Below are 57,671 nucleotides of genomic sequence, written 5' to 3' on the forward strand. Positions count from 1 at the left end.
TCGGGAACCCCCTCATCGCTGAGCTTCTGCAGCATCAGCATGGGATCCAGCGCCGAGAACGCTACCCATTGAGCCCTTGACTGAATGGTCGGCAGCAAGGCTTTGCCGTTGCTGGACAATAGAATAGCAACCGCCGGAGAAGGCGGCTCTTCCAGGAATTTCAGCAGGCTGTTGGCTGCCTGCACGTTCATTTTATCGGCCTGATCAATAATGTAAGCTTTAGGATTGCCGTTCTCTGAACGGTAAGAGAAGATCCGCTGCAGCTCACGAATCTGGTCGATCTTAATATTGGCGCCATCCGGACTTATGATTTGCAGATCGGGGTGGTTGCCATGAAGCAGCTTGCGGCATTCGAGACAGGTCCCGCAGGCTTCCTCCGTCCCGTTAGTACAGAACAAGGCCTGTACGAAAGCAAGCGCCATTTCCATCTGTCCGCTTCCGGGAGGCCCGTTAAAGATATAAGCATGCGATATGCGGTTGTGCCTTAACCCGTTCTGCAGCAGTCTCTTCGGCCCTTCCTGTCCTGCAATCTCTTTGAACATCGGACTCACACTTTCTGTTTTATATAAAATGTTCCGGCAGCTGATGCTCCCGTGTTATGTTTCGAATCTCTTGGCAAGCCGCGTTGCAATTCCTTCATTAAAAAGTCAGATTGATCAGCAAGCCGCGGATCTCCCCAATCTTCTGCAGCAGCTCCAGTCTTCCCTGCTCCGTCTCCAATAGCTCTTCGCCCATGCCTAGCAAGCCTGCGTCTATTTCGTCAAGCAGCTTGTAACGTTTCCCGCGTCCCCGGCGGTCCCACCCTTTGGTCTCCTTCATGCCGACCCCGCGGCGAACCGTTTCCTCCAGGAAACGTTTGACCATCATCCGGTAGGCCTTCAGCTCACGCACCGTCATGGAACGCGCCAGCCGGTCACCCTGAAGCTCGATTTCCTGGAGCTTGCGGCTTAACTCCTCGTGGGTCGCCTGTTCCCCCTGATGCTGCATGGCATCCGAGAAGCTTTTAGAAGAGACCTGTCTGGCCGCACCTTCGGACAACCCTCTGCTGCTTGTCAATGGTCTATATCCCGGCTCGATTTTCATCTGACCTACCGCCCATCTCTATTTCGTTTATTTGACAACATGCAGAAACGGCTACTTGACCCCCGGGCCATCGTAACCGCTTGCTTGCCGGCAAACGGGAAACTCCCGCCCGCCGGCTTTGTCTTTAACATCCTGACATTCGTTATAAACGTTTATTAAAAATGCTCAAACCGGTCTACCGGAAGCACAAATACTGTAGCTCCACCAACTTGTACCTCAACAGGAAGCGGTAAATACGAATCCGTCGTTCCGCTCATTGGCGTTACAGGGGTTACAAGCTGCTCCCTGACCTTACAGCTGCTCCGAATGACACCCAGCACGGTCTCAACCTGACTGTCGTCAACCCCGATCATAAACGTCGTGTTTCCTGCACGAAGAAATCCGCCGGTACTTGCAAGTTTGGTGGCCCGAAAATTGGCTTTGACCAAAGCTCCGGATAAACGGTTGCTGTCTTTGTCTTGAATAATCGCAACAATCAGCTTCATATTGCAGTCCCTCCTCATTTGGTTTAGTTACGCCTAATAATGAAAAGAAAATAAGCAAATGGATTTCTATCAATCTTCCCTGCTATCTACCCCTCCCTACCTATCCAAGATGGGAGTAAGGATAAAGAAGATTATAATCTATTATACCGCATATTTTGTTACTTATTTAATAAATTTGCCCGAAAAACCTCTAAAATCGGCTTTAATTGCAATTTTACTGCTTCCGCCATCACTTCCGGCGTTTGGGATGCGTCTATAACCGTAATACGTTCAGGATACATAGCTGCTACCTTCCGGTATCCTTCCCTTACCTGATGATGGAAATGCAAGGCTTCAAGGTCAAGCCTGTTCACTTCCCGTCCCTTGCCAGCAGCAATCCGGGCCAGCCCAACCTCCGGCTCAATATCAAGATAAAACGTATAATCCGGAAATCTGCCTTCCGTAGCAAATGCGTTGATCGAAAGCACTTCCTCAATCCCGATGCCTCTGGCATACCCTTGATAAGCCAGGCTGCTATCAATGAACCGGTCGCATAACACGATTGTCCCCTGCTCCAGGGCGGGTTCCACCTTCTCCACCAAATGTTGGCGCCGTGCAGCCGCATAAAGCAAAGCTTCCGTCCGGACATCCATTTCCGTATGATCGGGGTGCAGCAGCAATTCGCGGATTCCTTCCGCTATCCGGATACCACCAGGCTCACGAGTCACGATGTACGCCAGTCCTTCATGCTCCAGCAGCTCGGCCAGCTTCTGCATCATCGTTGTTTTGCCTGATCCTTCTCCTCCCTCCAGCGTGATAAAAAGTCCCTTGCCTTTGATTTCTTTCATCATCGTTCCTCCGGTGTATAATCCTCATTAAGATAGACTTGAATATGCTGCAGGGATGAATCCTTGACCGCTTGAAAGCGGGAGCCCGCCTCCCTTAAAGCAATCAGGCGCGCCAAGGTTTCAGCCGTGATGGTTTCTCCCGGATACAAAAGCGGGATACCCGGCGGATAAGGAATAACCATCTCCGCGGCTTTCTTCCCCTCTCCTTGCTCCAGGGGTATATGTTCCGTTTCTTCCTCCACCGAAGGGCTTAGATCAAAAGCAACGGGCTGCGAGACGGACTCTGCACCCCTAATGTTCCACGTGGAAACGAAGGAGGCTGCCGGTTTGGCCTGGTCTTCAGGACAATAGCCCATCTCTGCTTCCAGTGTATGCAGCACCTCCAGCAAATGGTTAACATCGCCTGCGGTCGTCCCCGGCCCTAAAGCCAGAACCGTATACCGCTCATCGCTCATCTCCGGAACGCATTGATGACGCTCCAAGTGTTCTTGAAGCTTATATCCGCTCCATTGCCCCAGACGGTCATACAAAACCACTTTGTAAGGGTCCTGATAGGGATGAGGATAAGGCGAGCCATTTGGAGCACTTCCGCCTTCTAAATTGCTTCCATACTTCTTATTACCACCATCCGGCAGATTGCTAACTTCCTCTTCTAAACTTCCGATCCGGGTCAGCTCCCGCAGACCCTCTCGCAGACGGGCCGCCGCAGACAAGCTTTCCGCAAAGGCGGCCGGTCCCTCCTGCTCCAGCAGGCTTCTGCACAGATCGAGCGAAGCCATGATCGGGTAAGACGGGCTGGAGCTCTGCACCATCGCCAGCCGCTGGCGGAGCAGCGAACGGTTCAGCAGGCCTCCCTGCACATGCAGCATGGCGCCCATCGTCATGGCGCCCAGCATCTTGTGCGTGGACTGCACGACACCGTCGGCGCCCTGCGACAGTGCGCCGCGCGGCAGCTCTGCGGCCAGGCCGTAATGCGCTCCGTGGGCTTCGTCCACGAGCAGCGGCACCCCGGCCGCATGACACAGCGCCGCAAGCGGAGCTAGCGGCGCTCCCATGCCGTAGTAGTTCGGGTGGGTGACCAGCACGCCCTTGGCGCCCGGATAACGGCGCAGGGCTTCACCCACCGTCTCCGGCGACGGCATGGTGGCAAGCCCGCTGGCGCCGTCTACCTCCGGCGCCAGAAACACCGCCCGTGCGCGGGCCAGCATCAATCCGTGCAGCACGGATTTGTGCACATTGCGCTGCACGAGCAGCACATCGCCCGGCTGACTGCAAGCCGTCAGGATCAGCGCCAGATTGCCCGACGTACTTCCTCCTACCAGGAAGTACGTCTCTTCGGCCCCGAAGAACCGGGCCGCCCTCTTCTGCGCCTCCTCAATCACGCCCTCCGGATGATGCAGATCATCCAGGCCTGTGATTTCGGTGGCGTCTATCGTCAGCACGTCCTGCAGCGGGCCGCTGCTGGAGCGTGCGTACATTTTCCCGTTCTTATGCCCCGGCACATGGAACGACACATCTTTGTTTTCCCTGTACCTCTGGAGGGCTTCCCACAACGGAGCCTCTACGGCATGCAGTTTCCTCACCACTCAACACTTCCTATTCCAATCTCTTCTCTTGCTTCCTATTTTAAAAGATTAAAAAGCCGAAGTATATGTATTCCTCCTAAACGCTTCCTCGGTCCCTATCCCCTCGACTTATAATCCCCTGCAGGATAAAAAAGAGCCCGCATCTTCTGCAGGCCCCCTTAGTCTTGTTTACGCATTCAACTGCACCCAAATCTGCTTCATCTGATGAATAAAGAAATCATATTTCTCATCCTTCACATCCGTATGAACCATCTCTGCTTCGCACTCTTCACAAATAAATTCCGAGACGATCTTAATGCCCTGCGCTTTTGTCTTGCCGCATATAATACAGGTCTCCGGTCCTTCTTCTTTTAAGATCTCCACCGGTTTAACGATATCTTCCATCTGCGATCCCACCTTGTCGCTTTTACTATCAGTATGCCACAGAATCTATCTATTTATACAAGTCTGCTAGCCTTTTGACCCTATATCGTATGCCCAAAGCCGCAAATTGGTGTTTATCCCCTCGCTCCCGCTCAACAAAGCTTAAATTTATGCCGATATATTAAGCAAAAGACTTTGTACCTGCTATCTCCCAGGAGGGATGTAATCGTTTATGAATCTTGACCAAAATACAAAAGCAACCTTCTACCAGTACCGGCTCCTGAAAAAATCCTTGTTTCCCAAACCCTTAATGCTGAGCCTTCTGGTTGTCCCGTTGATCTGCCTGATCGCGGAAATTATAGGTTTTGGCCCGCTCAGCATTTTGACTTTTATCATAGCGGGTCCGATCGCCCTGTGGATTCAGTTTGTTATCTGCCGTTCCGTTATCATCATCGTCAGTCATTCTTACCGTCCAAAATGGCATTTCGCCTGGCGCCTGCCGTGGTTCGGCTATATTCCAAACCAATACATAAGTTATTCCACCTATAAAAAAACGCACCTGCATTACGTCTGGATTGGACTCGCCCTAATCGCCGTGCTGAGCCCCTGGTCGCCGGCAAGCCTGATTGTCTCCTTATTCTTCTGGCACCTATGGCTGCTCGCCCCCCGGTTTTATTCGTTCCTAGTCCTGCTTAAGCAGCGCAAAGACGGGATGATCAAATTAACCGATCAAGAGCTGTTTTATTACATTCAATGATCCTTATCTCAGAAAAAAGAAACCTGCCGCCCTATAAGAGGAAGCAGGTTTCTTTCAAATGCTACGGGTTATTAGCCTGGTTATTTAGGCCCTGTACAGCCACATCATTCGTTTTAGGAATGTAGAGAATAAAAGCATTCTTCTGCAGTGATAATTGAATGATTTGATTATTTTTCATGAAAACACGTGTAGATCCCGTCTGTTCTGCCTTGTTCTCCGTCCAGCCCCAAGCCTTGATTTCCTCCTCATAGGCTGTAGGAAGCTTACTATCCTCTCTTAGGCCGGGAACCGCATAACGGACGTACTCCATTTTCGAGCTCTTTAATGCAGCCTCCGCTTTACTAGCTTCCTTCGGAACCGGAAAACTTTTATCCACTGCTGAACCCTCGTATACCTTCCAAGCGGTATCTGCAGAATTACAGCCTGTAATCAACAATATCATCGTTATAACTGAAAGCAAGCAGAATAAATACCATTGGGTTTTCCTATGCATGATATTTCTCCTCCTTACCCCAATAAGTTCACTTCCTTTAAGGTACAAGGCCCCTACTTTCCACTTCATCGATCCGACTAAGTTCCTAGTTTATTATATATTCAGACGTTCCGTCAGGAGTAACAAAACGGTTACATTCAATTGTCGGTTACCTCATTCTATGATTATTTCTAGTTTCACATCTATAACCTTATAAAACGGCTATTAAAAAATAAAAACCACCACCGATAATCGGCAGTGGTTCTTCGCTTGGCGGCGTCCTACTCTCCCAGGACCCTGCGGTCCAAGTACCATCGGCGCTGGAGGGCTTAACGGTCGTGTTCGGGATGGGTACGTGTGGAACCCCTCCGCCATCGCCACCAAACATGATTTTTGCGCTGCTTCTCTTCCGCGTCTTTCGCTTCAGCAAAAGATCAAACCTTAGAAAGGACATGCAGCTTAAAATCGGTTCAGATGTTTGATCACCTGAAAACTGGACACGAAACAATCAATTGCGATTTAGTTGTTCTCGGGGCCCCCGCAAAGTAATCGGAATCAGCATCGAAGCTGTTCTTCACTTTGTGGGGTACTTTTTTGGATAAGCCCTCGACCGATTAGTACTGGTCAGCTCCATGCATTGCTGCACTTCCACCCCCAGCCTATCTACCTCGTCGTCTTCAAGGGGTCTTACTAATTGGGAAATCTCATCTTGAGGGAGGCTTCACGCTTAGATGCTTTCAGCGCTTATCCCTTCCGCACTTAGCTACCCAGCTGTGCTCCTGGCGGAACAACTGGTGCACCAGCGGTGCGTCCATCCCGGTCCTCTCGTACTAAGGACAGCTCCTCTCAAATTTCCTACGCCCACGACAGATAGGGACCGAACTGTCTCACGACGTTCTGAACCCAGCTCGCGTACCGCTTTAATGGGCGAACAGCCCAACCCTTGGGACCTACTTCAGCCCCAGGATGCGATGAGCCGACATCGAGGTGCCAAACCTCCCCGTCGATGTGGACTCTTGGGGGAGATAAGCCTGTTATCCCCAGGGTAGCTTTTATCCGTTGAGCGATGGCCCTTCCATGCGGTACCACCGGATCACTAAGCCCGACTTTCGTCCCTGCTCGACTTGTCAGTCTCGCAGTCAAGCTCCCTTTTGCCTTTGCACTCTTCGAATGATTTCCAACCATTCTGAGGGAACCTTGGGGCGCCTCCGTTACTCTTTAGGAGGCGACCGCCCCAGTCAAACTGCCCACCTGACACTGTCCCCATACCGGTTCACGGTACCAGGTTAGAACTCCGATACGATCAGGGTGGTATCCCAACGGCGCCTCCAAGGAAGCTTGCGCTCCCTCTTCCTAGGCTCCCACCTATCCTGTACAAATCGTATCAAAGTCCAATATCAAGCTGCAGTAAAGCTCCATGGGGTCTTTCCGTCTTGTCGCGGGTAACCTGCATCTTCACAGGTATTAAAATTTCACCGGATCTCTCGTTGAGACAGCGCCCAAGTCGTTACGCCATTCGTGCGGGTCAGAATTTACCTGACAAGGAATTTCGCTACCTTAGGACCGTTATAGTTACGGCCGCCGTTTACTGGGGCTTCAGTTCATAGCTTCGGGTTTAACCCCTAACCACTCCCCTTAACCTTCCAGCACCGGGCAGGCGTCAGCCCGTATACTTCGCCTTACGGCTTCGCACAGACCTGTGTTTTTGCTAAACAGTCGCTTGGGCCTTTTCACTGCGGCCCCCTCGGGCTATTCACCCTACCGAGGCACCCCTTCTCCCGAAGTTACGGGGTCATTTTGCCGAGTTCCTTAACGAGAGTTCTTCCGCGCGCCTTAGAATTCTCTTCTCGCCTACCTGTGTCGGTTTGCGGTACGGGCACCTTCACCTGGCTAGAGGCTTTTCTTGGCAGTGTGAGATCATGACCTTCGCTACTGCAATTTTCGCTCCCCATCACAGCCCAAGGTTATGTAGCACGGATTTGCCTATGCTACCCTCTCACTGCTTGGACGGACATCCATCAGTCCGCGTCACTACCCTGCTGCGTCACCCCATCGCTCATAACGGTTTACGGTGGTACAGGAATTTCCACCTGTTGTCCTTCGACTACGCCTGTCGGCCTCGCCTTAGGTCCCGACTTACCCTGAGCGGACGAACCTTCCTCAGGAACCCTTAGGCTTTCGGCGGATCAGATTCTCACTGATCTTTTCGTTACTCATACCGGCATTCTCACTTGTGTACTCTCCAGCGCTCCTTACGGTACACCTTCAACGCATACACAACGCTCCCCTACCCCTGATGCAAGCATCAAGCCATAGCTTCGGTGGTGTGTTTAGCCCCGTTACATTTTCGGCGCAGAGTCACTCGACCAGTGAGCTATTACGCACTCTTTAAATGGTGGCTGCTTCTAAGCCAACATCCTGGTTGTCTGTGCAACTCCACATCCTTTCCCACTTAACACACACTTGGGGACCTTAGCTGATGGTCTGGGCTGTTTCCCTTTTGACAATGGATCTTAGCACTCACTGTCTGACTCCCGGTTAATCAGTCTATGGCATTCGGAGTTTGACTGAGCTTGGTAACCCTTGCGGGCCCCGCACCCAATCAGTGCTCTACCTCCACGACTGTACCACCGAGGCTAGCCCTAAAGCTATTTCGGGGAGAACCAGCTATCTCCGAGTTCGATTGGAATTTCTCCGCTACCCCCACCTCATCCCCGAACTTTTCAACGTTCGTGGGTTCGGGCCTCCAGTGCGTGTTACCGCACCTTCACCCTGGACAGGGGTAGATCACACGGTTTCGGGTCTACGCCCACGTACTATAATCGCCCTATTCAGACTCGCTTTCGCTACGGCTACGGCTTCTCACCTTAACCTTGCACGGGAACGTAACTCGCCGGTTCATTCTACAAAAGGCACGCCATCACCCATTAATTAGGCTCTGACTTCTTGTAAGCACACGGTTTCAGGTTCTCTTTCACTCCCCTTCCGGGGTGCTTTTCACCTTTCCCTCACGGTACTGCTTCACTATCGGTCACTAGGGAGTATTTAGCCTTACCAGATGGTCCTGGCAGATTCATACGGGGTTTCACGTGCCCCGCACTACTCGGGATCCGTCTCGGAGGGAATAGACTTTCGGTTACAGGGCTTTTACCTCTTCTAGCGGGTCTTTCCAGACCTCTTCGCCTACCCTATTCCTTTGTAACTCCATGTGAGACGTCCCACAACCCCAAGAGGCAAGCCTCTTGGTTTAGGCTCTTCCGCGTTCGCTCGCCGCTACTGACGGAATCACTACTTGTTTTCTCTTCCTCAAGGTACTTAGATGTTTCAGTTCCCCTGGTCTGCCTCTTCATTACCTATGTATTCAGTAATGAGTGACTGGCTATTACACCAGCCGGGTTTCCCCATTCGGACATCCCCGGATCAAAGCTTGCTTACAGCTCCCCGAGGCCTTATCGTTGTTCGCCACGTCCTTCTTCGGCTCCTAGCGCCTAGGCATCCTCCGTGTGCTCTTAGTAGCTTAACCAAATCGCTCGGATTTTGGGTCAACACGCTCTGTTGTTCCTCGGTTTCTCATTTGAAATGAATCAAGGGTGAAACCGACTCACAAAGGATCGATTGCCTCCAAAATACCTCGCTCTACAGTTAGCACTTCACTTGTTCTCTACGATCACAAGTTCAGCTAAAAAAGAATGTTCTAATTCGCATTTGTTGTTTCGTTATCCAGTTTTCAAGGATCAAAGCAGTTTCGGAAAACTGCGGTTTTGAGAGTTTGAGCTCTCAAAACTGACCAACGAGTGAGAAGTGAAATCTTTGCGAAGCAAAGATACTTCGAGAGCATCCTTCTTCGCGGTATTTGTACCGCTTCGCTGCGGAAGCGAGGTACTCCATAGAAAGGAGGTGATCCAGCCGCACCTTCCGATACGGCTACCTTGTTACGACTTCACCCCAATCGTCTACCCCACCTTCGGCGGCTGGCTCCCCTAAGGGTTACCCCACCGACTTCGGGTGTTGTAAACTCTCGTGGTGTGACGGGCGGTGTGTACAAGACCCGGGAACGTATTCACCGCGGCATGCTGATCCGCGATTACTAGCAATTCCGACTTCATGCAGGCGAGTTGCAGCCTGCAATCCGAACTGAGACCGGCTTCTAAAGATTCGCTCCAGATCGCTCCTTCGCTTCCCGTTGTACCGGCCATTGTAGTACGTGTGTAGCCCAGGTCATAAGGGGCATGATGATTTGACGTCATCCCCACCTTCCTCCGGTTTGTCACCGGCAGTCACTCTAGAGTGCCCAGCTTTACCTGCTGGCAACTAAAGTCAAGGGTTGCGCTCGTTGCGGGACTTAACCCAACATCTCACGACACGAGCTGACGACAACCATGCACCACCTGTCTCCCCTGTCCCGAAGGAAAGGCCTATCTCTAGACCGGTCAGGGGGATGTCAAGACCTGGTAAGGTTCTTCGCGTTGCTTCGAATTAAACCACATACTCCACTGCTTGTGCGGGTCCCCGTCAATTCCTTTGAGTTTCAGTCTTGCGACCGTACTCCCCAGGCGGAATGCTTAATGTGTTAACTTCGGCACCAAGGGTATCGAAACCCCTAACACCTAGCATTCATCGTTTACGGCGTGGACTACCAGGGTATCTAATCCTGTTTGCTCCCCACGCTTTCGCGCCTCAGCGTCAGTTACAGCCCAGAAAGTCGCCTTCGCCACTGGTGTTCCTCCACATCTCTACGCATTTCACCGCTACACGTGGAATTCCACTTTCCTCTTCTGCACTCAAGTCACCCAGTTTCCAGTGCGACCCGGAGTTGAGCCCCGAGATTAAACACCAGACTTAAATGACCGCCTGCGCGCGCTTTACGCCCAATAATTCCGGACAACGCTTGCCCCCTACGTATTACCGCGGCTGCTGGCACGTAGTTAGCCGGGGCTTTCTTCTCAGGTACCGTCACTCGGATAGCAGTTACTCTACCCGACGTTCTTCCCTGGCAACAGAGCTTTACGATCCGAAAACCTTCATCACTCACGCGGCGTTGCTCCGTCAGACTTTCGTCCATTGCGGAAGATTCCCTACTGCTGCCTCCCGTAGGAGTCTGGGCCGTGTCTCAGTCCCAGTGTGGCCGTTCACCCTCTCAGGTCGGCTACGCATCGTCGCCTTGGTGAGCCGTTACCTCACCAACTAGCTAATGCGCCGCAGGCCCATCCGCAAGTGACAGATTGCTCCGTCTTTCCCAAGAAAGTCATGCGACTCTCTTGCGTATCCGGTATTAGCTACCGTTTCCGGTAGTTATCCCAGTCTTGCAGGCAGGTTGCCTACGTGTTACTCACCCGTCCGCCGCTAAGTGGATCAGGAGCAAGCTCCCGATCCACTCCGCTCGACTTGCATGTATTAGGCACGCCGCCAGCGTTCGTCCTGAGCCAGGATCAAACTCTCCAATAAAGATGGAAGGTCCTTGCCACCCGAAGGCGGTAGGTTTTCCATTAGAAGTTAAGTTTGTGACTCATTTTGAATCTGACGAGATTGGAGCGAATTTCAAATCCACATGGATTTCAAATCCGTCCCAAAATATCTCATTTATTTCTCACTCGTTGTTCAGTTTTCAAAGATCAAACTTTTTATTTCATTCCGTTAACAACTCATCACTGTCAACTTTTATATCATACCATGTGAACAGCTATATTGCAAGCTTTTTTTGAAAATTCCTTATTTTCAATGCTTGCTATAAAAATAAACGCTGCAAAACGGTACGTATTAATATACCCCATTCTGCAGCTTTAGTCAAGTTAATTAATAATCTCGACAATATAGAGATTATGGTTCTGAACCAGATTGATGATTTGCCCCTTGACGGAAACCATCGGACGTGTCGGGTGGGCTCGATCGGTAAAGACGATTTCCCCGGTTTCATCGTTGTTCAGACGAACCCGAGTCCCGTTATGCAGCTCTGTTACTTTTCCTATGAATGTCTGGACGATCGCCGGATCCAGCTTGCCGAAGGCCTCCGATTGAATTTCCTCCAGTACAAGATAGGGCGATTGGGCTTTTCTGTACCGCTTCTTCAGCGTCATAGCATGAAAAATATCGGCAACCGCCACAATCTTGGCGTAGACATGGATTTTATCGCCTGTCAGGCGAAGAGGGTAGCCGGAGCCGTCTATTTTTTCATGGTGCTGTAAAGCAGCCAGTCTTACGCCTTCGTTCAAAGCCGGAATGTTGCGGAGCATTTGATAGCCGTACGTAGTATGCATGCGGACTTCCTCCAGCTCATCGTTATTCAGATAAGAAGGATGATAGAGGATACCCGGGTCTACCTTGGCATTGCCGATGTCGTGCAGCAGTCCCGCCAGCGCTACCTGAACCCAGTCTTTCTGAGGCAATCCGCTCCACTGGGCCAGACAATAGGAGGTCAGGGCAGACAGAATTCCATTATGGTACATATAATCGTATTCGTTCATATTTCTAGGCACGAAGGTCAAAATTTTATAATGCTTCATCATCCCAAGCAGTAGCTCCAGCTGACTGCGAAGATCATATACGGGAATGCTTGCAGCCAGTGCTGATTGGAACGAGCTTTTGACCAGGTTGAGCATCCGATCGTATTCCGTTTGAAAAGGATCGGCCGGCATTTTTTTAACCGCCTCCGGCACCACCTTGGGAACAGTGGATTTAGGAGAGGCTGCACCTTTGGATTCCTTCACAGCTGTTGCCTCGGATCCCGCTCCACCTTCAACCTCAACCTCCTGGATCATAAACGCCCGCAGGACATCCAGATCTCTGGGGATCAACACTTTACCTTTAGGCATCAGCATGCCGCCAAGCATCGTATGTACAGGACTGGCAATCTTTTGTCCAGGCTTCAAGTCAGTTACTGCCACATTTCCCATTTCAGACCCCCCGCTATCCTTGGTTTATCGCAAAATGACATCGCCGTTTATCGTATCCTACGATCTCTCAACTTTCAGACTAATTATATACGCCTTTATACCTAGGAACAATCTCCCTTTTTAACTTAAAAAAGAAGACCCGCTGAAAGGGACAAAAAGAGCCTCCTGATCAGGAGACCCTTTTTGAATCTTATATAGCGGCAAGAAACTCGAAGGTTATTCCTCTTCCGAATCCTCTTCGCTTTCAATCATCTCTGGAGCTGCAACCTCATCGGTTCCTGCTGCGTCGATCAATTCTTCCTCGACGGTCAGCAGCTCTTCCTCATCCAGAGCTTCTTCGTTCGACTCTTCCGTTTTGTCGGTTCGGCAAACGGTAGCCACCGAGTCATCCTCACGGATGTTAATGAGCTTAACGCCCTGTGCATAACGGCCCATCGTGCTGATTCCCGCCATGCTGGTACGAATCAGCGTACCACTGCTGGTGATGATCATCAAGTCCTCTTCGTCTTTAACGACTTTAAGGCTGATTACCGTACCGTTCTTCTCGGTGACGTTAATCGTCTTGATGCCTTTACCGCCGCGGCTTTGAACCCGATATTCGTCAACCGGCGTACGTTTGCCGTAGCCTTTGGTCGTCACAATCAGAACATCCTGTCCCGGAACAATGACATCCATGCCGATGACTTCATCGTCTGAATCGAGGGTAATGCCTTTAACGCCTGTCGCAGAGCGTCCCATGGAACGGACATCTCCCTCCAAGAAACGAATCGACATCCCTTTGGCCGTGCCCAGGATGACCTCTTCGTTGCCGTCGGTCATTTTTACATCAATCAGACGGTCGTCTTCGCGCAGGTTAATGGCAATAAGCCCACCCTTACGAATATTAACGTAGTCTTCAAGAGGCGTCTTCTTGACAATCCCTTGCTGAGTAGCAAAGAACAGCAGCTTATCGGTCTCTGATGGAACCACCGGAATAACGGCGTTAACCGTCTCGCCCTGTTCGATCTGAATCAGGTTGATGATCGGCGTTCCTCTTGCCGTACGGCCAAGTTCCGGAATCTCATAAGCTTTAATCCGGTAAGCTTTACCTCTGTCCGTAAAGAACATCAGGTAGTTGTGGGAGTTGGTTACAAACAGATGCTCGACAAAGTCGTTGTCCTTTGTATCCATGCCTACAACGCCGCGTCCGCCGCGCTTCTGGCTGCGGTAAGTGGTAACAGGCAGACGTTTGATATAACCGGTGTGAGTAATCGTAATGACGACTTCCTCTTGCGGAATCAAATCCTCGTCCAGAATACTCTCTTCACCCACCGTAATTTCCGTGCGGCGTTCATCCGCATATTTCTCTTTAATCTCTTGAAGCTCTTGGCTGATAATATCCAGAACCAGCGCTTCGCTGGCCAAAATTTCGCGGTACTCGGCAATCTTCTGAACCAGCTCGTTATATTCGTTCTCAATCTTATCGCGTTCCAAACCGGTCAGACGGCGCAGACGCATATCCAGAATCGCCTGGGCCTGCTCGAAGCTGAGTCCGAAACGGCTCATCAGCCCTTCGCGTGCCTGCTCATCCGAGCTGGAAGCACGGATCAAAGCAATGACCTCGTCAATATGGTCCAGAGCGATCCGCAGACCTTCCAGGATATGAGCTCTGGCCTCGGCTTTGCGCAGATCAAATTCCGTGCGGCGGCGAATGACTTCGATTTGGTGAAGAATATAATACTTCAAGACTTCATGCAAAGTCAGAATCCGCGGCTCGTTATTTACGATCGCCAGCATGTTGATGCCAAATGTAGACTGCATAGCTGTATGTTTGTACAGGTTATTCAGCACGACATTCGGATTTACGTCCCGGCGAAGCTCAATCACAATCCGCATACCATTGCGGTCGGATTCATCCCGAAGATCTGTAATGCCTTCAATCCGTTTCTCACGGACGAGCTCGGCAATTTTCTCAACGAGTCTGGCTTTGATCACCTGGTAAGGAAGCTCATGCACGATAATGCGCGCTTTGTTATTGTGCTCCTCGATAGTAGCCTTGGCTCTCATGGTTACGGAACCACGGCCTGTCGAATAAGCCTGTCTGATGCCTTCCCGTCCCAAAATGTAACCGGCTGTCGGGAAGTCAGGGCCTTTGATATACTCCATCAATTCCAGGGACGTCAGCTCCGGATTCTCGATCAAAGCCTGTACACCGTCAATGACTTCCCCCAGATTATGAGGCGGTATATTGGTGGCCATCCCTACCGCAATACCGGAAACCCCGTTAACGAGCAGGTTCGGGTAACGCGCCGGGAGAACAACAGGCTCCTGTTCCTCACCATCATAGTTAGGCGCGAAATCAACGGTCTCTTTGTTCAGATCGCGCAGCATTTCCATCGCAATCTTGGAGAGTCTGGCTTCCGTATATCGCATCGCTGCCGCAAAGTCGCCGTCAATCGAACCGAAGTTGCCATGACCGTCGATCAGCATGTTGCGCATGGAGAAATCCTGCGCCATACGAACCATCGTTTCATAAACGGCGGAATCACCGTGCGGATGATATTTACCGATGACTTCGCCGACGATTCTGGCGGATTTCTTGTACGGTTTGTCCGGAGCCATACCGAGCTCGGACATGGCATACAAAATACGGCGATGCACAGGCTTAAGTCCATCCCGTACATCCGGCAAAGCCCGGCTGACAATGATGCTCATTGCGTAATCCATAAAGGATTCGCGCATCTCCTGACCGATGTCACGATCTATAATTCGCGAGAATTTTTCTTCAGCCATGCTGTGCCTCCTTCAAATTTACCAGTGTACATCTATGAGAAAAGCCGCAAAAGCAACCCGCGGAAGCGAAATCGAAACCGGCTTGCTGCCATCCTTCCGATTGTCGGCGGGTACTCAATAACATGTATAAAAAGGCCGTAATCCTCTATAAACGCTAATAATTATTATATTACTTTCACAAAACAAGCACAATTAAACATTGCCAAATGTCTTCTTGGTCTTCCGGGCCGGAATCACAAAAAAATAGGGAAATGTCCAATCCTGCGGCTTTCCATTCTCATACACTGTCCCTATAGGTTAATTTCCTATGACTTCCTCATTGTGGGAAGAAGTTAGAAAATCACCATATCTTATAATTATACCATTGTTTGTCCCGTCTGTCCTATGTTTTTGAGCGTCTAGACCATGGAAATGGCCAATCTAGCCTGTTTGGAAAGGAATGAAGCCGCTTTGTCGATCCAACGTGTTTCAAGCAAATGGGAGAAGACGAAAGTATTGAGCCGGAACAGCCGGCTGAACAGCTATATCCCTGACACACGCCCGTTCTCAGCAGAGCAGCTTCAGCTAATGCTGGAGCAGTATAACACCGTATTTATCAAACCCGACCGGGGTACTTACGGTATTGGCGTTATGAGCATAGAGCGTTATCAGGACAATCCATCCTCTACAGACACTGATTCCCCTTGGCTTTACAAGCTCCGTTACGGGATTGAATCCCGGGTATTCGGGTCCCTTGGGGAGATGCATGAAATTCTGGCTGAGCGGATGAACGGCAAATTCTATGTCATCCAGCGCGGCATTGCTTTGCTCACTTATGAATCCCGTAAATTTGATCTTCGTGTACTGGTTCAGAAGAATTTAAAAGGCGCATGGGAAACCACCGGGTTTATCGGCAGGGTGGCAGGACCGCAGAAAATCATCACCAATCATCACAGCGGCGGTCAAATCCGGCCTATTGAAGAGCTATTTAAAGCCTATCTGGATGCAAAAGGCCTGGCTGCCCTGATTCATGAGCTTAGAGTGCTGGGGGCAAAGGTCGGTTACCAGCTGGAGAGAAAATATCCCGGCTTGAAAGAGATCGGCCTCGATATTGCCGTCGATGGGGAGTTCCGGCCTTGGCTGCTTGAAGTGAATACCCTGCCTGCCTTGTTCCCGTTCAAACGACTGTCCGACAAAACCATCTATCAGAAAATCCGTAAATACGCTCAGGCCTACGGGCGCTTGGGTAAAAAGAAAACATCCTGATTCGCATTCGCTCCCTCTCCTCGGAAGGCCCGTACCTAAATCTGCCCACAAAAAAAAGACCAGGTACACTCTGTACCCGGTCTTATTGACGTTATACGCCTAGCGCACAGCGTTTAAATATCCAGATTCCGAACATATTTGGCATGTTCCTGAATGAAATCACGGCGCGGTTCAACATTGTCGCCCATCAGCTTATCGAACAGGGCATCCGCCTGAATCGCATCAGCGATGGAGACCTGCTGCATCGTGCGGGATTCCGGATCCATCGTCGTTTCCCACAGCTGCTCCGGATTCATCTCGCCCAATCCTTTATAGCGCTGGACGTTCAGCTTCACGCCTTCGCCGAATTCGGCGATAATTTCGTCGCGCTCTTTCTCCGAGCCGGCGTAGCGGATCACTTTGTTGCGCTCGATCTTAAAGAGCGGCGGCTGTGCAATGTACACAAAGCCGGCTTCGATGATCGGCCGCATGAAGCGGAAGAAGAAGGTAAGCAGCAGCGTCCGGATATGCGCGCCGTCGACGTCCGCATCGGTCATGATAATGACTTTGTGATAACGGGCCTTCGAGATGTCGAGCTCCTCGCCGATTCCGGTACCCAGCGCCGTGATGATGGCGCGGATTTCGGCATTGCCGAGGATCCGGTCCAGACGGGACTTCTCGACGTTCAGGATTTTACCGCGCAGCGGCAAGATCGCCTGGAAGTGACGATCGCGTCCTTGCTTGGCCGATCCGCCAGCGGAGTCGCCTTCGACGATATAAAGTTCGCTGATCGAGGCGTCTTTGGAAGAGCAGTCGGCCAGCTTACCCGGCAGGCTGCTGACCTCGAGCGCACTCTTGCGTCTCGTCAACTCACGGGCTTTACGAGCCGCCTCGCGGGCGCGGGAAGCCTGGAGGGCTTTTTCAAGCACCCGTTTGGCTACGGCAGGGTTCTCGTCCATGAATTCCTGCAGCTTCTCCGCAAACAGCGATTCGACGATACCGCGCACTTCGCTGTTTCCGAGTTTGGTTTTGGTCTGGCCCTCAAACTGCGGCTCAGGGATCTTGACGGAAATGATCGCCGTCAGTCCTTCGCGTACGTCATCGCCGGACAGATTGGAGCCGCTGTCCTTGATCGCGCTTGTCTTGCGGGCATAGTCGTTAATAATCCGCGTCAGAGCGCTCTTGAAGCCGGATTCGTGCGAGCCGCCCTCATACGTATTGATGTTGTTGGCGAAAGAGTGGATATTCTCCGTATAGCTGTCGTTATACTGGAGGGCAATCTCCACCTGAATCATATCGCGTGAGCCCTCCACATAGATCGGCTCTTCGTGAAGCGCCTCGCGGTTCTGGTTCAAATATTTGACATATTCGATAATCCCGCCTTCGTAATGGAACGAATCGGACTGACCCGTACGCTCGTCGTGGAGCGTAATATTGATTCCTTTGTTCAGGAAAGCCAGCTCGCGAATCCGTGTCTGCAAAGTCGTGTAATCGAACACTGTAGTTTCAGTAAAAATCTCCGGATCCGGTTTGAACGTCGTTTTTGTACCGGTGGATTCGCTTGTGCCAATCACTCTGATGTCATACTGCGGAGCCCCCCGGTGGTATTCCTGCTGATAAACTTGTCCGTCCCGCTGAATTTCAACGATCACCCACTCGGACAGGGCATTCACAACGGAAACGCCTACGCCGTGCAGACCGCCGGATACTTTATATCCGCCGCCGCCGAATTTACCGCCCGCGTGCAGAACGGTCATGACCACTTCGAGCGTGGACTTCTTCATCTTCGGATGTTCACCGACCGGAATTCCCCGGCCATTGTCAATCACGGTGACGCTGTTATCCTGATGAACAATAACATCGATTTTGTCAGCAAAACCGGCTAACGCTTCGTCGATGCTGTTATCCACAACTTCCCACACCAAATGATGCAGCCCCTTGACGCTGGTCGAACCAATATACATCCCCGGCCGTTTGCGGACAGCCTCCAATCCTTCCAGCACCTGAATCTGACTTTCATCATACGATTGTTGTTCGTTGATAGACATGCCTTCACCTACTTCTATGAATTAGAATGCCTGCCTCCGCAGCTATAGCGGAGTACGCATTTAAAGATCAAGTTCGTTTGCTCAGTCTTGCTGGCTGCTTCTTGGCATCGGCTCCACAGCCAGGCCTTACAGTTCCTGATAAGTGTCGCATCTTTTCTTCAGCGTGGCGGAAGAAATAGGCGAATAATAAACCGTATGCTCTGTAACGACGATGGATTTTGCCTCTTCATCGCTGATTTGCACCATCTTCTTGCCTTCGAGCATGCTGGTTACGAACTGCTTTGAAATTTTGGAAGATTTCTCGATTGATATATCGAATATAGCAACCAGTTCTCTTGAAGATACCACTTTTTCGCCGCCGAGATGAATATACAACTTGCCCGCCCCCGTTTTCTAAGACATCACTTGTCCGCTTTGAACATGAAAAATGCTGGCGTCCTTCAGCTTGGCGGCATTGATGCTCTCCATGCCGGTAGCCGTAATAAACGTCTGCACTTTGCTCTGGAACGTTTCGATCAGTTGGGTTTGACGGTAAGGGTCAAGCTCGGATAAGACATCGTCCAGCAGCAGAACCGGGTACTCCCCGATTTCCTGGTGAATCAGTTCAATTTCCGCCAGCTTCAGCGAAAGCGCGGTCGTCCGCTGCTGTCCCTGAGAACCGAATACCTGCGCTTCCTTGCCGTTGATATGGAACGCAATATCGTCCCGGTGCGGCCCGGCCAGCGTCATGCCCCGTCTTATTTCCTGATCTTTCAATTGTGATAACTTTATCATAAATTGCTGCAATAAGACAGCTTCATCTTCCTCTTCGGCATCGCCAAACGATGGCAAATAGGTCAATTCAAGGTTCTCGGAGCCGTTGGTGATCCCCAAATGGATGTCCGCCGCCCATCGCTGCAGTTTTCTTATAAATTGTTTCCTTCTCTTGATGATTTTAACACCATGTTCTGCCAATTGTTCATTCCAGATCTCCAGCATCACCAAAGCTTCCGGTCCTGCCTGAAAAGCCGACTTCAGCAAATTGTTGCGCTGGACAAGCACCTTCTGGTACTGCTGAAGATGAAACAGATAACTCGGCATGACCTGGCCGATCTCCATATCCAGGAAACGCCGGCGGATGCCGGGCGTTCCTTTGACGATTTCGAGATCCTCCGGAGCGAACATAACGACGTTCAGCGTCCCGACAAAATCGCTCAGCTTCCGCTGCTCCAGCCCGTTAAGCTTGGCTTTTTTACCTTGCGGCGAAAGCCTGAGCTCCAGGTTCACCGCCCCGTATTTCCGTTCAATGAGCGCAGCAAGCACCGCTGCGTCCGCCGGAAAGGAGATCAATTCCTTGTCTTTGGACGTGCGGTGCGATTTGGTCAGCGCGAGCATCAGGATAGCTTCCAGCAGATTGGTTTTGCCCTGGGCGTTATTGCCAAGCAGCAAATTGACGCTGCCGAAAGCCTCCAGCTTCAGCTCCTCATAGTTCCGGTAATGTTGCAAGCTTAAATTTTTGACAAACATGCAGCGGTTCCTCCTACTCTTCAAGCATCCGGACGAGATCTCCTATCCGGACCGCATTAGAGGCATTCACTCTGCAGCAACCTCAAAGGAACCCTCGCCTTCAACCTCAACCCGATCTCCGGGATACAGCTTGCGTCCGCGCCGGTCCTCCGGCTCCCCGTTCACCTTCACCAGATTCTCCTGCAGCAGCGCTTTCGCCATTCCCCCGGTCGGCACGCAGTCCGACAGCTTCAGGAATTGGTCAAGCTTAATGTATTCGCTATGAATTTTAACCTGTTTCATCAGTTTCACTTATCCTTTCGGATGATTTAATTCGTCGTCCGGTAAGGCAGAATCAGATAAAGGCTGCGGCTTTCATCCATCGGCTTCACAATGATCGGGCTCATGGCGCCGGTGAATCCGATATGCAGCTGCTCGCTTTCCACCACTTTCAGCACGTCGAGCATATATTTCGAGTTAAACGAGATTTTAAGCGGATCGCCTGTGAAATTAACAACATCCAGCTGCTCGGTTACTTTGCCTAGCTCGGAAGAACTTGATGAGATTTCAATCGTACCGTCCTCCAGCGTCTGCAGCTTGACGATGTTGGTCTTCTCCTCACGCGACAGCAAATAAGCCCGGTCGATTGAATCGCTCAATTTTTTTGTATCCACAACAAGTTCTGTTTTGTAATGCGACGGAATAATCTTGGAAGTGTCCGGGTATGTGCCGTCGAGGATGCGGGAATAGAACAGCACCCGGTCAATTTTGAACAGCACCTGATTATCGGCCACTACGATGTCGACCATCGTGTTCTGGTCAGGAATGATTTTGCTTAATTCGTTTAAGGTTTTGCCTGAAATGACAATGTTGCTGAAGCGGATATCCTCCGCGTTCTCGATTGGAGCCGTGCGGCTGGCCAAGCGGTGGCGGTCCGTAGCCACAAACTTGAACAGGTTATCGCTTAGGTTCCACAAAACCCCGGTCAGGATCGGCGTCGTTTCATGGGTAGAAATGGAGAACACGGTTTGTTTGATCATGTTCCGCAGCAAATCGCCCGGCAGGGAGATGACCTGGTCTTCTTCGACCATCGGCAGAACCGGGAATTCCTCAGGATCAAGGCCAACCATCTGGATGTCCGTGGAGCCGGAACGGATAAAGGTTTGGAACCCTTCTTTCACCTCCATCTCAATTTCGGAAGAGGGCAGCTTCTTGATGATTTCAACGAAAAATTTAGCCGGAAGCACTACACTGCCCGGACGTTCAACCTGAACGATCTGCTTGTTGTTGTCCTCCTGCGGAATAAAAGCCTGGATAGAAATATCTGTATCGCTGGCGGTCAGCGTCAGTCCTTGGAAATTCACCTCAAGTTTGATCCCCGTCAAAATCGGAATCGTTGTGCGGCTGGAGATCGCTTTGGATACATGCTGGATCGATTCATTCAGTTCATTTTTCAAAATCCGGATTTTCATAATGTCACTCCTAATCGGTAGTTAAGCTGCTGGCAGCAGGTTCTCTTCCTCTTTTTTTGCTGAAGCCGGCGGAGCCGGGTTGTTTGGTCTTCTTCTCTCAGAGCGGCCGGCAGGCTGCTGTCTTTGAAGTTATTAATCTTTTAAAAAATAGTAGTAATAGCAGTAGGGGCACTGAATATGTGGATAAGCCCGATGACAATATAAAATCAAGCCTATCCACATGTGCATAGCTTGTGCATAGGCTTTGGAGCATTGGACGAGTTATTCACTTGTGAATAAGTTAGGCCGTTGTGTTTTTAATTTTCTCTGTAATGTTATTGATGATCTTAAACAATTCCTGATCGGTCTTCATCTGCTGCGAAATTTTCTCGTGGGCATGGATTACGGTTGTATGGTCGCGTCCGCCGAAGGCTTCCCCAATCTTAGGAAGGGAATAGTCGGTCAGCTCCCTTGATAAATACATAGCTATCTGCCGCGGGAAAGCAATCGCTTTGGTCCGTTTCCGCGCTTTGAAGTCCTCTAGCCTAAGGTTGTAATATTCGCCGACCTTCTGCTGGATATCCTGAATGGTGATCATCTTCGGCCGGCTGGACGGAATGATGTCCTTGAGCGCCTCGGCTGCCAGATGTGTGGTTACGTCCTGATTGATCAGCGAGGAATAAGCGACCACCCGGATCAGCGCGCCTTCAAGCTCGCGGATGTTCGTATCAATTTGATTGGCAATGTACATCATAGCTTCGTTCGGGATATCGAGGTTCTCCGCCCGCGCTTTCTTGCGCAGGATCGCAATCCGCGTCTCCAGATCAGGCGGCTGGATATCCGTGATCAAGCCCCATTCAAACCGGGATCTGAGCCGTTCTTCCAGCGTCGGAATCTCTTTCGGCGGCCGGTCACTGGAGATGATGATTTGTTTGCGTTCCTCGTGCAGCGCATTAAACGTATGGAAAAATTCCTCCTGCGTCGACTCTTTGCCCGCCAAAAACTGAATATCGTCGATCAGCAGAATATCGATGTTCCGGTATTTGTTCCGGAAGCTCTCCCCGCGGTTATCGCGGATCGCATTGATAAATTCGTTCGTAAACTTCTCGGAAGAGATATAGACGACTTTGCTGCTCGGCGAATGCTCCAGAATGTAGTGGCCGATCGCATGCATGAGATGCGTTTTGCCAAGTCCTACGCCGCCGTACAGAAATAAAGGATTGTAGGCCCGCGCGGGCGCTTCGGCTACAGCCAGGGAAGCGGCATGCGCAAAGCGGTTGCCTGAGCCGATAACGAACGTATCGAACGTATATTTCGGATTCAGCATGTTGGAGATCGGCTCTTCCGACACCACGACCTGCTGCACCTGCGGCTGAGGCGTGACTTGTTCGGCTTGTTTGTTCTCTTCAATTTCGAAGGTTACATCGACCTGTTTGCCCATGACTTCGTAAATTGTGGAAGCAACCAGCTTGGTGTACCGGCTCTCCAGCCACTCTACCGCAAAGGTGGTCGGCGCAGAAATCACGACGGAACGGTCGGTGATGGAAACGGGTTTGGTTGCTTTAAACCAGGTATCAAAGCTTGGTTTGCTCAGCTTGGTTTGGATAATAGATAGGATTTGCTGCCATAATTCAGAGGTATGGCTGTCCACAGACTGTCACTCCTTTATAACACTTACAATTGTGGCTTAAGCCATAAAACTGCTCCTTCACCGGAGCCGAAATCTTCGTTGGTTCCTGGGCCGAGAGGTCAAGACGTGGCGAAGATGGAGAGCGGAAACTGAAAAAACGAGTCGAAAAAACAGAAATAAAGGGGAAGTTTATCCCCAATAGTCGTGTTTATGAAATTAAGTGCGATGAGGATAAATTGAAATTGTTCACAATTTTATCCACAGGCTGTTGATAATCTTCGAGGGTTTAAAAGATATTCACACCGAAAAGCAATCTAATCATAGCAAAAGAAGGCTTATATTTCAATGAGTCGGCGGAATTTATCCACAAATTCAATAACTTGTGCATAAAAATCTTCCACACCACTACATATTGTTTATAATTTGTTCAGTTTTCGACATAAACCGAAAAATGCCAGCAAATCTTATGCACAATTTACGAAGAGCCTCCTCTTTTTGCAGATTTCAGTTATCCACTGCCGTTCACTGCCGCTTTCTGCTGTCGGTTTGTCATATGGGGCGAAAATACGCGTATAGTCCCTAAAAATTGGCCTAAAATTTTCCCGCTTCGCGGAAAAAAGGAAAGCCCGCAAGGCGTGCTTGTGCACGCCTTGCGGGCTTTCCAAAGATTAAAAACTATTAAAGATAGTTTAGCTGCAGATAGAAAGCTCTACAGACTTTACGTAGCTTACAGGGAGCCGTGCTTCCGCTGGAAATCGGCCAGATCGGCGTATTCATCCTCCAGCTTGCGGGAGAGGCGGATAAAGATCGGCAGCAGCTCTTTGTACAGGACGGCATGCCCCTTGTGAGGAACGTGCTGGTGCGTAGAGCCCACCATATCGGCTACAACGCGCAAGGAATCGACGCGTCCGGTCGCATACAAGCCGAGCACGACAGCGCCCAGGCAGGAGCTCTCGATGCTTTCAGGCACGGTTACAGGCTGATCGAAGATGTCAGCCATCATTTGACGCCATAGCTCGGAGCGGGCGAATCCGCCGGTGGCCATAATTTTTGTCGGTTGGCCAATTTGTTCCTCCATTGCCAGAAGCACGGTGTAAAGATTATAGATAACGCCCTCCAGGACGGCGCGGATCATATGCTCCTTCTGGTGGTGCAGGGTTAAGCCGAAGAAAGAGCCGCGGGCGTCCGGATTCCAGAGCGGAGCGCGCTCACCGGCCAAATAAGGGTGGAAGAGCAGACCTTCCGAACCAGGACGAACCCGTTCGGCAATTTTGGTCAGCACATCATAAGGGCTGATCCCGAGACGTTTGGCTGTTTCGACCTCGGAAGCGGCGAATTCATCCCGGGCCCAGCGGAAAATGACACCGCCGTTGTTGACAGGCCCGCCAATGACCCAAAGTTTGTCGGTCAGCGCATAACAAAAGATACGACCCTTAGGATCGATAACGGGGTGGTCCACAACGGTACGGATTGCGCCGCTGGTTCCAATCGTAACGGCGACTACGCCGGGGTCAATGGCATTGACGCCCAGGTTGGACAATACACCGTCTGTTGCTCCAACAATAAAGGAGGTGTCCGGCAGCAGCCCCATCTGTTCGGCATAAACAGGGGAGAGGCCTTTCATCTCATGGGTGGTCGGCACAGGTTTCGACAGGCGGTCAGCTGTGATGCCGGCTGTCTCCAGAGCGCCTTGGTCCCAATCCAGCTTCTCAAGCTCAAACAGGCCGGTGCAGGAGGCCATCGAATAATCGATCACATAGTCGCCGAACAATTTCAGAAATACATATTCCTTTATGGAAATAAATTTTGCGGCCTGAGCGAACATGTCCGGCTCTTCATGGCGCATCCAGAGAATTTTGGTGAGCGGAGACATCGGGTGGATCGGAGTGCCTGTTCTTAGAAAAATCTCATGCCCGCCCAGCTCGCGCTTGAGCTTGTCGGTCCAGCCGGCGCTGCGGTTGTCAGCCCAGGTCATGCCGCGCATCAGTGGACGGCCGGAGGCGTCCACCGGAATGACGCTGTGCATAGCGGAGCTGAAGGAAACAAATATCACCTGCTCCGGCGCTGCGCCGCTCTCCGTCATTACCCGGCGGATCGTTTCGATCACTGCCGACAGGATGTCTTCGGGATCCTGTTCGGCGATGTCGGCCGAGGGCGTATACAGCGGATATTCCACATGTGCCGTTGATAAAATAGAACCGTCCTGAAGAAACAGGACGGATTTGGTGCTGGTGGTGCCGATATCGACACCTATCATATATAAAGAATCTTTTTTAGCAATTAAAGAGGTCGAGTTCATGTTTAAAGCCTTCTTCCATTATTTTTACTGATGACAACTTGATTATAGAGTTAGAAAAGGCCGGACGGCCTTTAAACAAAGATGCTCAGAATAAGAATAAAGACAAGGGCGATTACGGACAGAAGCGTCTCCATCACGGTCCATGATTTGAGCGTCTGAGGCACGGACAGGTTGAAGAACTCCTTGATCATCCAGAAGCCGGCGTCATTGACATGGGACAGCACCAGTGAACCTGCTCCAGTCGCGAGGACGACCAGTTCGATGCTTGCGCCGGGTGTGGCGGCCAGAACGGGAGCGACAATGCCGGCAGCCGTGGTCATCGCTACGGTTGCGGAACCGGTTGCGACGCGGATCAAAGCAGCCACAAGCCATGCAAACAAAATAACATTAATATGGGCGTTTGTCGCCACATGGGCAATCGCTGTGCCTACACCGCTGTTAATAAGCACCTGCTTGAACGCGCCGCCGCCGCCGATAATCAGGATAATCGTTGCGGTAGGGGCCAGACATTCACTCGTAAATTTTGAAATTTGCTCTTTCGTGAACCCTCTTGCGAAGCCAAGCGTGAAATAAGCAAACACAACCGAAATCAACAGGGCGATAACCTCATGGCCGATAAATTCACAGAAGACGGTAAAGCCGCTTGTTGCATCGGGATCGGCGATATCGGCAATCGATCCGATCAGCATCAGGATGACGGGCATCAAAATCGTAAGCAAAGTGATGCCGAAGCCAGGCAAATTGGATATTTTTTTCTCGGAAAGCTGTTCAGCAAGTGAAGCCGGCGGCGCAGCCTGGATGCGTTTGCCGATGTATTTGCCGAACAAAGGCCCTGCAATAATGGCGGTTGGCAAACCGACAATCAAAGACAGCAGGATGGTTTTGCCCAGATTAGCCTGGTAAGCATCAATGGCGATCATAGGCGCCGGATGCGGCGGAACCAGACCGTGTACGGTAGACAAGCCGGCCAAAATAGGAATCCCGATTTGCAGCAGGGACATTTTGGTTTTGCGGGCAACGGTAAAGACGATAGGAATCAACAGGATAACGCCGACTTCAAAAAAGACCGGGATGCCGACGATAAAACCAACGATCATCATCGCCCAGTGGACTTTCTTCTCGCCAAACCGGTCGATCAGTGTAGTGGCAATACGCTCCGCGCCGCCGGATTCGGCCATCATTTTACCAAGAATAGTACCGAGGCCGATAACGATCGCTATGGTTCCCAGCGTGCCGCCGAGACCGCTTGTCACGGAGGTAATCACATCGGCCGCTTTCATGCCGGACACCAGTCCAAGCAGCAGGGCGGAGATGAGCAGGGTTACAAATGGATTCCATTTGAATTTGGAGATCATGATGATCAGGAACGCGATCGCGAGAACCGTCCAGACCAGCAAAGTGGTATCGTGGCTTAAGCCAAATAAAGATTGCATGATTGGTACCCCCATGGAAAATATATATAACGCTTACAATTAACCGTGTTTCGGTTATTCTCCCACATTCAGCGAGAATTATGAGATCAATCAGTATACTTGTATACAATTTAGAGCGCAGAGACGCCGGGGGTGGTTTGCCCAACGTTTCTTTGGTGGATTCAAGAAGAAGGAGGAAGGCTTCGGCGCAGCGTATTGCGCGAATCGGCAAAATATTCTTCCACTTCCCGCTGAATCCGCGCTGGATCTTTCGATTTCAGACCGTTAATCAATTTACGGTGTTTGTTTATTACTCGGGAAATATTGTCTTCCCCACGGGAAAAAACTTCTTCAGTTGTAATAAGCATTACCGTCATGACGACGTGGCGGATGCTGTTCCAGAGATGAAAGATCCGGGTATGATCAGCTTCGCGAATGATCGTCTCGTGAAAAGTAAGATCCTGAAAAGCAAATTCCACGATATCCTCGTGTTTGGCAGCCAGCTCCATTCGGTCAATGACCCTATTCAGCCGTTCAATGAGAGTATCTGTAGGATTGTCCGCAAGCCGCTGCTGGGCAAAGCTTTCAATTAAGTATCGGACGTCATAAAGTTCGTCCCGGTCTTTAGGCTGGAGGCCGATGACGGCGGCGCCCATACGTTCAAGCCGGATCAAGCCTTCCGCCGACAAGGTCCGCATGGCTTCCCGAACCGGGGAGCGACTGGTTCCAAAATCAGCTGCAATTCGGTTCTCCGAAAGGACCTCGCCTGGTTTGATGGTGCCGTTGATGATCTGCAGTCTCAGTTCGCTGGCAACAGCCTCGCCGAGAGAGGTTCCCTGCAGCCATTCAGCAGGATAACGCATGTCTTTCTCTCCATTCCGTTCAATATATGTAGTGAAAAGTTCACCATTGATCATAACATGAATGGAGGCGTATCCATAATAAATACATTGCCGATAACGGCAGAGGATACAAGAAAAAGCCTCTGTTTATCTCAAACAAACATCATCTCCTTTTACTGTATACTTGTATACAATATTTAAAATCTAAGCTATATTCTACTCCTTGCCAACTAGCCTGTAAAGTTGAATTGTAAGCGCATTATATTTGATGCAGGAAGTAGAGGCTTGAGGAAGGACAGAAAGGGATACCCTGAGAATACCCGGAATCAAAGAACAAGAAACCGAGTTAAATCAATTATCCACATGTGGATAATTGATAATTGGCACCAAAGAGATCTATTTCTGTGGATATTGATCTGCGGGTCAAAGGCAGGTTTAAGTTGACTTTGGGCCTGATTCGTGCTTAAATGGTAAAAGGCTTTTTCTGCGAAGAGATATAAGCGGAGAAAATACGAATTAGCATAAGGATATCCTGTGAGGGGGTGCAAATAGATGAAACCTACTTTCAAACCGAACGTGAGCAAACGCAAAAAGGTTCATGGTTTCCGTAAAAGAATGAGCACAAAAAACGGCCGCAAGGTGTTGGCTGCTCGTCGTCTTAAAGGCAGAAAAGTTCTTAGTGCGTAATGCGTACGTAAAGACCACTACGGTGGTCTTTTTTTCCATTAAAGCTTTTAAGCGTTTACGTCTAGTTTACGTCTATAAGTAATCCGGGGTCCCCGCAAAGTACCTGATTGGGCTTCGGTGCTTGGCCCCACTTTGTGGGGTTATTTTGCGTAAATAAGTATCGGCCGGGTTTCCGGATTGTCAATTACGTTTGAGGGTTACAATGCCGTGAAATCCGGAGATAATGAAGACACAGGAGCAGCAAATCCTTTGTCTTCCTTATAGATCGCAACAAACAGCAAGGAGTAAAGCCGTGCATAAAAAGCTGCGTTTACGCAACAGGGCCGATTTCGGCCGGGTATATCGGAATGGAAAGTCTTTTGCCAACCGTCAGCTAGTCGTGTATTGGTCCCGCAGACCCGAGGTCGAGCAGTTTCGGCTTGGGATATCGGTAAGCAAAAAGATCGGCAACGCCGTAGTTCGCAACCGGATGCGAAGACTAATCAAAGAAATTGTTCGTTTAAACCAGGACAAGCTGATCAGCCAGGTCGATATTATTTTTATCGTCCGTAAAGGGGCTACGGAAATGGGTTATGCCGAGCTGGAGAAAAGCGTGCTGCACGCCTTCCGGAAAGCGGGTTTGCTCAAGGCCACCAAATGAGGCGGGCTTGTTTTCTTTGCGTACCTGAATATGGTATGATTTATCTTGATGGAAGTGGCTAAGAGAGGGGTTATGAAGTGTCTTTACTGAAGACTAAAAAGAGCAGATGGATTCTGCTTGTTCTGGCTATCGGATTGATTGCTGTGCTCGCAGGCTGCGGGAACACGGCGGCATCACAAACAACAACAGAAGACCTGAGGAACGGTAACTTCTGGAATGCAAATGTAGTCTATTGGTTCTCGCTCACTTTGGACAGCTTTGCCAACTGGTTTGGAGGCGAATACGGCCTTGCCATCCTGGTGATGGTGATCATCGTCCGGACGATTATTCTGCCGCTGACGCTTAAGCAGGTTAGAAGCTCGAAAGCGATGCAAGCCTTGCAGCCTGAGCTCAATAAGCTTAAAGAGAAGTACAAGGATAATCCGCAGCAGCAGCAGCAGGAAACGATGAAGCTTTTCCAGGAGCATAAAGTAAATCCTATGGCAGGGTGTTTCCCGCTGATTATTCAAATGCCGGTATTTATCGCGCTCTATAATTCGATTATTCATAACTCGGCGATCAGTCAGCATTCTTTCTTGTGGCTGGAGCTGGGTAAACCGGATCATCTCTTTATTCTGCCTTTGCTGGCCGCGGCAACGACGTTCATTCAAACGAAAATGATGTCCAGCATGAATCCGTCCAGTGTAGCGGGACCTATGCAGTTTATGATGTTTATATATCCGGTTCTGATTTTCTTTATGGCTTACAATTTCCCATCCGCTTTGCCTTTGTATTGGTTCTACAGCAACCTGTACACGATTATTCAGAATTATATCTTGTACCGGAAGCCGGCAGCTGCCGTTGCCTCTGTTGCGGCGGATACGACGCCAAGCAAGGGAAGTTCGAAGAAAGGCGGCTCCAACTTAAAAGCCGGTACTCCGAACCGGAGCGCCAAGGAGGCTAAAAAGTCCAAATGAACAAGGTCGTGACGTCGGGAAAGACCATTGAAGATGCTGTGAAACAAGGATTGGCCATGCTCGGGGTAACCGAGGACCAAGTAGCCGTAACTGTATTGGAGCAGCCATCAAGAGGTTTTCTGGGTCTGATCGGAGTCAAACCCGCGAAGGTGGCTGTGTCGCTGCTGAACGAAGAACATCCGGAATCAGAACCCCCGAGAAAGGAAACATCGGCTGAGTCTGTGCTGTCTGAATCGTCAACCGTTCAGGAAGCCGTGGGACAAGACCGTGATCCTTACGAGGCGGCGGCGTCATTTCTGCGTGAAGTTGGCGAAAGTATGGGGCTTGAGATTGAAGTTGAAATCAGGAAACACCGTGACGGGATGCTGCTGGCGATATCCGGCAGCAATCTCGGTTTGCTGATCGGGCGCAGAGGGCAAACGCTTGATGCGCTGCAGTATTTGGCCAACATTGTGGCCAACCGCTATTCTTCTAATTTTGTACGTCTGATTGTAGATGCCGAGAATTTCCGCCAGCGCCGCAAGAAGACGCTGGAGGAGCTCGCAGAACGTCTAGCCGAGCGGGTCGTGCGGACAGGCAAGGAGGTTGTTCTTGAACCTATGCCTTCCCAGGAACGCAAGGCCATTCATGCCAAGCTGCAAAATCATCCTGAGGTAAAGACACTCAGCAAAGGCGATGAACCGAATCGCCGGGTAGTCATAACACCTAGATATAAATAAATAAACCGTTCAAATCCAATGACGTGAGGCTCCGGCTAACGTCATTGTTTTTTAATCTTCATAGCTGAAATGATCCTTCCCGGGTCCCTGCAAAGTCTTTGGATATATGCCTCACGGAGGCTGGCTTTGTGGGGGCGTTTTGCATTCCTGTGAAGGATCGGCGGCTTGCTATTCCACAATTCAATGAAATGGGGCATTCGCAAAATGTTGAGTGATACAATCGCCGCGATTTCAACCGCCGTAGGCGAAGGCGGGATTGCGGTTATCCGGGTCAGCGGACCCGATGCCGTTCCCGAGGTTGCCAAACTGCTGCGGTCGCGGGTGAATTTGACGGAAGCTGAAACGCATACGGTTCATTACGGTTTTATTATAGATCCCCAGACAGGGGAGAAAACGGAAGAAGTGCTCGTAACGGTGATGCGGGCGCCGCGTTCCTTTACGATGGAAGATGTGGTGGAGATCAGCACACACGGCGGAGTTATCTCCGTCAAACGGGTGATGGATTTGCTGCTGCAGCAGCCAAATATCCGGTTGGCCGAGCCTGGCGAGTTCACCAAGCGGGCTTTCTTGAACGGGCGGATCGACTTGTCGCAGGCCGAGGCGGTTATTGATTTGATTCGATCCAAATCCGATCGGGCTTTCTCCATGGCTTTGAAGCAGGTAGAGGGACATCTTTCCCGGGAAATAAAAGACATGCGGTATACGCTGGTGGAGACGTTAGCCCATATTGAGGTGAACATTGATTATCCGGAACATGATGTAGAGTCGATGACCAGTGAATTTATTAAGGAACGCTGCAATAAAGTCATTGCCCAGATCGACCGGCTGCTGAAGACGGCCAATGAAGGGAAGATTCTGAGGGAAGGGATTACGACGGCGATTGTCGGGCGTCCGAATGTCGGCAAATCGTCTTTGATGAATGCGTTAACCCGTGAAAACAAAGCGATCGTCACCGATATCCCGGGAACAACCCGAGATGTGATCGAGGAGTTTGTGACGATCAACAATATTCCGCTGAAGCTGCTCGATACGGCAGGCATCCGTGAAACGCTGGACGTTGTTGAGAAGATCGGTGTGGAGCGCTCGAAAGCGGCGGTGGAGGAAGCGGACCTGATTCTGCTTGTGCTGAACGGCGCGGAGCCGCTGCATGAGGATGAGCTCGCTTTAATAGAAGGAATCCGTCAGCGTCAGGTGCTGGTTCTGATCAACAAGACGGATCTGCCGCAGCAGCTCGATCGCAGCAAGCTGCACGAATTCTTCGAAGAGGGACAAATCGTAGAGCTGTCGGTCAAGACGAGGGAGGGACTGGAGCGGCTTGAGGACGCGATCAGCGGGTTATTTTTCGGCGGGAAGCTGGAGTCCGGAGATTTGACTTATGTCAGCAATGTGAGACATATCGCGCTGCTGAAGAAGGCTAAACAGTCGCTGCGTGACGCTTATGAGGCATCGGACAGCGGGATACCGATCGACATTATGCAGATTGATGTACGGCTGGCCTGGGAGCAGCTGGGCGAAGTGATCGGCGATTCGGCGCCGGATGCGCTGCTGGATCAAATTTTCTCGCAATTTTGCCTCGGGAAATAACTGAAAATTGCAGGAAATACGTTTACCGGACGGTTCTTCATGGTATCATGGTAGAGTCGTAAAAATTTTAAACGTCTTGTCTGAACAGGACAGCTAATGCGCTGGCTGCCGGGCAATCTTTTTAGCAAGCATGCAGGAGAGAGTCTTCTGCCTTTATAGATGTTAGATAACGAAAATTAGAGGAGGTACAGTTATGGGCTACACAGCAGGAAACTACGACGTCATTGTTGTCGGCGCCGGCCATGCCGGCGTTGAAGCGGCGCTTGCTTCGGCACGTATGGGCTGCAGCACGCTGATGGTGACGATTAACCTGGATATGATTGCATTTATGCCTTGCAACCCGTCAATTGGCGGACCGGCCAAAGGTCATGTCGTGCGCGAAATTGATGCGCTTGGCGGGGAGATGGGACGCAATATCGATAAAACGTTTATTCAAATGCGGATGCTGAACACGGGGAAAGGGCCGGCCGTTCACGCTTTGCGTGCGCAAGCCGACAAGTTCCTGTACCAGCAAACGATGAAAGAAACGATGGAGAAGGAACCGAACCTGACGATGCGTCAAGGAATGGTGGAGAAGCTGATTGTGGAGAACGGCGAATGTGTAGGCGTCATTACGAAGACGGGCGCCGAATACCGCGCCAAATCGGTGGTTCTCACGACGGGAACTTATCTGCGCGGCAAAATCATTATGGGCGAACTGATGTACGAAAGCGGCCCCAACAATCAACAGCCATCCGTCGGCCTTGCCCTTCATTTGAAGGAGCTTGGTTTTGATCTGGTTCGTTTTAAAACGGGTACGCCGCCGCGCGTCCACAAGGATACGATTGATTTCTCCCAAACGGAAATTCAGCCTGGCGACGAGAAGCCGAAATTCTTTTCCTATGAAACGAAAAGTTCGGACAACGAACAATTGCCTTGCTGGCTGACTTACACTTCGATCGAAACGCATGAAATTATCAATGAGAACCTGCATCGTGCGCCTATGTTCTCGGGAGTTATCGAAGGAACGGGGCCGCGTTACTGCCCGTCGATTGAAGACAAAATTGTGCGGTTTAGCGACAAACCGAAACATCAGATTTTCTTGGAGCCGGAAGGCAAAAACACATCGGAGTATTACGTACAAGGTTTGTCAACAAGTATGCCAGAGGATGTACAGCTTCGCATTCTTCGTTCCATTCCGGGGCTGCAAAAGGTTGAAATGATGCGTACGGGTTACGCCATTGAATACGATGCGATGGTGCCGACCCAATTGTGGCCATCCCTGGAAACGAAACGGCTGCCGGGCTTGTTCACGGCTGGACAAATCAACGGAACCTCTGGTTATGAAGAAGCGGCGGGTCAAGGCATTATGGCCGGCATTAATGCGGCCCGCAAAGTTCAAGGCAAAGATCCGGTAGTGTTAAATCGTTCCGAAGGATATATCGGCGTGTTGATTGACGATCTGGTAACGAAAGGGACTAACGAACCTTACCGTCTGCTGACCTCGCGTGCGGAATACCGTTTGCTGCTCCGTCATGACAATGCGGACCTGCGTTTGACGCCAATCGGCCATGAGATCGGGTTGATCTCCGAGGAACGGTATAACCAATTTTTGAATAAAAAAGCTAAGGTAGAAGCGGAAATTGAACGTCTTCGTGTTACTAAAGTGAAACCCTCTGAAGTCAACCCGCTGCTGGAAGGCATCGGATCGGCTCCAATTCAGGATGGCAGCAATCTGCTGAACATTTTGCGCCGTCCAGAGGTTACCTATGACTTGGTTCATAGCCTTAATCCTTCTGACGTTGAACTGGATGAAGAAATGAAGGAACAGGTTGAAATTCAAGTGAAATATGCCGGTTACATCGAGAAGCAGCTCGTCCATGTGGAACGTCTGCAGAAGATGGAGAAGAAAAAAATTCCGGAGCAAATTGAATACGAAGAGATTCAAGGCCTAGCGATCGAAGCTCGTCAAAAGCTGGCCAAAATCCGTCCGATCTCAATCGGCCAGGCTTCACGGATTTCCGGTGTAACACCTGCTGATATTTCGATTCTGCTCGTTTATTTGGAGCATTTCAACCGGGTAACGGCAGCGACTGCATCGAGAGAGGGGTAAGTGCCGGAGATGGATCAAGTCCAAGCCCAGTTCACCGGCTTGCTGGAAGAGAAGGGCATTACGCTGAACGAAGAACAGCTTGATCAGTTTGAAGCGTATTACCGCGAGCTGGTCAGCTGGAACGAGAAGATGAATTTGACCGGGATTACGGAACGTGAAGAGGTGTATATCAAACATTTTTACGACTCGTTGTCTCTGGCTTTCTATGTAGATATGAACAAAGTCGGTTCTCTGGCCGATATCGGTTCGGGGGCCGGCTTTCCGGGCCTTCCGCTAAAGATTGTTTTCCCTCATTTGCAGCTGACGATCGTCGATTCTTTGAACAAAAGGATTACATTCCTGCAGCATGTCGCCGATGAACTGAAGCTGAAGCAGGTCAAGCTGGTGCATGGACGCGCCGAAGATATTGCCCGCCAGCCCGGCTTCCGTGACAGCTATGATCTTGTCACTGCTCGCGCGGTGGCGCGGATGGCCGTGCTGAATGAATTTTGCCTGCCTTTCGTGAAGGTTGGGGGCATGTTCGCGGCGATGAAAGGGACGGATCCAAACGAAGAAGTGAAGGAAGCGGGACGCAGCTTTAAGGAACTTAAAGGCAAGGTTAAACAATCTTTCCAATTCGAACTGCCCGTATCCGACTCAAGCCGGCATATCATCCTGGTAGATAAAGTGCAGGCTACACCTGGAAAATATCCACGCAAAGCGGGGACGCCGCTCAAGGCACCGCTGGTGTAAAGGAACAAGAGAAAGACACGTTCGTGTTACGCGGGGTGGGATGGAGCTATGGGGTTAGCGAATTGCAGATGCGAATTCAGATGATGATTTATAAAAGGGGGCCCTCGGGCGCCTTTTTTTGTGGGAATTCCACAGGCAAAGGCTGTTGAAGACTCTGAATAAAATGAATTTTTAGGGTTGTGTGAATAGGAGGGAACCAGTGCGGGCGGGGCCTAGGCTAACTCAGGAGAGCTAAGAAAAGGCAAGGGACACGGAATTCTTTTTGACAATCACCTAATTAGTTCCACTATGTGGGAATATTTCCTTTTGTTCCACGTGAAACATTAGGAATGTAAAATTCAAAATACGTGATGGAATAGAATAGGATTATAGAGAAAAAAGTGGTAGAATAGAGGTATCCCGTAACCACTTTTCTTGCGTCTTTAAGAGATGCTTTTTTACATATGGAGAAAAGAACGGGTCTCATTGATGTCCCGACATACGTCGTAAAGGTGTTTTAGGGAAATCATAAAGGACAACCTTTATGAAACTATGAAACTAGGTGGTAATCTGCGGAATGAAAGAACAATTTTCTAAATTGTTTGGTTTGACTGAGCGAAGCGCTGGGGATGAGGTTAAGCAAATTCCGGTTGATGAGATTGTTGGAAGTCCTTATCAGCCACGTACCATTTTTGACGATGAGAAGATCGAGGAATTGTGCCAGACGATCAAAACTCATGGTGTCATCCAACCTATTGTGGTTCGCTTTCGCAACAATACGTATGAAATTATAGCTGGAGAGCGCCGCTGGAGAGCTGTCAAGAAGTTAGGTTTGGAGACGATCCCGGCGATTATTCGTGATTTTAATGATTCGCAGGCGGCTTCAATAGCGCTGATTGAGAATCTGCAAAGAGAAGGGCTCACTTCGATTGAAGAAGCCGTGGCTTATCAGAACTTGATTGACCTGCATCAATTGACGCAGGAGAGTCTGGCCCAGCGTTTGGGAAAAAGCCAATCCACCATCGCGAACAAAATTCGTTTGCTTCAGCTTCCTGAAATCGTGAAAAATGCCTTAATGGAACGGAAGATTACGGAGCGTCATGCACGTGCGTTATTGTCCTTGGACACGGAAGAATTGCAGCAAAAGGTTTTGGAAGAAATTATTTCGAAGGAACTGAATGTGAAACAAACCGAAGCAAGAATTGCTTTCTATAAAGAAGTTGCGAAAACTAAAAAGAAGAAACGGATTTCTTTTACGAAGGATGTCCGTTTGGCCTTGAATACGATTCGTCAATCCATCGATATGGTCAATGACTCGGGCTTGGAGATTAAGACTTCGGAAACCGATCATGAAGATCATTATGAGATCGTGATACAAATTCCAAAACGCTAATCAGTATGGAATGGTGATCCAGGAGCGGCAGAGGAGGCCGCTTTTTGCGTCTTTTTGTAGGAATTAGCAGCCCATGATCAACTTCCGAGCTACAAGAAGATTTCTAAGAATATTGAGGTGAACAGGTTGTCTAAAACTATTGCCATAGCAAATCAGAAGGGCGGGGTTGGAAAAACAACGACTTCCGTCAATTTAGGTGCTGGTCTTGCTTTAATCGGTAAAAAAGTGCTGCTGGTCGATATTGATCCGCAGGGAAATACAACAAGCGGTGTAGGCATAAATAAGGCAGATGTTCCCAATTGTATTTATGATGTGCTGATCAATGAAATCCATCCTAGAGAAGCTATTACACCTACGCAAGTGGAAGGATTGGATGTGATTGCAGCCACCATTCAACTGGCAGGTGCCGAAATTGAATTGGTTCCTACGATCTCCCGCGAGGTTCGGTTAAAGAAAGCCTTGCAGCTTGTAAAAAATGACTATGATTACATTCTGATTGATTGCCCTCCGTCTCTGGGCATTTTAACTTTGAATTCTCTGACGGCTGCCGACTCCGTTCTGATTCCGATCCAATGTGAGTTTTATGCACTGGAGGGACTCAGCCAATTGCTTAATACCGTTCGGTTGGTGCAAAAACATTTGAATACTTCGCTTGAAATCGAAGGTGTCTTGTTAACTATGTTTGATGCCCGTACGAATCTTGGTATTCAGGTGATTGAAGAAGTGAAAAAATATTTTCAACAGAAGGTCTACAAAACGGTTATTCCACGCAATGTCCGCTTGAGCGAAGCGCCTTCGCATGGACAAACGATTATGACTTATGATCCCCGTTCTAAAGGAGCAGAGGTTTATTTAGAGTTAGCAAAGGAAGTGGTCTCTTATGAGTAAACGCCTTGGTAAAGGACTTGACGCTCTAATTCCTTCGCTATCCGTTAATGAAGACGATAAAGTGGTGGAAATTGCATTAAAGCAGCTTCGTGCGAACCCTTACCAGCCAAGAAAATCGTTTGATGAAGAAGCCATTAAAGAGCTGGCCGAGTCAATCCGTCAGCATGGCGTCATTCAGCCGATCATCGTTCGGAGTGTTCTTAAAGGCTATGAGATTATTGCCGGGGAACGCCGTTTCCGTGCTTCTCAATACTGTGGAAAAGAAACCATTCCTGCAGTTGTGCGGAACTTCACGGACCAGCAAGTGATGGAAATTGCTCTTATCGAGAATCTCCAGCGTGAGAACTTAAATGCGATGGAGGTTGCAGTAGCGTATCAGGGACTTATGGATCAATTCCAATTGACACAGGAAGAATTATCCATGAAGGTGGGCAAATCCAGATCTCACATTGCTAACTTCCTCCGCTTATTATCTTTGCCGGAAGAGGTCAAGGATTATGTTTCACGTGGAACATTATCTATGGGCCATGCAAGAGCATTGGTCGGACTAAAACATCCGGAGATGATCAAGCAGCTTGCTGAACAGTGTATCGAAGGGGAATGGAGTGTCCGCCAACTGGAGGATGCGGTGCAGCAGCTCGATCGGAAGGGGAAAGAAAAGCCTAAGCCGGTTCAAAAGAAACGGGACCCCTATATTGAGGAAGTGGAAGAGGTTCTTCGTGATCGCTATAAAACAACTGTAAAAATTAAAGCCAGTAAAGATAAAGGCAAAATTGAAATCAATTATTACAGTCAACAGGATCTGCAGCGTTTACTCGATTTGCTCCAATAAGTCGATGATGACATATCTGTCTTGATTCCGAGATAGATGTGTCTTCTTGTTTATCGGAACTTTGCTCTGAAATGATTTAATTAACAGTGAAGGGATTAAGCCAGTTAGGGACCGCCAAAAGCAGCTGTTCCGAGGAATCATCTAATTAAGCTGAATACAAATAGAGATGAGAGCAAACGAAAGAAACCGAAGCAAAGAGGAGAGCAGGGAGGGATCACTTCTGGAACCGAAGGAAAGGATATATTTGGATTATGCAGCCACCTCTTGGCCCAAACCTCAAACGGTAATCGATGCCATGATGGATTCCGTAACGTTGATGGCGGGAAGTCCGGGACGTGGTACTCACGGCATGTCCCTGCAGGCTGGCAGGGTGATGAATAAGGCCAGATTAACTTTATCCAAGCTTCTAGGATTTGGAAATCCAAATGATGTTGCTTTTGCTCAGAATGCCACGATGGCCCTAAATTTGGCCATTAAAGGACTGCTTCAGCCTGGGGATCATGTGATCACCACCATGCTGGAACATAATTCGGTAAGGCGGCCGCTTGAGTTCCTGAAACGAACCCAAGGAATAGAAGTCGATTATGTACCTGTGACCATGTCCGGGCGGATTAATATGGAAGCTGTTAAAAAGCTGTTCCGCGCCCATACTAAACTGGTTATTGCTACCCATAGTTCCAATTTGCTTGGCTGCATTTTGCCCGTTGAAGAGCTTGCTCAATTGGCACATGAGCATGGAGCACTGATGCTCGTGGATGGTGCCCAGTCGGTTGGCAATTTGCCGCTTCATGTTGAGCGGATGGGGATCGATATGCTGGCATTCCCCGGGCATAAAGGGCTGCTTGGTCCGCAAGGGACAGGCGGACTTTATATTCACCCGGAGGTGCAGCTAGAGCCGCAAATGCACGGAGGAACGGGCAGTCAATCCGAGGAGCCGGAGCAGCCGAATATCCGGCCTGACCGTTATGAAGCGGGCACACCAAATGTTCCAGGCATTGCCGGAATGGCAGCCGGCGCAGAGGCAATATTAAATATTGGCGTGGAACAAATTTACAAACATGAATGGTCGCTGACCCAAACGATCGTGGAGAATTTGCAGAAGCTGAGCGGGGTGAAATTGTTAGGTCCCGCCTTAGGAGAGCCGCGGACTGGGATCGTATCCTTTATTTTGGAGAATCAGGATCCCGCTCAAACGGCATTCCAGCTGGATCGGAAATATGGGATTGCGGTTCGGGCTGGCTATCATTGTACCCCGCTGGGACATAGCCAATCTCAAACGACGGAGACGGGAGCAGTAAGGGTTAGTGTTGGTTATAGCACGCAAGAGCATGAGGTTGAAACGCTGATCCGGGCGGTTGCAGAGCTGTCCAGAGGCTGATTAAATAAAGAAAGTATGGAATGAAGCTAGAGTCGATAGAAGCTGGATTATTCATTCATCATGAACTTCGGCAATTAAAAGGAGAAGAACATTCACATGCAGGAATTGAACGATCTCATTTCAGATCAGCTGTTTGCTCTGGTTGGGGCTCTGGCTGTATTGGTGTTGTGGCTGCTGGTTTGGAATTTTGTCCAAGGGGCAAAGCTCAGAAAGATGCGCAGGAAATATGAGCTGATGATGAAGGGAACCGGCGTTGAAGATTTGGAAAGCTTGCTGCTGAATCTGAAGATACAGCTGGATGAGGTGGAGGAGGAACATGGGAAACAGCAGCGGCAACTGCAGCTTCTCGAATCCATTATCCCTAAGCAGAAAGCAAAAATAGGCATAAAGCGCTACAACGCTTATGCCGAAACCGGAAGCGACCTGAGCTTCTCCATTGCAATCATCAATGAAATGAAGGATGGAGTAGTGCTGACAGGATTGTTTAACCGGGATGGGTCTTATGTATACGCCAAACCGCTTAAACAAGGTGAATCCACCTATTTGTTGTCATCGGAAGAGCGGGAGGCCATTATTCTGGCTGAGCAAGAGGGCTAAAGCTGCTGCGTCTCCATTCTTTAATCGCGGAGTAAAGACTGCTTGCAATAATATCAGATAGACGCATCACGAGGCTAAGCCTAGTATTTTGAAGAACAAAGTATTCCATAAAGCCGCCGACATTGACGATGCCAGTCAGATGGATATCGCCAACCGGCGGTAATTCTTTATTTACGCCAGCTCCTGGCCGAAGAGGACCCTCCACAATTTGAATGCAGCCAACACTGGAGGATTGTCCCAGACAGGCATCAATGCCGATGATGAATGGGTGTTCATAGGTTTGGTTAATGAGAGTTAATGTATCCTGCAGGTTCATAGCATGAACCGGCTGCTCAAGAGTTCCGTACAAATGAAACAGCGTAGGGTCAAGCTTGGAAAGGGCGGACCCTACCAGAGGTCCCAGGCAGTCTCCTGTGGAACGATCAGTCCCGATACAGACAACAACAATTGGACGGTGATAAGCCATTTGCTTAAAATGGAGCAGAAGGCGATGAATAAGTGCAGAATGAACTCCCGGTTCCGTATGGGAGATTTTTAAGTATGGGGTGGCCTGTACACCGGAAATGGATTCCAATTGGGACATAGAGGCTTCTCTCCTTATTTTGAGATAAAATATATGCAGCAGCAGCTGTGTGACGGAATTGGAAAAAATGGATGGAAGCGGAAAGTCGGTAGAAGCAAAGCGAGCTTGACCGATCCTAGAGTATAGGACAACGTTGTAGTAGTCAGTATATGGAAAACGGGAGATTTTTATACTTCAATACAAGAAGAGATTTAGGAGGATCCGTATGGAGGATTGGCTGGTCATGGCATTTGATTCCACACAGCAGGCACTTCGTTCTGAAACGCTGATGGAATATTTAGAATTTGAATTTGATCTATTCCCGACGCCCAAGTCGATTACGGCAGGCTGTGCGCTGTCTATTCAATTTCCGCCCGAGCTGCTGGAGCGAGTCGTCCATATGATCCGGGAGGAGAAAGTAGAAATCAGGGGCATCTACAAACTCGAGGACGAGGTTTATCAAGAAATACAACTAGAGGAGGTTTGATCCGATGAACCGGTTTCTGGTAGGAGAGGTCAACGATGCACAAGAAGTAATCGAAGCGGCTACAACCTGGAAGGATAAGGTCTGGGATAAACTAACCGATACGGCGATGTGGGAGAACATCTTGTTCTCCGGTATCCGGATCGCGATTATTCTGGTGATTACCCGGTTATTTGTCCGGCTGATCTATAAGATAATTGACAACTCCCTGGAGCGAAGGGAGAAAAGTCGGTTAACCGTGAATCCGCGGAGATTTGTAACCGTTGGCGAGCTTCTTAAAAATGTAACGACAATCGTTAGCAATTTCATTATGATTATGCTTATATTAGGGGAGATAGGCGTTAACCTTGGACCCCTGATTGCAGGAGCCGGTGTTGTGGGACTTGCGATCGGCTTTGGCGCACAGAGTCTGGTGAAGGATGTCATTACGGGATTTTTTGTGATCTTTGAAGATCAGTTTGCGGTTGGCGACGTTGTTCAAATTGCCGGGGTCAAAGGAACGGTTGAGATGATTGGCCTCCGGTCCACCCGGCTGATCAGCTGGACGGGAGAGGTGCAGATTATTCCGAACGGCATGATTACGACCGTCACCAACTATTCGATCAATAACTCGCTGGCTTTGGTGGATCTGCCATTCAGCAACACCAGAAAGCTTGATGAAGCATTAGATTTACTGAAGGATGCCATGGCCCAGCTTAAAGAAGACAATGCGCTGGTGACGGAAATTCCTCATGTCGTTGGTGTCCAATCCTTGACCACAAGCGAATATGTAGTGAGGATTACAGCAGAATGCCAGCCGGGGATTCGCGCCGACTTAGAGCGTCAGATCAAGGCCTATGCAAAAGAAGCCCTTGAGCGGGAGGAAGCGAGACTGGCAGCCCGGGAGCAAGCGGGCGGGGGAGCATAATCAGACAGACCGTGTAACCAGAGGGTTTGGGTTCAATCAGGCGAACCGGCAGTGAAGATATAAATAGAGGGGGAGCAGGTATGGAACGGAAATCCTTTCAGCTTGGCGACATCGTACAAATGAAGAAAAACCATCCTTGCGGAAGCAACGAAATGGAAATCATTCGCATGGGCATGGATATTCGCATTAAATGTGTAGGCTGTAAGCACAGCGTGCTGATTCCCAGAGCCAAGTTCGAGAAAAATATGAAAAAGGTTATCCGTCCGGCAGCACCTGCCGAGCCAGAATGAAGGACGGCAGGGAAAACGGCGAATAACCGTGATTGACTTTTTTTGCATAGGTAGTCTTGCAAGATGCCTACAAGCATGGTACAATCATATATGCTGCGGAAAGGTACCCAAGAGGTCATAAGGGGACTGACTCGAAATCAGTTAGGCGTCGCAAGGCGTGCGAGGGTTCGAATCCCTCTCTTTCCGCCACCATAGTTAATCTGCTTACGAGCAGGATATAATTACCTCACTTTACTGAAACGAGACCTTCTACGTGATGAACGTAGAGGGTCTTTTTGCGTTATGGTTTATTTATTACGACAACAGACAATAGATAACAGATAACAGGACATAAGCAATTAGGTAAAAGAGCTATATACAGTTCAAATGACAAAATATAATTATTGTCATTTGAATGTTGATATGTTATATTAGGATCACAATAAGGTAATGACAAACCAATAAGTTTATCTCACCAGTAGAGAAAGGAAGATTATAATGACAACATTAACGGGTAAAGTAGCGATTGTTACAGGATCATCGAGAGGAATTGGCCGCCAAATTGCAGATCAGCTGGCAGGCTTAGGAGCCAAGGTAGTGATTAACTACTCCAGCAATCCGGAGAAAGCAGAGGAAGCGGTGGCCCAGATTAAACAGAAGGGCGGGGAGGCCGTAGCAGTTCAGGCAAATCTCGCCGTGTTCAGTGAAATCGAGAAGCTGTTCCAGGAAACGATTAATGCTTACGGCAAAGTGGATATTTTGGTTAACAACGCAGGTCTGATGATTACGAAACCGCTGGCGGAAATGACGGAGGCGGACTTTGACAAGCAGTTTGGCGTCAATGTCAAAGGTACTTATTTTGCAATCCAGCAGGCGATGAAATATATGTCCGATTACGGCCGGATTATCAATATCTCTACTTCGGTTGTTGGTCAAATGTTCCCGGGATACAGTGTGTATGCCGGTACCAAAGGGGCGGTAGAGCAGTTCACCCGCCAGCTGGCCAAAGAATTTGGTCCTAAGCAAATTACGATTAATGCCGTTGCGCCTGGACCGGTTAATACCGAGCTGTTTAACGTAGGCAAGACGGAACAGCAAATTGAAGGTATTAAGAAAATGAACGCGTTCGGACGCCTCGGCGAACCGGAGGACATTGCCAATGTCATTGAATTTCTGGTTAGCGAGAAATCGCAATGGGTGACTGGACAAACGCTGCGTGTGAACGGCGGTTTTATTTAAGATCAAAGCAGAAATAGAAATAGAAAGAGGTCTGTTCCCCTAGGAGCAGGCCTCTTTCTATTTTCCTTTTGCTGGGCTTCTATATTAAATGATCCCTTACCTTAATAGCGCTCCAGAACCAGATTGGTTTTAAGCGAATCCGCGTGCACCAGCCAGCCTTGGCTGTCCAGCAGGCTCATCAGCTGGGTGCGGTTAGCTGCCGCTATCGAATAGCTGTCTGTTTTGAACGAAATTTCAATCAAATTTTCCATGCCTGCTCCATCGGCAGTGCGAATCGGCCATACCTCAATGTCTGTGTCCAGGCCGTTAAATTCGCCGCTGTATTTGCTGACTTCAATCGGTCCGTGGGCACGGGATTTCTTCAGCGTATCTTTGCCCCACCCGCTTGAATGGGTCTTCTCCAGCTTGCCGGGGATGTTATCGACCAGGATGTCCAGTGCCTCATGCTCCGAAGGCAGCGACAGGCCGGCCGGGGCGGACTGGTCTTTATCGTTCGAGAAGCTCAGCGTCTGCTTGCCGTAACCCCAGTCGATTTCCGCTTTATAGTTGTCGTCCGAGGAATCGAACCCGGCTTTGTTGGCGGCGGTAAGGGCGGCTTCAATGTCCCCGTTGGTGATCGAAAAACGTTTCTTATAGGTAAGCTCGTATTTTTTCTTATCCTCTTTTTTCCGGAATCTTACATTCCAGCCCGAGTCATTCAGATCCAGTCCATCCGTATCAAAATATTCGACCAGCTGTCTGGCCGCAGGTTCGTTAATGCCAAAAGTATGGGTTACCGAGCTTTGCAGGGAGCCGTCACTGTTCAGCACTTGATTAGCATCCAGCAAGAACTTTACTTCATAGGACGGGACAGCGTTGGATGCGGCCCGGGCCTCCTGGGTTCCACTCCAGCCTGTCAGCAGGACTGCGGCCGTTAACGTAAGAGCAGTGATGGATTTGGCGATTTTGACATGAAAATTCATATCGTCACTCCTTTAAAATGGTTTGAAATCCTTACAGGCTTCACTTTAAAGGGGGTGTATCAATAGGGTGTCAAAGCAGCTCAACAGGCCGGTAAAAAAATGGAATAAATTCTTGAGGCCCCCCAAGATTTATTATTGGACAAGCTTCAGGCATTCTATCAAATGCTCGGTAAATTTGCTCAGCAGAGCAGAACGGTGGCGATTCTTATTGGTGGCCATATAGATATGGCGTTTAAATTCATTCCCCGGAATCTCTCTCATCTCCAGCAGCCCCTGCTTCAATTCCGCCTCTACAGCCATTCTGGAGACGAAAGAGACGTGCTCCCCAAGAATAACAGCTTGCTTAATCGCCTCCAGCGAATCGAACTCCAGGTAGGAGGGAAGGCGGCGGCGATTGCCTTCCAGCCACCTCTCCGTAAGACGGCGGGTGCTCGACTCCGCGCCGTGGAGTACAAAGGAGGAGGAGGCGATCTGCTCGGCGGTAGGCTGGGGATCTGCAGCTAATATATGGTTCGGAGAGAAGATCAGCACAAGATCATCTTCGCAGATCGTCTCGGTCTGCAGCTCGGGCGACATAAAAGGTTCGGTCGAGATAATGCCCAGGTCGATGCTGTGTTTCTCCAGCATGTCGCGGATCGCCGGGGCAGTTTTGACGGACAAAGAGATATGGATGCCTGGGTACTTAGTGGAGAAGCGATGCAGCACCTCCGGCAGAAGATAAGTCGCAGGCACGTAACTGGCCCCGATGCGCAGGCTGCCTTTGCGTAGAGCATCAAACTCCGTGACGGCCCGCTGGGCTTCAGCGGCGAGAGCACCGATCTTGACGGCGTAATGATGCAGGGCGTATCCTGCGTCGGTCAAAATGATCTTGCCCATACGGGTATCGAACAATTTGACGCCGAAGTCCCGCTCCATATTTTTCATATGAAAGGTTACGGTTGGCTGCTTCAGCTCGAGGATTTCAGCGACTGTTGTAATTTTATGATGCTTCTCCAGCAGCTCTACGATACGAAGTTTCAATAGATTCAAATTCATCATTTCCATAGACTCACCTCTTGTCCCTTCTGGACGGACGTTTAAAAACATCCCTATATATAGATTAAATCTATGAATGTTAAAACAATTCATTGAAACAATTAATTTTGTTTTAACTTGGCAATAACACAGGCTTTGAACTCGGCAAGTAGACTAATAGAGGTAAGCAGCACGCTGTTTACCAGTTAACTGAAGCAAGGAAGGTAATGTTATGGATTTATATATAAGGGGGCTGGGCAAAACATTCGGCAGCACTACGGCGCTGCATCCCACCGATCTGACAGTTAAACAAGGCAAATTTACGACTCTGCTCGGGCCGTCCGGCTGCGGCAAAACAACACTGCTGCGGATGATCGCCGGTCTGGAAACACCGGATCAAGGTACAATCTCCTTCGGTGACGAGGTATTGTTCGCTGGACCCGGGCAGAAGGAAACACCGCCTCACAAACGGGGGGTTGGTATGGTTTTTCAGGATTTTGCCCTTTGGCCGCATATGACGGTATTTGAAAATGTAGCCTTCGGCCTGCGGACAAGCCGCCGGACCCAGGAGCTCCGTGAGACGGTCATGGAAGCGCTGGAGAAGGTCAAGCTGGGCGGGATGGAACACCGCTACCCCCACCAGCTGTCCGGCGGGCAGCAGCAGCGGGTTGCTTTTGCCCGGGCGGCAGCGGTGCAGCCTCGGCTGGTGTTGTTCGATGAACCGCTGAGTGCGCTGGATGCCGTGCTGCGCGAAGAGATGCGCGTGGAGATGATCTCGCTCGTTCGCGATATGGGGCTTACCGCTTTGTACGTCACGCATGACCAGATTGAAGCGATGTCCATGTCCGATGAGGTTGTGGTCATGCAGGGAGGGCGCATTCTCCAATCCGGCACGCCGGAGGAGGTCTACGGGCAGCCTGCCGACCCGTTTGTGGCTCGGTTTATCGGCAAGTCCAACTGGCTGAATCTGGGAAGCGAAGACAGGGCCGGGTCTGCGCAAGGGTCCGTGGAAGCCTCTGCCGGTTCTGCAGCCATGTTCAGGCCGGAGCATCTCCGGTTAGAGCCGGTGCAGGGCGAATCCTATGAGGGCTTTGAGGTGGAGGTCCTGCATGTCAGTTATATGGGAGACCGGTATGAACTGCATATCCGGGCAGCGGGCCAGCAGCAGGTCTGGACCGCTTATCATCACAGCCGGGTGGGGGAAGGCAGCCGTCTGACCGTGTATCTCCCGGAAGGCCGGATCATCCCGTTTGCTGTACCTGCTGGAATTGGGGAATAAGGAAGTGAAGTATGGCAAGCAGCAGAAATCGGCGGCATAGCCTTTAGCAGCGAAGTTAAAACCGAATGGAAGTTGACCAAATTGAAGTAAATTTAGGGGGAATGAAACGATGTTGAATTTCACACCGATCAGGAAGAGATTTCAATGGAGAAAAAGCACTGCGCTGGCCCTGGCTTTGACCTTCGGCCTGGCTTTGGCCGGCTGCGGGAACAACGCGGCATCCAACGCAGCAGCGAATGGGGCGGCAGCTTCAAATGGAGGCCTCAACACCTCCTCGAATTCAGCCGGCGCAGCTTCATCTTCAACGGATAGCAGCAGCAATACGACAACAGCCTCTGCAGACAAGAAGCTGACTGTGTATTCTGCTGGTCCGGAAGGTTTGGCTACGAAACTGATCGAAGGCTACGAAGCCAAAACGGGCGTCAAGGTAGAAATGTTCCAGGGAACAACAGGCAAGATTCTGGCCCGTATGGAAGCCGAGAAAGCGAACCCGGTAGCCGACGTTGTTATTCTGGCTTCGCTTCCTTCCGCTCAGGGCCTGAAAGACGAGGGATTAACCCTGCCTTACCCGGATGCGGTTAATGCGGACAAGCTGAATCCGGATTGGTCCGATCCTGAAGGCAACTATTTCAGCACAAGCGCATCGGCACTCGGCATTGCTTACAACACCAAACTGGTCAAGACCCCTCCGGCTTCATGGGAAGATTTAGCGAAACCTGAATTCAAGGACCAAGTCAACATTCCGGATCCATCCTTGTCCGGCTCGGCGCTTGATTTTATGACCGGTTACCTGAGCCTTAAAGGGGACAGCGGCTGGTCGCTGTTCGAAGATTATAAGAAAAATGGCGTGGCCATGGCCGGCGCCAACCAAGAAGCGCTCGACCCGGTAATTACTGGCGCTAAAGGAGTTGTAGCCGCAGCAGTTGACTATATGACTTATAAAGCGAAACAAAAAGGCGAACCCGTGGATATCGTGTATCCGGCAGAAGGTACGGTGATCAGCCCACGTCCGGCAGCCATCCTGAAATCGACACAGCACGAAGCCAATGCCAAAGCTTTTATTGATTACCTGCTGTCCGACGAAGCTCAGAAGCTGGTCTCTGATGCCGCGCTGCTGCCAGGACGTACAGACATCAAGGCTGAGAATCGGGCCAATCTCAATGAAATCCCGCAATTTAAAGTGGATTGGAACTGGATGAACGAGAACGGCGCCGACATTACCGAAAAATTTACGAAGATGTTTAAATAATGATGAAGTTCGGGGCTCTTAAATCTTTACGGGCATGGTCGGTTCTGCTGGCCTTGCTCGTCCTTGCAGTATTGATTGTTGTTCCACTGGTTGAGATTTTTGTTCAAACGGTGTACCGGGACGGGGAGCTGCAGTGGTCAGCTCCTTTCCGCACCCTGGCCGATTCCGAGCTAACCGGGGTTATGCTGGGTTCTGTCTGGCTGGGGATTTGCGTCATTGCCGGCACCACCGCTTTTGCCCTGCCGCTGGCCTGGGTCATGGCCCATACACGAATCGGCCGCTGGAAGTGGCTGGATGTGGTGCTGCTTATTCCTTTTATGACCCCGCCTTATATCGGGTCGATGGGCTGGATCCTGTTTATGCAGAAGAATGGGTATCTGGAGCAGCTTATGCCGTTTATGTCGCGGATTACGCCCTATTTCTTTACCTTCGGCGGAATGATCCTGATTATGAGCCTGCATCTGTTTCCATTCCTTTATTTGCTGCTGCGCGGCGCGCTTGAGCGGATCGGAGGCAGCATGGAGGAAGCGGCGGCCGTTATGGGAGCTCCGTTTCTGTACCGCTTTCGGCGGATCATCGCTCCGCTGCTGCTGTCTGCGTACGGCATGGGCTCCATGCTGATTTTTGTGAAGACGATTGCCGAGTTCGGCACACCCGCTACCTTTGGAAAAAGAATCGGATACGAGGTCATGACCTCGGAAATCCATAAATATATCTCCAGCTGGCCGATTGATTTCGGCAAGGCGACAACCTTGTCTTCGCTGCTGCTGACGGCCTGCCTACTGATGTGGTATGTGCAGTCCGTGCTGAGCAGACGGTTCACCTACAGCCTGGTCGGCGGGAAGGGGAGCCGCCATGCGGCTTTGAAGCAGAAGGGCTGGGCCGTGGGGTTGAGCGCTGTTTTTGTTGGGCTGCTGCTTGTTGTCTCGATCGGAGTGCCTTATTTCTCGATCATTGCCGCTTCGACCATGAAGCTGCGAGGTGTAGGCCTGGCCTGGAACAACTGGACGCTTGATTATTACCGTCAGCTGCTCACCTGGGGAACACCCAGCATGAAAGCGCTGATGTCAAGCATCTGGCTGTCGCTTGCCGCTTCTACAATAGCGGGGGTGCTTGGCACTTGGTTCGCGCTGGTCATTCAGCGTTCACGCAGCCTTGGACAGCGGACAGTCGATTTGTTCAGCCTGCTGCCGAATACCGTCCCCGGCATCGTCATGGTCGTGGGGCTGATCCTGCTTTGGAACGCGCCCTGGATGCCCGTTCATCTGTATAACACATATGGCATGGTCATCCTGACCTATGTGATTTTGTTTGTGCCTTATACCGTTCAATACGTTAAAAGTGCTGCCGGTCAAATTGACGGTTCGTTATTTCAAGCCGGCCAGGTGTTTGGCGGTCGTTCCTTTTATATTTTCAGACGGGTGACGCTGCCCTTGATTATTCCGGGCATGCTCTCCGGCTGGATCATGACCTTTACCATCGCCTCGCGTGAGCTGGTGGGTTCCCTGCTGATCCTGCCGCCTTCGGTTCAAACCTCAGCAACTTATATTTATGCTCAATTTGAACAAGGACAGGTATCGCTCGGCATGGCAATGGCGGTAGTATCGGTGGGCTTCACTACCTTGATGCTTCTAATTATCGAGAGCCTGGGCTCCAGAAGAAAGTGGAATGCACAATGATGAAATTGCATGTTTGGGGAGGGGCGGGCGAACACGGCCGCTCCTGTTATTTAATCGCCGGTGAACGGCACCGGATTTTGTTTGACTGCGGCGTTAAAAAAGAAGACGAAGGCCAATATCCGCTCCTTGATCCTGAAATCATCCCGCAGCTGACGGCGGTATTTCTGTCGCATGCTCACGAGGATCACTCTATGGCTCTTCCGTTATTATATAAGCAAGGTTATAAGGGAGATATCTGGACGACAAAAGCTACTGTGGAGCAGCTAAGCAGCTATTTTGCCAGCTGGGGCCGTTATGTGAAGGAACGGGGGGCAGAGCGGCCTTATACGGAAGAACATATTGCTGCTTTGAAGTTCCGTTATCTGGAGGATTTAGTCCCCGTCCTGCAGTGGGCGGAAATGGATCTAGGAGAGCCTGGTTCCGGTTCCGATCTGCCCGAAATTCGGCTGAAATGGGGAAGAAGCGGCCATCTGGCCGGGGCTGTCTGGCTGCGGCTGGAAGTTGAGGGCCGGAGGATCTTTTTCTCCGGGGATTACAGCCGGGAGTCACTGCTGCTTGCTGCCGATTCGCCGATGGAGGACGAAGCGGGGGAGGGCGGAAGCCCTTTTTCAAAGGGAACCGGACAAAGAACCGGACAAAACGCCAGCCACCCAGCCGCCAAACAAGCTGTCTGGCCGACTAAGCCGTCAGGTTATGCTGCCGATCTAGTTATTATGGATAACGCCTACGGCAGCGATGAGGAGACGCAGGAGATTAAGCTGAAAGCCCTGGAACGGGTGGCGCGAAACACGCTTGAAGCAGGCGGTCATGTGCTGCTGCCGGTGCCGGCTTACGGGCGGGGACAGGATATGCTGGTCTGGGCCTGTGAGCAGTTTGACACCTGCAACCTCATTGTCGAAGAGAATATCTGGAGGGGGCTGCAGCGTTTGCTCGATCAGCCGGAATGGCTGCTGCCGCAGGGGAGGGAACGAATCGAACAGGCCACGGCGAGCTGTCTGGACCGCATCTTGGTCCCCTCTCAGGATGAAGAACGTCTGGAAGCCTTGGTGAACAAGGGGCCTTGCCTGATCTTCACAGCTGATGGGATGATGGAATCCCCTAAAGCCCGTTGGTATTTCAAACATCTGGCCGGGAATAAGCGGAACGCTGTTATTATTACAGGACATGCCGCCCGGCATACCTTTGCCCGAAATATACTGGAGGGGGGTATAAAGGAGGTGTTGTGCATGGTCCGCCATATCCGCTACAAAGTTCATCAGGGACTGCCGGATGTAAGAAAAATGCTTCATGAAGCTCCGGCCGTGCAAACCCTGCTTGTCCATGCTTCTAAACCAAAGACGGATGAAGTCCGCAGGGTACTGCAGGGGGAGGGGCATCAAGGGGTATATTCGCTGAGGCCCGGCGCAGAACTGATGCTGTGAAATGAAGGGATGTCGGATAGATAAGGGAAAAAGGGGGCTTCCAGGAGCAAAAGAAGCAGAATAGAAAGCCAAGGCCGCGTGAGAACGCGGCTTTTGGTGGCTTTTGGCGTGGCGCGCGGCAAGCTTCTTCTTCTTATTCTTCCATGGTATGGGTCCGCCGGCGAACGGTCTCATAACCATGCCCGGTCAAACGTTCCGGCGGGAACATCTGCCGGAGGGACAACACAATGGCCGTAGCCGCTGCGCCTTTGATCAAATCGCCCGGGATATAAGGGTACATGCCGGCTACGGTTGCTTGCGGCAGCGTTAAACCGGTCACATGCGCGAGCCAGAGTACACCGGTTACATATAATAGAAAAGAGCCTAAGCACATAATCAGAAATACGGACAACCTTTGCAGCCAGGCGTTCCCTTTTACCTTGCGAACCAGAAGGCCGATAATGAACGCAGCAAAAGGCCACATGATGACGTATCCGCCTGTTGGACCCAGCATGACCGCCAAACCGCCTTTCCCTTGCAGCAATGGGAATCCGACCGCCGTCAGCACGACAACAATTATAATGCTGAAGAAACCATACCGGGGACCCAACAGCCCTCCGGCAAGCAAAACGGCCAAGGTTTGCAGGGTGATCGGTACGGGAGTAAAGCCGAGCGGAATGCTGACATAACCAAACACAACGACAAGTGCGGCGAATAGAGCACTGAACGCTACTCCTCTTAAAGATAGGGTTGTAGACAATTGCCTCATCTCCTTTATTATGCTAGAGTAATTATTGAATTTGATTGTTAACCTAATTTTTTCTACTTGGTTAACAATTCGCATTGTAGCATGATTACAAAGGAAATGGTAGATGGACTATGAATTTTTTTCCGCTAATGATGATGAAGCTTGAACAGGTTACCGTCGATTATGTTGGCGATATATCCGGGAAACCAGCCTTGCAGGAGATCTCTTTCGAACTTCCTAAAGGGTCATGGACAGCTGTAATTGGCGACAATGGCAGCGGGAAAAGTACCTTATCCAAAGTGATGTCCGGGTTTCTTCCGGTGTCTGAAGGCCGGCGGGTCCTTGCGGCAGGGCATAGGGTATATGCGGTGCTGCAAAATCCGGAAACCCAACTGCTCGGGGAGACGGTTGACGAAGAATTGCAGTTAAGTCTGCGAAGTCTTACCGATATGGACGCTCGTGACAAGGAGAAGCGAATGAGAGAACTTCTGAATGAGGTCGGCTTGTCAGTACCGCTTGATAGACCGGTCAAACATTTATCAGGAGGCCAGAAGCAGCTGCTGAATATCGCATGCTGTCTCGGGGCGGGGGCGGATCCGATTCTGTTTGACGAAGCGACCTCGATGCTGGATCCCGGCTCCCGTAAATCGGTGATGGAGGCTGCGGTCAGACTCCATCGTCTTGGGACCACCATCGTGTGGGTGACGCATCGCATGGAGGAGCTGTGTTTCGCCGAGCGAATTCTGCTGCTCGAACACGGCCATGTCCGTTATGACGGCGAAACGGAGGCATTTTTTTACGGTCAGGATCAAGCTGGGAATTATGATCCCGGAGAGCCCAGCCCGTGCGAACAGTTGGGTTATGAGCCGCCTTATGTGGTGCAGGTAGCCCGCAGCTTGCATAAGCGCGGTTATCTCTTGCAGGCGCGGCCGCTGTTCTCAGCGCAATTGAGCGAGGAGGTCAAACGATGCCAATCACAATAAAGGATGTGACTGTCTACGCTGACCGGCAACGTTCACATGCCCTATTGAGAGATGTGGATTGCGTGTTTCCAGACGACCGCTCTTTAACCTTGATCATCGGGAAGTCCGGTTCTGGTAAAACAACTCTGCTGCGTACGATGGCCGGGTTGATGACTGTGGGCAGCGGAAATGTTTATTATGACGAGCTTCCGCTGTGGATCAACAGGCGGCTGAACCGCTCTGCTTTGCTGCGCAGTGCTGTTGCCTTCCAATTTCCCGAGCATCAGCTGTTTGCCCGTACGGTTCAGGGTGAATTTGATTATTCCCTCCGGCCTTACCGTCTCCGAAAACCGGACAAAGAGCGCCGCATTTTCGCTGCTCTGGAGGGTCAGCGGCTGCCTGCCGCATTTCTTTCCCGCGCTCCTTTCTCGTTAAGCGGGGGACAGAAGCGGCGGGTCGCTCTGGCCAGCGTTATGGCTGCCGAAGCGCCGTGGCTGCTGCTGGACGAGCCGTCAGCCGGACTGGATGCCAAATCGGTCCTTCGGCTTAAGGAGGAGCTTGTTCAATGGAAGGAACGCGCCGGCATCGTACTCGTTACCCATGAAATTGACACCTTTCTGTCCATTGCCGACCGGGTGCTGGTCCTCGATCAAGGGCAGCTAATAGCTGACCTGAAGCCGGAGGAGCTTGCCGCGAATCCGCATGTGCTCATGGAACCGGGGATTGGATGGACCAGCCATATGGAGCTTGCGCAGTCGCTTATAGAAGCGGGCCTGCCTGTACCGAAAGACGCCGTTACTCCGGAACAGGTGGCACATCTCATTGAGCGGAAGCTGAAGGGGGAAAGTCCAGGGACAGGGCAGCCGAAACAGCAGAAGCTGTCTGCCCCAGCTCTGGCGCCGCATAAGCCTGCGTCGCAAGACCAGCCGGAGATCGGAAACAGCTCTGCTCCGCGCAAGAGCGGCTTGTACAGCATGGATGCGAGGCTTAAATGGCTGGTCTATATGCTCATATCGGCCGGCATTATCCTGCAGTCCCGATGGTTTGGCACAGGGATCGCTTTGTTTGTTGCGGCTTTCTGTATGTATTTTCTGATGCCGGAGGATCGCCGCAAGCTGCTCCGAATGTGCAAACCTCTGTTATGGCTGATGGCGGCTGCCATCCTTATAGCGGGGATTCAGCTTCACGGAGGACAAGGAGACGGAGGGAGGAGCGGCATCGGATTTTCCTTTGCTTCCGCAGGCGATACGTTTCGGCGGCTGCTCTTATTTTTTGAAATCACCATCATCGCTTTGATCTTCACGCTCTCCACCAGTACCTCCGCTATGAAGCAGGGGCTTGCGATTTCACTCCGTCCGCTCAAGCGGCTCCGGATTCCGGTCGATATGCTGGCCTTGTCCGCTTCGCTGGTGCTGCGATTCATTCCTCTTATTATGGAGGAAGCAGACCGGTTCTCCACCATTGCAAGAGCCCGCGGCAAACGAACGAACCGGCAAGGGAGCATGGCTATGCGGGATATTCCCGCATTCGTGATCCCGCTGTTGGTCGCTTTATTCCAGGCTGTTGAGGAATGGATTCTGGCCATGGAGATCAAGGGTGCCGCTCTTTTAGAGCTGCAGCAGCCCGTATCTTTGACCCGGAATAAACGGTGGGAGAAGCTGGCGGTGCTCATTGGCATGTCATGTTTTGCGATGCTTTATCTGATCCGAATCAAGGGTTTGTAAGCAAATAAGAACAGGACCCCGAAGGGTCCTGCAGACGGTGCTGTTTATGAATTCTATTCTCACAAAAAGGAACAGGGTGACGCTGCCCGTGAAGGCAGCCTTGCCGTAAAGCGAGCTTTGCGGTTGATCCCTTTAATCCAAGCTTTGTGGCTAGACTCCTAACAGATGACAAAAAGTGACTTGATCCAACGGAACCACACCTCTCTTGTCGAGCACCGTCTGATGTTTAGAGTAACCCATAGATGACGATCCTATACGTCAGGCAGAAAAAATTTAATGAACCAGGGCCTTCTCGGCTTTCTTCCATTTGCGGTTCTTGTTGGTCGTATCGGGGAAGGTATCGCCCTTCTTCAGCGTGATCCGCTTTGGATTCTGAATCTGCGTGTGGAAGCTGCGCGCTTCGCCAACCTCGGTATAAATGCCGTCATTTGGCGCTTTGTCTCCGGGTTCGAATTCGGTGCGTTCGCCCATCGTTATCGTCTCCTTTAACAATAAGGTTGAGTTGCCGTTATAGTGTGTTCAGAAATGCCGAAGTCCATGAGCGGACAAAAATGTAAACTTGCAAGGCAGGCTCCGATTTGTTATATTAATATAGTTCGAGGTTATGCTCGTTCCTTGCTCCTAACAGTGAACCTGATTAGGGGCCTTAGTCCAAGAGGAGGTGAAACAAATGCGCAAATACGAAGTAATGTACATTATTCGTCCAGACGTTGAGCAGGAAGCTGTTCAAGCTGCTGTGGAGAAATTCCAAGGCATCATCCAAAACGGTGGCGAAATTACAAAACACGATGTTATGGGTAAACGCCGTCTTGCGTATGAGATCAACAAGTTCCGTGATGGAGTATATGTATTGGTAAACTTTACTGCGACTCCAGACGTTGTCAACGAGCTTGAGCGTATTATGAAGATCTCTGACGAAGTTATTCGTTACCTGATCACTAAAGACGTTGCTTAATAGCGTTTTGTAATAGGACTACCCAAAGGAGGGACCTGGATGTTGAACCGTGTCATTCTGATCGGCCGGCTTACCCGGGATCCGGAGCTGCGTTATACGCCATCCGGCGTTGCGGTAACTCAGTTTACTATCGCAGTGGACAGACCTTTTACGTCGCAAGGCGGAGAAAGAGAAGCGGATTTCATACCGGTCGTAACGTGGAGACAGCTTGCTGAGACTTGTGCGAACTACCTGCGCAAAGGACGTCTGACTGCTGTAGAAGGGCGCATTCAAGTACGTAACTATGAGAATAACGAAGGCAAACGTGTTTACGTCACCGAAGTTATTGCTGATAATGTTCGTTTCTTGGAGTCGAACCGTGAAGGCGGATCAGGCAGCGGCGGAGGTGCGCCGCGGGAAGAAGCCCCTTATAGTGGCGGCGGAAACCGCAGCACCGGCAACAACAGCAGCGGTTACTCGCGCGGCAATCAGGATCCATTTTCCGACGACGGGAAGCCGATTGATATTTCGGATGATGATTTACCATTTTAACTTGGAAGGGACTGAATAGGACATGGCTTTCAAACAAAGAGAAGGCGGAGACAACGACAAAAGACCGGCTCGCCGCGGCGGCCGCAACAAACGTCGTAAAGTGTGCTACTTCACTGTGAACAAAATTACTCACATTGACTATAAAGATACTGAGCTGCTGAAGAAATTCATCAGCGAGCGCGGCAAAATTTTGCCACGTCGTGTAACTGGCACTAGCGCGAAATACCAACGCCTTTTGACAATCGCTGTTAAGCGTTCCCGTCAAATCGCATTGCTTCCTTACACAACTGAGTAATCCTTGTGGAAGCAGGTAAAGAGACATCCCTGTCATCATTGATGATGGGGATGTTTTTTTTGTGCAAATTTTAAGAAGGAATAGAAGAGAAGAATATAGAATTAGTGAGGCAGATATATATTTAATGATCACGAGTAGGGCTTACCCGGTTAGATGTAAGGTTTTCTTCCCGGTATATCTATAATGATATAATCTATCAGATAAAAACAAATTTTGTCCACACCAGGTGGACATAGTGATATACATGATGGACGCATGAAATTGACATTAAAAGCGATAATAGTAAGCAAAACTGGCAACTTTCATTCATAAATATTCATAAAATAAAATAATTATTAATATTGATCGTTCTGGACAGGAGGACAATTATCCGGGCAGAATCAGTTATATCAAAGAAATTTAGCAAGCACAAAAAAATAGTTGATCAAGCGATCAAAATTTTTTTTGTTAAAACTGAATAAAATAGCTTGGAATTTTGGGAACATTCATGTATATTAATTACTAAATCCGAACAATCACATGGTCAATTAGCTTAATTTTAAGCGGTTAGCTCGTTTAAGCTGGGTGGATGAGACTTTTCGGTATTGAAAATTATTGACCTTTGGTTATTTATTCATTTTCAATTGTAAAACGGCAGTAATTCTCTAAAACCGGGTTATCAAACCGAATAAACCCAAGTAACATAATGGGTTTAGTCGAGTTAGATTACCTAACATGTACCCCGGCGAATCTCTTGCGCTGGCCCCCTATGGATATATTATTTTCATAATATATTTTCAAAGACAAAAGCTTTTATTCAAAAGAGGAGGATCATGAATGACAAAGAAATGGAGCTTACTAGTTGGTCTGGTATTAGCAACATCGATGGTGCTCTCGGCATGCGGCGGAGGCAATAACACTGCAGCTCCGAGCAACGCACCGGCTTCGGCAAATGCAAGCAATGCAGGGGAAAGCACAGATGCAAGCGCAAGCAGCGATACTAACGATGCTGCTGGCAATGCGAACGGTATTATCAAAGCTACCGATATGTCGCTGCTTCCAGCTAATGCGGCAGCCCGCAAAGACACGTTGGTTGTAGGGATGACGGCTCCACAAGGGATCTTCAACCCACTCTTCTCTTCCACGGTTTATGACAACTACGTAAATGACGTAATTTTCGATACGTTCATTACAGTGAAAGCAGACGGCAGCTACGAGAACAGCTTGGCTGACTCTGTAGAAATGACTAATGATAATAAAACTTACACGTATCATTTGAAACAAGGTGTGAAGTATACGGACGGCACACCTGTAACCGTTAAAGACTACT

At 50.2% G+C, this 57,671-nt stretch carries 51 protein-coding genes, 1 tRNA gene and 3 rRNA genes (2 of these 55 running past the window's edge); 29 read left to right on the forward strand and 26 right to left on the reverse strand.

From position 1 onward, the window contains the following. From holB to AWM70_RS18970, 6 genes are all read right to left on the reverse strand, one after another. Nucleotides 1–542: the 5' portion of a DNA polymerase III subunit delta' gene (holB, locus tag AWM70_RS18945; RefSeq protein WP_068699017.1), read on the reverse strand. The gene continues 448 nt to the left of window position 1, outside the view; only the first 542 of its 990 coding nucleotides appear in the window; its start codon is at nt 540–542; its stop codon lies beyond the left edge, outside the window. A 97-nt stretch (nt 543–639) separates the two neighbouring features. Beyond that, on the reverse strand, nt 640–1,083 hold the full coding sequence (locus AWM70_RS18950; protein ID WP_068699019.1) for a YaaR family protein: 444 nt from the start codon (nt 1,081–1,083) through the stop codon (nt 640–642). Between the two features lie 155 nt (nt 1,084–1,238). Continuing rightward, on the reverse strand, nt 1,239–1,568 hold the full coding sequence (locus tag AWM70_RS18955; RefSeq protein ID WP_068699021.1) for a cyclic-di-AMP receptor: 330 nt from the start codon (nt 1,566–1,568) through the stop codon (nt 1,239–1,241). A gap of 158 nt (nt 1,569–1,726) precedes the next feature. Next, complete coding sequence (gene tmk, locus AWM70_RS18960) at nt 1,727–2,398, reverse strand: dTMP kinase (protein ID WP_237167756.1); 672 nt, start codon at nt 2,396–2,398, stop codon at nt 1,727–1,729. Beyond that, nucleotides 2,395–3,981, reverse strand: a complete 1,587-nt coding sequence (locus tag AWM70_RS18965; protein WP_418303188.1) for an aminotransferase class I/II-fold pyridoxal phosphate-dependent enzyme — start codon at nt 3,979–3,981, stop codon at nt 2,395–2,397. The genes tmk and AWM70_RS18965 overlap by 4 nt, the downstream gene beginning before the upstream one ends. 168 nt (nt 3,982–4,149) lie before the next feature. Continuing rightward, complete coding sequence (locus tag AWM70_RS18970; protein WP_068699027.1) at nt 4,150–4,365, reverse strand: sigma factor G inhibitor Gin; 216 nt, start codon at nt 4,363–4,365, stop codon at nt 4,150–4,152. A 211-nt stretch (nt 4,366–4,576) separates the two neighbouring features. Here AWM70_RS18970 and AWM70_RS18975 point away from each other — a divergent pair, with 211 nt between their 5' ends. Then, entirely contained in the window at nt 4,577–5,101 is a 525-nt protein-coding gene (locus tag AWM70_RS18975) for a hypothetical protein (RefSeq protein WP_068699029.1), read from the forward strand. Nucleotides 5,102–5,162: 61 nt separating this feature from the next. Here the strand turns inward: AWM70_RS18975 and AWM70_RS18980 are convergent, their stop codons facing one another. The 6 genes from AWM70_RS18980 to gyrA form a co-directional block, all read right to left on the reverse strand. Beyond that, nucleotides 5,163–5,594, reverse strand: coding sequence for a hypothetical protein (locus tag AWM70_RS18980; RefSeq protein ID WP_068699032.1), 432 nt, complete (start codon nt 5,592–5,594; stop codon nt 5,163–5,165). A gap of 247 nt (nt 5,595–5,841) precedes the next feature. After that, a 5S ribosomal RNA gene (gene rrf / locus AWM70_RS18985) occupies nt 5,842–5,958 on the reverse strand. A gap of 209 nt (nt 5,959–6,167) precedes the next feature. Then, nucleotides 6,168–9,096: ribosomal RNA gene (locus AWM70_RS18990) — 23S ribosomal RNA — on the reverse strand. A 367-nt stretch (nt 9,097–9,463) separates the two neighbouring features. Next, nucleotides 9,464–11,018: ribosomal RNA gene (locus AWM70_RS18995) — 16S ribosomal RNA — on the reverse strand. Together the 16S, 23S and 5S rRNA genes form the textbook arrangement of a ribosomal RNA operon. A 344-nt stretch (nt 11,019–11,362) precedes the next feature. Beyond that, complete coding sequence (locus AWM70_RS19000) at nt 11,363–12,463, reverse strand: HD-GYP domain-containing protein (protein ID WP_068699034.1); 1,101 nt, start codon at nt 12,461–12,463, stop codon at nt 11,363–11,365. Between the two features lie 216 nt (nt 12,464–12,679). Further along, a complete protein-coding gene (gene gyrA, locus AWM70_RS19005) occupies nt 12,680–15,235 on the reverse strand; it encodes a DNA gyrase subunit A (RefSeq protein WP_068699036.1) in 2,556 nt (851 codons plus the stop codon). Between the two features lie 450 nt (nt 15,236–15,685). Between gyrA and AWM70_RS19010 the strand changes: the two genes are divergently transcribed. Then, on the forward strand, nt 15,686–16,480 hold the full coding sequence (locus tag AWM70_RS19010) for a YheC/YheD family protein (protein WP_068700852.1): 795 nt from the start codon (nt 15,686–15,688) through the stop codon (nt 16,478–16,480). 113 nt (nt 16,481–16,593) lie between these two features. Here the strand turns inward: AWM70_RS19010 and gyrB are convergent, their stop codons facing one another. From gyrB to AWM70_RS19055, 9 genes are all read right to left on the reverse strand, one after another. Further along, nucleotides 16,594–18,507: a DNA topoisomerase (ATP-hydrolyzing) subunit B gene (gene gyrB / locus AWM70_RS19015; RefSeq protein ID WP_068699038.1), complete on the reverse strand. Its 1,914-nt coding sequence runs from the start codon at nt 18,505–18,507 to the stop codon at nt 16,594–16,596. A 126-nt stretch (nt 18,508–18,633) separates the two neighbouring features. Next, nucleotides 18,634–18,882, reverse strand: a complete 249-nt coding sequence (gene remB, locus AWM70_RS19020) for an extracellular matrix regulator RemB (RefSeq protein WP_068699040.1) — start codon at nt 18,880–18,882, stop codon at nt 18,634–18,636. An 18-nt stretch (nt 18,883–18,900) separates the two neighbouring features. Continuing rightward, a complete protein-coding gene (recF, locus tag AWM70_RS19025) occupies nt 18,901–20,013 on the reverse strand; it encodes a DNA replication/repair protein RecF (protein WP_068699042.1) in 1,113 nt (370 codons plus the stop codon). Between the two features lie 66 nt (nt 20,014–20,079). Then, nucleotides 20,080–20,295: a S4 domain-containing protein YaaA gene (gene yaaA, locus AWM70_RS19030; protein WP_068699044.1), complete on the reverse strand. Its 216-nt coding sequence runs from the start codon at nt 20,293–20,295 to the stop codon at nt 20,080–20,082. A gap of 26 nt (nt 20,296–20,321) precedes the next feature. Then, nucleotides 20,322–21,464, reverse strand: a complete 1,143-nt coding sequence (gene dnaN, locus AWM70_RS19035) for a DNA polymerase III subunit beta (protein ID WP_068699046.1) — start codon at nt 21,462–21,464, stop codon at nt 20,322–20,324. 280 nt (nt 21,465–21,744) lie between these two features. After that, nucleotides 21,745–23,094 (reverse strand): chromosomal replication initiator protein DnaA, encoded by a 1,350-nt coding sequence (gene dnaA / locus AWM70_RS19040; protein WP_068699048.1) that lies wholly within the window; start codon nt 23,092–23,094, stop codon nt 21,745–21,747. Nucleotides 23,095–23,800: 706 nt separating this feature from the next. Then, nucleotides 23,801–25,372 (reverse strand): gluconokinase, encoded by a 1,572-nt coding sequence (gene gntK / locus AWM70_RS19045; RefSeq protein WP_068699050.1) that lies wholly within the window; start codon nt 25,370–25,372, stop codon nt 23,801–23,803. 71 nt (nt 25,373–25,443) lie between these two features. Then, nucleotides 25,444–26,805 carry a GntP family permease gene (locus AWM70_RS19050; RefSeq protein ID WP_068699052.1) on the reverse strand — a complete coding sequence of 454 codons (1,362 nt, stop codon included), beginning with the start codon at nt 26,803–26,805 and terminating at the stop codon, nt 25,444–25,446. 161 nt (nt 26,806–26,966) lie between these two features. Next, nucleotides 26,967–27,647, reverse strand: coding sequence for a GntR family transcriptional regulator (locus AWM70_RS19055; RefSeq protein WP_068699054.1), 681 nt, complete (start codon nt 27,645–27,647; stop codon nt 26,967–26,969). A 531-nt stretch (nt 27,648–28,178) separates the two neighbouring features. On the opposite strand from AWM70_RS19055, the gene rpmH reads away from it, so the two are divergent. The 12 genes from rpmH (at nt 28,179) to AWM70_RS19115 (ending at nt 40,103) form a co-directional block, all read left to right on the forward strand. Further along, entirely contained in the window at nt 28,179–28,313 is a 135-nt protein-coding gene (gene rpmH, locus AWM70_RS19060) for a 50S ribosomal protein L34 (RefSeq protein ID WP_009223341.1), read from the forward strand. Between the two features lie 292 nt (nt 28,314–28,605). Beyond that, the gene (gene rnpA / locus AWM70_RS19065) at nt 28,606–28,953 is read left to right on the forward strand and encodes a ribonuclease P protein component (RefSeq protein ID WP_068699056.1); all 348 of its coding nucleotides are present in this window, start codon (nt 28,606–28,608) and stop codon (nt 28,951–28,953) included. A 77-nt stretch (nt 28,954–29,030) separates the two neighbouring features. Beyond that, on the forward strand, nt 29,031–29,909 hold the full coding sequence (locus AWM70_RS19070) for a YidC/Oxa1 family membrane protein insertase (RefSeq protein ID WP_068699058.1): 879 nt from the start codon (nt 29,031–29,033) through the stop codon (nt 29,907–29,909). Further along, a complete protein-coding gene (jag, locus tag AWM70_RS19075) occupies nt 29,906–30,628 on the forward strand; it encodes an RNA-binding cell elongation regulator Jag/EloR (RefSeq protein WP_068699060.1) in 723 nt (240 codons plus the stop codon). The genes AWM70_RS19070 and jag overlap by 4 nt, the downstream gene beginning before the upstream one ends. Before the next feature lie 204 nt (nt 30,629–30,832). Further along, nucleotides 30,833–32,212, forward strand: a complete 1,380-nt coding sequence (mnmE, locus tag AWM70_RS19080) for a tRNA uridine-5-carboxymethylaminomethyl(34) synthesis GTPase MnmE (RefSeq protein WP_068700854.1) — start codon at nt 30,833–30,835, stop codon at nt 32,210–32,212. 193 nt (nt 32,213–32,405) lie between these two features. Next, nucleotides 32,406–34,304 carry a tRNA uridine-5-carboxymethylaminomethyl(34) synthesis enzyme MnmG gene (gene mnmG / locus AWM70_RS19085; protein ID WP_068699062.1) on the forward strand — a complete coding sequence of 633 codons (1,899 nt, stop codon included), beginning with the start codon at nt 32,406–32,408 and terminating at the stop codon, nt 34,302–34,304. 9 nt (nt 34,305–34,313) lie between these two features. Continuing rightward, on the forward strand, nt 34,314–35,036 hold the full coding sequence (gene rsmG, locus AWM70_RS19090) for a 16S rRNA (guanine(527)-N(7))-methyltransferase RsmG (protein WP_068699064.1): 723 nt from the start codon (nt 34,314–34,316) through the stop codon (nt 35,034–35,036). A gap of 556 nt (nt 35,037–35,592) precedes the next feature. Further along, on the forward strand, nt 35,593–36,408 hold the full coding sequence (gene noc / locus AWM70_RS19095; protein ID WP_068699066.1) for a nucleoid occlusion protein: 816 nt from the start codon (nt 35,593–35,595) through the stop codon (nt 36,406–36,408). Nucleotides 36,409–36,534: 126 nt separating this feature from the next. Beyond that, a complete protein-coding gene (locus AWM70_RS19100) occupies nt 36,535–37,296 on the forward strand; it encodes a ParA family protein (protein WP_068699068.1) in 762 nt (253 codons plus the stop codon). Further along, nucleotides 37,289–38,128, forward strand: coding sequence for a ParB/RepB/Spo0J family partition protein (locus AWM70_RS19105; protein ID WP_068699070.1), 840 nt, complete (start codon nt 37,289–37,291; stop codon nt 38,126–38,128). The genes AWM70_RS19100 and AWM70_RS19105 overlap by 8 nt, the downstream gene beginning before the upstream one ends. 166 nt (nt 38,129–38,294) lie before the next feature. After that, nucleotides 38,295–39,506, forward strand: a complete 1,212-nt coding sequence (locus AWM70_RS19110) for an aminotransferase class V-fold PLP-dependent enzyme (protein WP_083180429.1) — start codon at nt 38,295–38,297, stop codon at nt 39,504–39,506. A gap of 96 nt (nt 39,507–39,602) precedes the next feature. Beyond that, nucleotides 39,603–40,103, forward strand: a complete 501-nt coding sequence (locus AWM70_RS19115; protein ID WP_068699071.1) for a DUF4446 family protein — start codon at nt 39,603–39,605, stop codon at nt 40,101–40,103. Here AWM70_RS19115 and yyaC read toward each other — a convergent pair. Beyond that, complete coding sequence (gene yyaC, locus AWM70_RS19120; protein WP_068699073.1) at nt 40,078–40,686, reverse strand: spore protease YyaC; 609 nt, start codon at nt 40,684–40,686, stop codon at nt 40,078–40,080. The two genes, AWM70_RS19115 and yyaC, sit on opposite strands and share 26 nt — an antisense overlap. A 205-nt stretch (nt 40,687–40,891) precedes the next feature. On the opposite strand from yyaC, the gene AWM70_RS19125 reads away from it, so the two are divergent. The 5 genes from AWM70_RS19125 to AWM70_RS19145 all read left to right on the forward strand — a co-directional run bounded on the left by AWM70_RS19125 (nt 40,892) and on the right by AWM70_RS19145 (nt 43,564). Next, nucleotides 40,892–41,152: a putative Se/S carrier protein gene (locus tag AWM70_RS19125; RefSeq protein ID WP_068699075.1), complete on the forward strand. Its 261-nt coding sequence runs from the start codon at nt 40,892–40,894 to the stop codon at nt 41,150–41,152. Between the two features lie 4 nt (nt 41,153–41,156). After that, nucleotides 41,157–42,056: a mechanosensitive ion channel family protein gene (locus tag AWM70_RS19130; protein WP_068699078.1), complete on the forward strand. Its 900-nt coding sequence runs from the start codon at nt 41,157–41,159 to the stop codon at nt 42,054–42,056. Nucleotides 42,057–42,136: 80 nt separating this feature from the next. After that, nucleotides 42,137–42,346 carry a DUF951 domain-containing protein gene (locus AWM70_RS19135; RefSeq protein ID WP_068699080.1) on the forward strand — a complete coding sequence of 70 codons (210 nt, stop codon included), beginning with the start codon at nt 42,137–42,139 and terminating at the stop codon, nt 42,344–42,346. A gap of 97 nt (nt 42,347–42,443) precedes the next feature. After that, nucleotides 42,444–42,535, forward strand: a tRNA-Ser gene (locus AWM70_RS19140). 288 nt (nt 42,536–42,823) lie between these two features. Beyond that, nucleotides 42,824–43,564, forward strand: a complete 741-nt coding sequence (locus tag AWM70_RS19145; RefSeq protein ID WP_068699081.1) for an SDR family oxidoreductase — start codon at nt 42,824–42,826, stop codon at nt 43,562–43,564. 101 nt (nt 43,565–43,665) lie between these two features. Here the strand turns inward: AWM70_RS19145 and AWM70_RS19150 are convergent, their stop codons facing one another. Then, entirely contained in the window at nt 43,666–44,526 is an 861-nt protein-coding gene (locus tag AWM70_RS19150) for a CYTH domain-containing protein (protein WP_068699083.1), read from the reverse strand. A gap of 132 nt (nt 44,527–44,658) precedes the next feature. Next, on the reverse strand, nt 44,659–45,561 hold the full coding sequence (locus AWM70_RS19155) for a LysR substrate-binding domain-containing protein (protein WP_068700857.1): 903 nt from the start codon (nt 45,559–45,561) through the stop codon (nt 44,659–44,661). Nucleotides 45,562–45,772: 211 nt separating this feature from the next. Here AWM70_RS19155 and AWM70_RS19160 point away from each other — a divergent pair, with 211 nt between their 5' ends. The 4 genes from AWM70_RS19160 (at nt 45,773) to AWM70_RS19175 (ending at nt 51,168) form a co-directional block, all read left to right on the forward strand. Next, the gene (locus tag AWM70_RS19160; protein ID WP_068699087.1) at nt 45,773–46,819 is read left to right on the forward strand and encodes an ABC transporter ATP-binding protein; all 1,047 of its coding nucleotides are present in this window, start codon (nt 45,773–45,775) and stop codon (nt 46,817–46,819) included. Between the two features lie 109 nt (nt 46,820–46,928). Continuing rightward, the gene (locus AWM70_RS19165; protein WP_068699089.1) at nt 46,929–48,068 is read left to right on the forward strand and encodes an ABC transporter substrate-binding protein; all 1,140 of its coding nucleotides are present in this window, start codon (nt 46,929–46,931) and stop codon (nt 48,066–48,068) included. 2 nt (nt 48,069–48,070) lie between these two features. Then, complete coding sequence (locus AWM70_RS19170) at nt 48,071–49,747, forward strand: ABC transporter permease (protein ID WP_068700859.1); 1,677 nt, start codon at nt 48,071–48,073, stop codon at nt 49,745–49,747. Then, the gene (locus AWM70_RS19175) at nt 49,744–51,168 is read left to right on the forward strand and encodes an MBL fold metallo-hydrolase (protein ID WP_068699091.1); all 1,425 of its coding nucleotides are present in this window, start codon (nt 49,744–49,746) and stop codon (nt 51,166–51,168) included. The genes AWM70_RS19170 and AWM70_RS19175 overlap by 4 nt, the downstream gene beginning before the upstream one ends. A 133-nt stretch (nt 51,169–51,301) precedes the next feature. On the opposite strand, the gene AWM70_RS19180 is transcribed toward AWM70_RS19175, so the two are convergent. Further along, nucleotides 51,302–51,916 carry a biotin transporter BioY gene (locus AWM70_RS19180; protein ID WP_206093384.1) on the reverse strand — a complete coding sequence of 205 codons (615 nt, stop codon included), beginning with the start codon at nt 51,914–51,916 and terminating at the stop codon, nt 51,302–51,304. Between the two features lie 128 nt (nt 51,917–52,044). Between AWM70_RS19180 and AWM70_RS19185 the strand changes: the two genes are divergently transcribed. Then, the gene (locus tag AWM70_RS19185) at nt 52,045–52,878 is read left to right on the forward strand and encodes an energy-coupling factor ABC transporter ATP-binding protein (RefSeq protein WP_169823474.1); all 834 of its coding nucleotides are present in this window, start codon (nt 52,045–52,047) and stop codon (nt 52,876–52,878) included. Further along, nucleotides 52,863–54,581, forward strand: a complete 1,719-nt coding sequence (locus AWM70_RS19190) for an ATP-binding cassette domain-containing protein (RefSeq protein ID WP_068699097.1) — start codon at nt 52,863–52,865, stop codon at nt 54,579–54,581. Before AWM70_RS19185 ends, AWM70_RS19190 begins: the two co-directional genes overlap by 16 nt. Nucleotides 54,582–54,854: 273 nt before the next feature. Here the strand turns inward: AWM70_RS19190 and AWM70_RS19195 are convergent, their stop codons facing one another. Further along, nucleotides 54,855–55,052, reverse strand: a complete 198-nt coding sequence (locus AWM70_RS19195) for a YjzC family protein (protein ID WP_068699099.1) — start codon at nt 55,050–55,052, stop codon at nt 54,855–54,857. A gap of 199 nt (nt 55,053–55,251) precedes the next feature. Here AWM70_RS19195 and rpsF point away from each other — a divergent pair, with 199 nt between their 5' ends. From rpsF to AWM70_RS19215, 4 genes are all read left to right on the forward strand, one after another. Next, complete coding sequence (gene rpsF, locus AWM70_RS19200; protein ID WP_068699101.1) at nt 55,252–55,536, forward strand: 30S ribosomal protein S6; 285 nt, start codon at nt 55,252–55,254, stop codon at nt 55,534–55,536. A gap of 39 nt (nt 55,537–55,575) precedes the next feature. Beyond that, the gene (ssb, locus tag AWM70_RS19205) at nt 55,576–56,067 is read left to right on the forward strand and encodes a single-stranded DNA-binding protein (protein WP_068699103.1); all 492 of its coding nucleotides are present in this window, start codon (nt 55,576–55,578) and stop codon (nt 56,065–56,067) included. Nucleotides 56,068–56,089: 22 nt separating this feature from the next. Next, a complete protein-coding gene (gene rpsR, locus AWM70_RS19210) occupies nt 56,090–56,362 on the forward strand; it encodes a 30S ribosomal protein S18 (protein ID WP_068699105.1) in 273 nt (90 codons plus the stop codon). A gap of 816 nt (nt 56,363–57,178) precedes the next feature. Continuing rightward, nucleotides 57,179–57,671 carry the start of an ABC transporter substrate-binding protein gene (locus tag AWM70_RS19215; protein ID WP_068699107.1) on the forward strand. 1,277 nt of this gene lie beyond the right edge of the window, so 493 of the gene's 1,770 nt are visible here — the first part of the coding sequence; the start codon lies at nt 57,179–57,181; the stop codon falls past the right edge of the window.

The sequence above is a fragment of the Paenibacillus yonginensis genome (assembly GCF_001685395.1).
Classification (GTDB): Bacteria; Bacillota; Bacilli; order Paenibacillales; family Paenibacillaceae; genus Fontibacillus; species Fontibacillus yonginensis.

Bases quoted from the DNA above. Each gene is read 5' to 3' on its own strand.
- AWM70_RS18950 (WP_068699019.1), bottom strand. From the start codon at position 1,083: ATGAAAATCGAGCCGGGATATAGACCATTGACAAGCAGCAGAGGGTTG.
- AWM70_RS18955 (WP_068699021.1), bottom strand. From the start codon at position 1,568: ATGAAGCTGATTGTTGCGATTATTCAAGACAAAGACAGCAACCGTTTA.
- tmk (WP_237167756.1), bottom strand. From the start codon at position 2,398: ATGATGAAAGAAATCAAAGGCAAGGGACTTTTTATCACGCTGGAGGGA.
- AWM70_RS18970 (WP_068699027.1), bottom strand. From the start codon at position 4,365: ATGGAAGATATCGTTAAACCGGTGGAGATCTTAAAAGAAGAAGGACCG.
- AWM70_RS18975 (WP_068699029.1), top strand. From the start codon at position 4,577: ATGAATCTTGACCAAAATACAAAAGCAACCTTCTACCAGTACCGGCTC.
- AWM70_RS18980 (WP_068699032.1), bottom strand. From the start codon at position 5,594: ATGCATAGGAAAACCCAATGGTATTTATTCTGCTTGCTTTCAGTTATA.
- AWM70_RS19000 (WP_068699034.1), bottom strand. From the start codon at position 12,463: ATGGGAAATGTGGCAGTAACTGACTTGAAGCCTGGACAAAAGATTGCC.
- gyrA (WP_068699036.1), bottom strand. From the start codon at position 15,235: ATGGCTGAAGAAAAATTCTCGCGAATTATAGATCGTGACATCGGTCAG.
- gyrB (WP_068699038.1), bottom strand. From the start codon at position 18,507: ATGTCTATCAACGAACAACAATCGTATGATGAAAGTCAGATTCAGGTG.
- recF (WP_068699042.1), bottom strand. From the start codon at position 20,013: ATGTTTGTCAAAAATTTAAGCTTGCAACATTACCGGAACTATGAGGAG.
- yaaA (WP_068699044.1), bottom strand. From the start codon at position 20,295: ATGAAACAGGTTAAAATTCATAGCGAATACATTAAGCTTGACCAATTC.
- dnaN (WP_068699046.1), bottom strand. From the start codon at position 21,464: ATGAAAATCCGGATTTTGAAAAATGAACTGAATGAATCGATCCAGCAT.
- gntK (WP_068699050.1), bottom strand. From the start codon at position 25,372: ATGAACTCGACCTCTTTAATTGCTAAAAAAGATTCTTTATATATGATA.
- AWM70_RS19050 (WP_068699052.1), bottom strand. From the start codon at position 26,805: ATGCAATCTTTATTTGGCTTAAGCCACGATACCACTTTGCTGGTCTGG.
- AWM70_RS19055 (WP_068699054.1), bottom strand. From the start codon at position 27,647: ATGCGTTATCCTGCTGAATGGCTGCAGGGAACCTCTCTCGGCGAGGCT.
- rpmH (WP_009223341.1), top strand. From the start codon at position 28,179: ATGAAACCTACTTTCAAACCGAACGTGAGCAAACGCAAAAAGGTTCAT.
- jag (WP_068699060.1), top strand. From the start codon at position 29,906: ATGAACAAGGTCGTGACGTCGGGAAAGACCATTGAAGATGCTGTGAAA.
- mnmE (WP_068700854.1), top strand. From the start codon at position 30,833: ATGTTGAGTGATACAATCGCCGCGATTTCAACCGCCGTAGGCGAAGGC.
- mnmG (WP_068699062.1), top strand. From the start codon at position 32,406: ATGGGCTACACAGCAGGAAACTACGACGTCATTGTTGTCGGCGCCGGC.
- rsmG (WP_068699064.1), top strand. From the start codon at position 34,314: ATGGATCAAGTCCAAGCCCAGTTCACCGGCTTGCTGGAAGAGAAGGGC.
- noc (WP_068699066.1), top strand. From the start codon at position 35,593: ATGAAAGAACAATTTTCTAAATTGTTTGGTTTGACTGAGCGAAGCGCT.
- AWM70_RS19105 (WP_068699070.1), top strand. From the start codon at position 37,289: ATGAGTAAACGCCTTGGTAAAGGACTTGACGCTCTAATTCCTTCGCTA.
- AWM70_RS19110 (WP_083180429.1), top strand. From the start codon at position 38,295: ATGAGAGCAAACGAAAGAAACCGAAGCAAAGAGGAGAGCAGGGAGGGA.
- AWM70_RS19115 (WP_068699071.1), top strand. From the start codon at position 39,603: ATGCAGGAATTGAACGATCTCATTTCAGATCAGCTGTTTGCTCTGGTT.
- yyaC (WP_068699073.1), bottom strand. From the start codon at position 40,686: ATGTCCCAATTGGAATCCATTTCCGGTGTACAGGCCACCCCATACTTA.
- AWM70_RS19125 (WP_068699075.1), top strand. From the start codon at position 40,892: ATGGAGGATTGGCTGGTCATGGCATTTGATTCCACACAGCAGGCACTT.
- AWM70_RS19130 (WP_068699078.1), top strand. From the start codon at position 41,157: ATGAACCGGTTTCTGGTAGGAGAGGTCAACGATGCACAAGAAGTAATC.
- AWM70_RS19135 (WP_068699080.1), top strand. From the start codon at position 42,137: ATGGAACGGAAATCCTTTCAGCTTGGCGACATCGTACAAATGAAGAAA.
- AWM70_RS19145 (WP_068699081.1), top strand. From the start codon at position 42,824: ATGACAACATTAACGGGTAAAGTAGCGATTGTTACAGGATCATCGAGA.
- AWM70_RS19150 (WP_068699083.1), bottom strand. From the start codon at position 44,526: ATGAATTTTCATGTCAAAATCGCCAAATCCATCACTGCTCTTACGTTA.
- AWM70_RS19155 (WP_068700857.1), bottom strand. From the start codon at position 45,561: ATGAATTTGAATCTATTGAAACTTCGTATCGTAGAGCTGCTGGAGAAG.
- AWM70_RS19160 (WP_068699087.1), top strand. From the start codon at position 45,773: ATGGATTTATATATAAGGGGGCTGGGCAAAACATTCGGCAGCACTACG.
- AWM70_RS19165 (WP_068699089.1), top strand. From the start codon at position 46,929: ATGTTGAATTTCACACCGATCAGGAAGAGATTTCAATGGAGAAAAAGC.
- AWM70_RS19170 (WP_068700859.1), top strand. From the start codon at position 48,071: ATGAAGTTCGGGGCTCTTAAATCTTTACGGGCATGGTCGGTTCTGCTG.
- AWM70_RS19175 (WP_068699091.1), top strand. From the start codon at position 49,744: ATGATGAAATTGCATGTTTGGGGAGGGGCGGGCGAACACGGCCGCTCC.
- AWM70_RS19180 (WP_206093384.1), bottom strand. From the start codon at position 51,916: ATGAGGCAATTGTCTACAACCCTATCTTTAAGAGGAGTAGCGTTCAGT.
- AWM70_RS19185 (WP_169823474.1), top strand. From the start codon at position 52,045: ATGATGATGAAGCTTGAACAGGTTACCGTCGATTATGTTGGCGATATA.
- AWM70_RS19190 (WP_068699097.1), top strand. From the start codon at position 52,863: ATGCCAATCACAATAAAGGATGTGACTGTCTACGCTGACCGGCAACGT.
- AWM70_RS19195 (WP_068699099.1), bottom strand. From the start codon at position 55,052: ATGGGCGAACGCACCGAATTCGAACCCGGAGACAAAGCGCCAAATGAC.
- rpsF (WP_068699101.1), top strand. From the start codon at position 55,252: ATGCGCAAATACGAAGTAATGTACATTATTCGTCCAGACGTTGAGCAG.
- ssb (WP_068699103.1), top strand. From the start codon at position 55,576: ATGTTGAACCGTGTCATTCTGATCGGCCGGCTTACCCGGGATCCGGAG.
- rpsR (WP_068699105.1), top strand. From the start codon at position 56,090: ATGGCTTTCAAACAAAGAGAAGGCGGAGACAACGACAAAAGACCGGCT.